This is a genomic window from Pseudomonas putida (assembly GCF_002741075.1).
Taxonomy (GTDB): Bacteria; Pseudomonadota; Gammaproteobacteria; order Pseudomonadales; family Pseudomonadaceae; genus Aquipseudomonas; species Aquipseudomonas putida_T.
Window position 1 is genome coordinate 1,682,534 of the sequence record NZ_CP016634.1, and the last position, 57,671, is coordinate 1,740,204.

A 57,671-nucleotide genomic window follows, 5' to 3' on the forward strand; every position below is an offset into this window, starting at 1 on the left:
GTTCACCCTTGCTCCACTGGGCTGGTGGTTGACGCCTTCGCTCGCCCTGAGTGGTTGGTGGAAATAGAAGTCACCGCAGTCATTCCGGCTTGAGCCACCCACTACGAGGGAGATAAGCATGACCTTTTCAATAGTGGGGCGCTGTGAGCGAACGGGTATGGTCGGTGTGGCGGTAACTACCTCTTCCATCTGCGTAGGCGCACGCTGCCCATGGGCCAGTGCGGGCGTTGGCGCAGTATCCACCCAGAACGTCACCTTGCCATCTCTGGGCAGCCTGATCGTTGCGCGTCTTGAAGCCGGAGACACTGCCAGTCAGGCCCTGGACAAGGTGCTCGCCGATCATGATCACACCCAGTATCGGCAGGTCACAGTCATTGATGTCAACGGAAATACCGCGAGCTTCTCGGGTAGCAAAACCTTGGGCACCCATGCGGTAGCAGAAGGGCTGGACTGCGTCGCGGCAGGCAACCTGCTCAAGGCCCGGTCTTTGCCGCAAACCATGGTGCAGACCTTTGAGGAAAATGCTCACCTGCACCTGGCCGAACGCTTGCTTCTCGCGTTGGAGTCAGGACTTTACCAGGCCGGGGGCGAGGAGGGGCCGGTGCATTCGGCTTCGTTGATTGTCGCGGACGAACATCCATGGCCGCTGGTCGATCTGCGGGTGGACTGGAATGATGACGACCCTTTGCGTGAGTTACGCCAGCTTTGGCAGCGCTATGAGGGGGAAATGCAGGCCTATGTCACCCGCGCCATTGATCCGGCCTGCGCGCCAAGTTACGGCGTACCGGGGGACGAGTGACATGCCAGAGTGCCGTCAAAGAGCGTGATGTAGGGAAACGTCAAAAGCACCAGCGCGTTCGCCGCTTGAAGCGCAACGAGCTGGCAGCCTAACTGCCTCAGAAGACAAGGGTGACTGGGTAACTCCAGGGCGCCCTCAGACCCGACAAAAACGATATAAGAGGTTGTCGCATGAGTTTCAATCGCGTGGATCGATCAATATTTGGCGTCTCAATCGGCCTTATTGTGCTGGTGAGTCTTCCCTTGGCACTCTATCCGAAGGAAGGAGAATCCTTCGTCAAGGCAGTCCTTGCCTTTGTCAGCAATACATTTGGTAGCCTTTATCTCATAGGGGGCCTGGCGACTGTTCTTTTCCTGATGTGGATCTCATTCAGCCGTTTTGGCAACATCCGCCTAGGCAAAGGTGCCCCCGAGTTTTCATCCTTCAGTTGGACTTCCATGGTGTTCTCTGCCGGTATCGGTACCGGTGTGCTGTACTGGGGGGCAGTGGAGTGGGCTTACCATATCCAGTCGCCACCGATGGGGATGACACCTCGCTCGAATTCGGCCATTGAAATGGCCGGCGCCTATGGGATTTTCCACTGGGGCATCACCGGTTGGGCTTTCTTTGCACTCGCAACCTTACCGATTGCTTACTGCTACTACCTGCGCAAGCGCTACGTATACCGAATTAGCGAGGCGTGCCGTGGACTGCTGGGTGACTGGGTTGATGGCCCGGTGGGTAAAGCCATCGACATATTCTTCGTACTCGGGCTTCTGGCTGCAGCAGGCACTTCGCTTGGGCTTGGCACACCGCTGATCGCCGCCTGCATGCATTACCTGTTCGGTTTTGAGCGGGGTATCGGCCTTAACATCGCGATCATATCCATCGTTACCGGCTTGTTCGCCTGGAGTGTCTGCTATCGATTGGACCGCGGCATCAAGAAGTCCTCGGATTGGAGTGTAATCCTGGCGCTGTTGCTCCTGGCGTACGTCTTTGTCGTTGGCCCTACCCAATTCATCATGGACATGTCGGTGACCAGCGTTGGGCTGATGATGCAGGAGTTCGTGCACATGAGCACATGGGCCGATCCGGTTGGACGTAGTGGTTTCCCCCAATCATGGACAGTTTTCTACTGGGCTTGGTGGCTTGTGCTGGCGCCTGCACTTGGACTGTTTGTCACTCGCATTTCCCGCGGGCGCACGCTGCGCCAGGTGATTCTGGGCATGCTGTTCTATGGAAGCTCTGGGTGTGCGTTGTTCTACATGATTCTGGGCAACTATGCGCTGAACTTGGAGTTGACCGGTGCGCTCAATGTGACGGGGCTGATCAAGGAAGTTGGTGCTGAGCAAGCAATCGTGCAGGTCGTCGGTACCCTGCCAGGCGGTAAATGGGTGGTCGCCGCGTTTGCGATCGTTGCGGTGATCTTCTTGGCCACACTGTTCAACTCCAAGTCCTATATCCTGGCCTCAACCACCATTGATAGACTGGTCGAGGGGGAAGAGCCCCCTCGCTCGCAACGCCTGATCTGGGCTGTGGCGTTGTCGTTGCTGCCGATCGCATTGATGGTGGTTGGAGGGCTGGAGTCACTGCAGATCGCCGCGACGGTAGGTGCGTTGCCGATCCTGTTCATCCTGCTGATCATGACACTGTCCTTCTTACGCCAGTTGCGTATGGACGAGCCGAGACTGAAACAGTTCGACTATGTCTCCATCGGACTTGAGGAAGAGCAGTACGTTGTGCCACCTCCTGAAATTTCCTCCAACGTACGCACCGAGGTCGTTTGAGTAGCAAGGCGCAGTGACTGATGTCACTGCGCCTTGTGGCTTTCCTGGTCGCCGCCGTTCAGGCACTCATGACAATAATCGACGAACAGTTGCGCTGGCTTGGTCAGTTGAGAACGCTTTGGCCAGGCGGCCACGAGTGTTGGGCAATCAACCGCCTCGGTAATTGCCACTGCAGTGACGGGCTGGCCATCATACGTATAGTTAGAAAAGGGCCTTGTAACCAGCAAGGTAAAGCCGAACCCGTGCCCTACCATACCTCGCACCATCTCAATGGAGGGTGAGCTGAAGGCAATGTTTGGAGTCAGTCCAAGCCGATCGAAAAGACTGACGAAATAGGTTGCGCTGGGCTGGATGTCCAGCAAGATCATGGGTTCATGAATGAGGTCACGCAATGAGACACGTGGCTGACAAGCAAAGCGGTGATTGGCGGGCAACAGCGCATAGGGTAGTTGCCCCGTTAGCAGCGGCGTGGACTCGATGGTCGTGTCTAGGTCCCAGTCATACAATATCGCCAGGTCATAGCTGCCCGCAGTGAGGCCGCGCATCAACTCCTGCTGCTCTCCATCGCGTATGCGAATCGTGACGCCTGGGTACCGTTCGCGGAAACCGGCAATGAGCCGTGGCATGAACAGCGGCGCGATACTTTCGAAGCAACCAATATCGACGGTGCCGGCCACCACATCGTTTTCGGCCAAAGCATTCTGCTCGAACTCATACGCCATGCGCAGCAACTGTTCGGCCTTGCGATGGAAACGCGCCCCTGAAGGGGTAAGCGCCAAGCCTTGGGCGTGGTGGCGAATGAACAACTGTACATTGAAGGCTTCTTCCAGCCCCTTGATGGCACTTGAGATGGATGGTTGCGTTATGTACAGCTTGCGTGAGGCTTCAGCAACGCTTCCACAGTCGACGGTACTCACGAAATACTTAAGTTGGCGCAAGGTATAGGAGGCCATTGCTATCACTCTTGTTTTGATTATGGGAGCGTTGAGTGGTGATTTGCCCGGGTTGCCAGGGCACCTTAACCCGAAAACCGCATCGCCCCCATCGTGCAAGACCTGTTTTTTCAAAAGTGCTAGCCAACTTTTTTCGATAAGCAAAGCCCCTTCAGGGATCGGTAACTCATCGGAGACTTTAGACGCGCAGTCCAAGGGCTACGATGCTGATGCGCTGCAGCGTTTTTGTGACCGGCATCGCATGCAACCGGTTATTCCTTGCGTTCGATGAAGCGTAAACCCAAGCCGATGCGTTTTGAGCTGTTCCCCGTCTGCAGTCCCAGCTTGCTGGAGGGAGCCGGCGAGATGTCGGCAGCCAAGAGACGGGCCGGGGCAGAGGTTGACCATCAAACGTAAAGCTGTGCGAGCGCGGTACTCTGGATGGCGCTCCATTCAATTTCCAGACCGAGGCCATTCAGAACTGGGGCAGTAACCATGCCCTGATCGTTAGCACGAATGGGATTGGCCGTGGCGAACTCGAACGCCTCGAACTCGCAAGCTTGTTCGAAATAGGTACAGTTAGGCTGGCTCAGCATCAGATGAAGGTTTGCGGCTTGAGCTAGTGAGTGTCCCCAGCTTTGCAATTCCACCTTCAGACCAATCTGGGCGGCACGTTGCATGATGGCTAGGGCAGGGGTGATTCCCCCGCAGGTCATCGCATCAATGCGTACACGGCTCCAGCAATGGTTGTCCATCGCGTACTCCACCAGCAGGGGATCAGCAATCGCATTTCCTGCAGCGAGCACCGGAACGTTCAGCTTTTTGGTGAGAGCCTGGTAGCCGGCGAGGTCATAGTCATCCAGCGGCGCCTCAAACCAGGTGTAGTCGCATTCGCTCAGTACGCCTCCGACACGCAGCGCGGCAGCGAGGTCATACTTCTGCTCGACGTCGAGCATCAACGCCAAGCCTTTCTCACCGTGAGCACGGTGAACTGCTTCGACCATTTGAACGTCGTTGTCAGCTTCGCACCAGCAGTGGAACTTGAGCGCTCGGAACCCTTTTTCCACCCACTCGCTCACGTACTCTACGTACGCTTGCGGACTTGCTAAAACGGGGGTGCTGGCATAGGCCTCAATTTGATTGCGCTGGCTACCCAACATCTTGTGCAGAGGCTGGCCGCAGGCCTGAGCAGCAATGTCCCATAGGGCTACGTCAATGAGGGCCTGCGCTTGAGCCGAGCGAGCATATGCTTTGGGTTTGAAGTGCTGCCATAGCGTTGCACGTTCATGAGCTGACCGCCCCTTCAGGTCTGGGATCATGTCCCTCAGGGTTTCGGCGAGCACCATATCGGGGCCATGGAAGGTGTACGAGTCCGTTCCTGCTGTGCCTACGATGCCTTCGCGAGTAAGGACACGAAGAAAGGTATGGGTGGTGCAAGGATCCGGCTGGTCTGGCGTCCAAGTCGAGCCGCGTTGTGTCGGGCGGCATACATATACCTCCACCCGATCGATGATCAAGTCGTTCATTACATACCTGCTAGGCTATTTAAAAACCAGCTTATTTACTTTCTGCTCACGGTGCGCGTCAAGGTAGTTGTCGTGCCTGGTTTAACCGGTGCGCTTTTGCTCTGGATCTCGCTCGCGATTCAAGTACACATGGTTAGGCAATTTCCAGTTACGGACATCTCGGGCCCATCGTCCTGGATTCTGACGCCGCGCTGCTTCGTATAACTGTTCACGCTGCCTCAGCGAAGCGCCATCTTGACCATGATGTCGCTGCGAGGGGGTGACATATTTGAGCGCGCTATGGCGATGTTCATTGTTGTACCAGGCAGCAAACCGCATTACCCACATACGAGCTTCATCGAGCGATCCAAAAGGCACGCTGGGCCACCGTGAGCAGTACTTAGCTGTTCGAAATAGAGCCTCGGCATAGGCGTTGTCGTTGCTGACCCGCGGGCGGCTGAAAGATGGCAGAACACCAAGGTCACGTAGCGCAGCGAGCATTGTCGCGCCCTTCATCGCACTGCCATTGTCTGAATGAAGCACTAATGTATCCGGGCGAATCCCTTCACGTAGGCAGGCGCGCTCCAGCAGGATACTGGCATGTTCAGCACTTTCTGCCTCGTGTACTTCATTCATGACCAGCTTGCGGCTGTAGATATCTTTGACCATATACCAATAGAAAAAACGTCCTTTGACAGTACTCGGTAACCAAGTGATGTCCCAACACCAAACCTGATTGGGCCCACTCGCCCTATGGGTCGTGAGTGGTCTGGCCTTTGGTCTTCGACTACGCCCACGCCTGTGTGCTTGGCCCGCTGACTTGAGCACTCGATAAAATGTCGATTCCGAGGCTAGGTAGAGGCCTTCATCTGCCAACTTCGGCACGATTTCATGCGGTGTGAGGTCGGCGCAATCAGGGCGATTGGCTGCATCCAAAAGGGCCAAGCGCTCACGTTCGCTGAGCTTGTTGGCTGGCTCAGGGCGGGCTGCGCCAGGCCGCCCATCTTCAGGTTGATGGCGCCATCGTTGCACCGTGCGCTCAGTGAGTCCCAACTCTTCACAGGCAGCACTTTGACGAGCGCCTGCTCTTACAGCGGCGTCAATCAACTGAAGGGCAGTTGTGCGATCTGCAGCACTGGTCATTCGTCCTCGTCCTTGCCCCAGATCGCATCGGCCTTTTTTCGCAGTACCAACAACGCCGCCGTTTCTGCCAAAGCCGCTTCTTTACGCCGTAACTCACGCTCCAGTTGCTCGATACGCTTGACCGACGCGATATCTTTGACGGGTTCTTGCTGGGTTGGAGTATTCGCCTGCTCACAAGCTGTACGCCACAGCACCAGATCCGACGGCAGAATTCCTGCACTTCGGCAGTATTCTGAAATCTCTGCTTCGCTCATTGCAGCCGTCTGAAGCACAGCTCTGAACTTGTCAGCGCTGCTCCAGCGCCCATTGCGTTTACCTGTTCCTGCCATTTGCACTCCCTGGGTCTTGGCTTCATTACGCCAAGCCCGAAGTGTGACAGTAGTAATGCCTGTTTGCTTAGCCAACTCTGTGACCGGACGGCTGAAAGGCGCCGACATTTGCTGCAACGCCCAGGCTTTCTCCTCAGCGGTATAACGGCGTTGTTTCATGAGACAGTCCTACGCCCTCCATCGAATGAGACGGGCGACAACTATCCTGACATGGAGGGCTCACGACTAAGTCAGGCAAAGACCTGCACAGAATTTAGCGGTGTGAGTTTTCTCATGAGTAGCGAATGGCTTTGCTCTCATGTTTTCTTTTGTGAGTGCCGATCGCTGATCGACACTTGAAGCATGTTGGCTTACGCGACGCGGAATCGATCAATTAACGATTCATCGAGTTCTACACCCAAGCCCGGTAAATCAGGGACACGGACACTGCCATCTTCCAATGGCAGCAGATTGCGCACTAAGCTGTGGAACAGCGGGCTGTCACTTTGTGAATATTCCAGTAAATCTCCATGCTCACTTGCGGCCAAGAAGTGCGTCGTTGCAGCGAGCAATATGCCGGTGCTGAAACCATGCGGTATCAGGCGCGCCCCATGCCGCTTAGCCAGCGAGCTAATGTGCACCATCTCACTGATTCCGCCACAGCGCGTTATATCGGGCTGAACAATGTCTGGGTGTGTGGACTCCAGAAATGCTGCAAACTCATGCCGAGTGGCTAGACCTTCGCCTCCGGCGACGGGAATGCCGGCAAATTTCGCAAGGCGCAGAAGACCCTGGCTATCGTCTGAGGGGAGGGGCTCTTCGATCCAGTTCAGATCAAACTCCCTCAAAGCTTCACATTGCGCGATCGCATGGTTTGCATTGCGCCACCGTCCCACTAGATCTATTTGAAGCTGAATGTCAGGGCCGATCTCTTCGCGTACGATTTTCAGCAATTGCTTGTCTTTGATGGGGTCATCCCCGAACCCGGCGCCGCCGAGTTTGATGCTGGTCAAGCCCTGATCGAGCAAGGTGCCAAGCATGTCCCTGTTACCGGCCTCGTCGGGGCGAGGGATGAAAGTGCCATAGGCTGGAATTCGATCACGGTATTTTCCGCCCAGCAGCGTATGAATTGGGACTTTATAAAACTGTCCCGCGATGTCCCAAAGCGCAATGTCCAAGGCACTGATCGCATGAATACCTGCACCGCGACGGCCCACGTACTCGGTTTGGCGATACATCTTCTGCCACAGGCGATCAATTTCCAGAGGGTTTTCACCTATCAGTACATCTCGTAGTCCCTGGCAGGTTTCATGAGATGAAGGCATCTCAATCAGGGCCTTCACCACTGCCGGTGCACTGTCGGTTTCGCCGATACCGATGAGCCCGTTGTCCGTGTGAATGCGGACAACCAGTGCGTCCTCACCCCATTCACAAGGTTGCCCAAGTGCAGGTACGCGTAGCCAGATTGCTTCAACATCAATGATCTTCATGCAAGGGCTTCCCGGGTACGCGCTTCGACGGAGGGGAGTGGGATTTCAATCTCCTCCCGCTGCTTCATCGCTTCTTCAACGATCTGCTGGGCCGGTACCGATCCGTAATCCTCACGCAGCCATTTGAGTAGGCCCCAGATTTTTACGAGCAGGATCAGGATAAAGGGAATAGCCGAGAGGATGACCGCTGTTTTTAGCGTGTGGAGCGAAGCGTTGATGTAAAGCATCGCTAAAGGAAGAGCAGCAAGCATGATGCACCAGAAGAGACGCAAGCCTGGAGTAGGATCATCACCTTCACGCAGGTTGCGAGTGCTGGTTGCTGCCACCGTATAAGCAACAGCGTCCAGGTGAGAGGCAAGGAACACCAGCATCAAGAGGAAATACAGCACTGAGAACAGCTTGCCCATGGGGAGGCTGTTCAGAAGCATCGAAACCGCTGCTTCTCCGCCGGCACCGCTAAGCATGGCCGGGGCATTGATAGCTCCTGTGATGAACTCGTGGATCGCGTAGCTCTGCAGGCTGCCGAAGAAGAACCAGCAACCTCCGCAACCGCCGAGCACCATCGCCATGATGACCTCGCGAATGGTCCGACCGCGCGATACTCGAGTTACGAAGATCGCAACACCTGGGGTATAGGTAATCCAGTAAAGCCAATAGAAAACAGTCCAGCCGCGAGAAAATTCGCCCGAGCCATTAGGGTCGGTGGACAGGCTCATTTGCACAAAGTTTTGCACGCTGAGGCCGATGGCATTGGTGAGGTTATTCAAGATGAATAGCGTTGGCCCCAGCAACAAAACCACCAGCCCGAATGCGAGAGTCATCCCGCACGCCATATGAGCCAGACGCTGCATACCAGAACCGATGCCGATCCAGGAACTCGCGGAAAACACTACGGTCACGGCCAAAACGAGAGCGGCTTTCGTCACAAAACCATCAGAGATGCCGGTCAGGTCGGATAGGCCCTTGGCGACTGTGGAGGTCGTGAGGGTCATGGTCAAAACGAGACCGCCGAACGTTGCGAACAGGAAGATCACGTCAATGATTCGCCCCACCGGCCCATGTGCTCTGAGGCCTGTAATTGCCTCAACAACTGCTGCCAGGCTCAAGCCCTTATTGCGCCGGACGTGAAAGTGGTAAGCCAGAGCTAGTGAGGCAATGCCGTAGATGGCCCACGGCGTGATGCCCCAGTGGAAGAAGGAATAGGCGATGCTGTAGTCGAGCGCCTGCGGAGTAGAGCCCGCGATGCCCAGCCCTGGCGTCAGGTAGTAATAAGCCCATTCCATGAAGGCCCAATACATGGTTGCCGATCCAAGGCCTGCACAGATGAACATGAAGACCCAGCTGGTATTGCCATACTCAGGCTTGCCGGAGCCCAACCGAATATTTCCATATTTGCTGAACGCTAATCCGACGATGAGTAATACGCAAAAAAAGCCAAGCAGTTGTACGAGGGAGCCGAAGGTCATCGTAGCCTGAGTGAACAGCTGATCAGCCAAGGTTTTGGCTTCATCTGGGAACACTGTTAGGGCCGCTACGATCGTGCCCACGACAACGATGCTGGTGGCGATGAGGGGGACGTCCTTGCGGGGGGCAAGGGTAGAGTCGTGAAGATTACTCATGACGACCTCCAAAGGTGGAGGCGAGAGCAGGCGCAGCTGTAATTTGAGCTTGCATATTGAGTTCCTGATGTTGTCATTATTAGGTAGGCCCGACCCACGAGGGACTAGGTGCAATCTATGCCAGGGCCGTACGCGAAGAAAAACGCCGTTTCCTAATAAATATATTACGGTTGCTTATGAATGATTTTGGCCCTTCGCCTGCCTCTACACGCCTGCCACACCTTGGTCTGCTGCTGGCCTTTCGCACAGTTGCAGAGCTGGGAAGCTTTACGCGCGCTGCAAATGCGCTTCATCTCTCCCAGTCCGCGATCAGCCAGCAAGTCGTTAAACTTGAAGAGGTTCTACAATCTCAGTTGTTCGAACGATCCACACGTTCAGTGGTGCTGACGGCTGCCGGCAAACAGCTACTGGATGATCTCAAAGTGCCGCTAGAGCAACTGATCGGTGCGCTTAATCGATGCTCACGTAGAAACCAGCCCCCGGTTCTGCATATTGAAACCGAGCCAGTGATTAGCGCTTTTTGGTTGACGCCACGCCTCAGGCATTTCACAAAGAAATTTCCAGAAGTACAGATTCAGCAGATTCTAAGTACACAGCGAGTGGAGTTTCCTAAGCAGGTCGAGGTGGCAATAAAATGGGGAGGGGAGCAATGGCCGGGTTTCGATGCGGAGTATTTCTTGAGTTTGAACTACGTGCCGGTTTGCTCTCCCGCCTTACTTGAGGGATCGCCTCCACTGCGCAGCCCCTCTGATTTGGCTAAGCACAGCTTACTTCATGATCGAAACTACCAAGACTGGAAGCGATGGCATGCTGTTTATCCTGACGAACATCTGAACGTAGAGAACGGTCACGTTGTCACCGACTCCAACGTATTAGCTCAGATGGCGATTGAAGGGTATGGCGTTGCGCTCTGTGCGATGGAACTAATCGAGCGACAGCTGCGAAGCGGTGAGTTGGTCATCCCTTTTCCAGAGATGACCATGCGACACCCACTTGCGTATTACATCCTTACTCGACCGCAGCACACGTTAAGTCCAACAGCCAGAAGCTTTATCGAATGGCTGCGGAGTATGGTGGTTGAGCCGTAGCAAGGCTGACTCAGCTTATTCCAGGGGATATTCTTGACCGATCACGGCACGATCGAAGGCCTTGCGACCCAAGATTCTGCGCACCATCGGAGCGAAGTGTTCCAGCCCAGGTGTCGGACAGTCGGGATCAAACGATGCTTGATCCCATGGCTCCAGGAGCAAATGTCCTAGCAGTGACTCCGAAGCTAGACGTAAGCTCCGGAAGTAGGGGGTGCAGCTAGAGCGGGTGAGCTTGCTGAATGCTGTAGCTCAGGTGGGTCAGTTTTACTTCGCTGGGGTGGGTCAGTTTTGCATCGGCACTAACAAGGAGGACGGGGAGCCATGAATAAGCGCTTGATTTTGATGCAACGGGTTTTGTGAAAATCTCAACGGGGGTTAGTGGAAACTGTCACGGTTCACCTATCGCCACCTCACCCGCAACACCCTGAAAGCTAAAGAATCTCGCCACCACAATTCATCTATCACCGAGGTTTTGTGAATAAAACCTCGGTGATAGATGACCAAATCACGACCATCTATCGCCGAGGTCAAGTCGTTCTTCCCAACCGCTGCTATACCCAAGAGGTTCATGACTCACCGGAGAGATGGGGCATGCTTTGCACAGGCGCGCTAGCCAACCACAAGGCCGATCAGGATCTCTACCTAGTAAGAGGCGGGATGGGCACGCAAGGGCGAATCAAATTGATGCGGTGGAGCGATGGGAGTACCCGAACCGCTTTCTGTTCAGATGCGTCGGCTCTCTCAGTAGAGGCCTCATATTAAGCCTTATACGAGGTGGCCAAGAAATGGACACGGAGAATGGGAGCCCTGAACAACCGCCCTTATTTACCGCACTTAGACATTTTGCATGAGCTACAGCGATGTATCCTCCGGAGTGCCACCTATGAACGAAGATACACCCATGATGAGCCTGGAGGTAGCCACCTTTATCGACATGATTTCATCCGAGAGTATTACACCAAATACTCTTGGTTTGAAGTCTATGAAGAACCATTCATCACGAATGAGCATATCCTCAGGCGTGCCAAAGCCTACTGCACTCATATTGGCATTGCACCACCTCTTGATTCACTGATCCGGCGTCGCCTCGCGACCTACTGGAAGTCAGTAGAAACGTCCGGCATGGAGCCTTGAGCATGCAGAGCAAACCCTTCTCGGAGCTCAAGTATGGCGATATTGTCATGCTGGCGGATAAGCCAGGCTGCACATTCGCCTATGTCGGTTACGATTCATCGACCGATGAAGCCATTATCAGATCAGGCACGGATGAAATTACGCGAGTAGGCCGCAACATGATGCTGAGGCCGTCTGAGAAAGACCTTGAGGAACTCCTAAATTTGTTACTTAAGAGTGCGAAGGAAGAGGAAAAAAATTAACTTTTGAAAGCTATGTTTCTGCCGAAACTTTCACGGAGGAGCAGAAGGAGATTGGGAGTTTTCGTACAGGTCTTATCCAAAAATATGAAAAGGGAGAAATAGACAGCCTCAGAAAATTGCAGGAGGCGATGGGCCTTAAAGACACCGCTTTTGAAGAGGTGATGAGGCGTTGGCGCGCGGATCCCCGTTGGCAATCCGTAACTCCCAAGCGCCCGGGCCGCACTACCGGCCAGTCAGATCAGGATCCTGAGTGTAGTGGTCTACTAACCCCGGACACCCATTTAGGCGAGAATGTTCGCCACAGAGAGGTGTCCGATGACCAAGCAACGCCGTACCTTTACCCCTGAGTTCAAGCACGAAGCTGCCTGCCTGGTGCTCGATCAAGGCTACAGCCATGCCGAAGCGGCCCGTTCGCTCGGCTTGGTCGAATCGGCCCTACGCCGATGGGTTAATCAGCTTCAGCAGGAGCGCGGCGGCGTTACGCCGGCCAGCAAAGCGTTGACGCCAGAGCAGCAAAAAATCCAAGAGTTGGAAGCCCGGATCACGCGCCTTGAACGCGAGAAATCGATACTAAAAAAGGCTACCGCGCTCTTGATGTCGGAAGATCTCGAGCGTACGCGCTGATCCGCCAGCTCAGCGACCATGAGCCCGTTGATTGTTTGTGCGAAGTGTTCGAAGTCACTCGCTCAAGTTACTACGCACATCGTCACAGAAGGCGAACTCCGGACGTTGAACGACTACGGTTGCGCAGTCGAGTGAATGAGTTATTCACGCGAGGTCGAAGTGCGCCTGGCAGCCGTACCATCATGGCAATGATGCAAGAAGAGGGTGAGCAAATCGGGCGGTTCAAGGTACGCAGCCTGATGCGTGAGCTGGCGTTGATCAGCAAGCAGCCAGGATCACATGCGTACAAAAAAGCCACAGGGGAGCGGCCAGATATACCGAATACCTTGAACCGAGCGTTTGATGTCGAAGCTCCAAATCAGGTCTGGTGTGGAGACATCACTTACGTCTGGGCACAGGGCAAATGGCACTATCTGGCAGTTGTTCTGGATCTCTATGCACGCAGAGTGGTTGGCTGGGCCTTATCAGAAAAGCCGGATGGAGACCTGGTGGTCAAAGCGCTGGACGTCGCCTACGAACAACGTGGAAAGCCTCAAGGACTCCTGTTCCACTCTGACCAGGGATCGCAATATGGCAGCCGTCAGTTCCGCCAGAGACTGTGGCGCTACCGCATGCGCCAGAGCATGAGCCGCCGAGGCAACTGTTGGGATAATGCACCGATGGAGCGAGTCTTTCGCAGCTTGAAATCAGAGTGGAAACCGACCACGGGCTACCTGACCGGGCAGCAAGCTCAACGAGACATTGGCCAATACCTGATGGGCCACTACAACTGGATCCGGCCTCATCTGTTCAACGATGGACTGGCTCCGGCGAAAGCTGAAGAAAAACTCAAAACCGTGTCCGGGATAAGTTGACCACTACAGTCATGTGCGGAATAACGAGTCTATAAGCTCAATGATTGAGGCGCTGGGGAATGAGCAAAACAACCGTCCTCTGACCCGGGCTGCCACGGTGCTACGTATGGCCAAGTACGTGGGCGTCGAAAATCGGTCTGATTCGAGCCTGGGAAGGAGGGTTCAGCAGGGCATTCTCGCCACAGCTGCTATGCCGGCGCATCCGGATTTCGAGCAGGGCATCTACACGCATCTTTTACCTCTGTGCATTGTGATGGGTGCACGGATCATTGACCGGGGAGTAACCCATGAATCTTGATGAAATCCTATCGACCTCCAGCATCGAGGCGATTTGAATCGCCCCTGGTTTCGTAGACACCTCCAAGCCTCATAATGAGGCCCAAATAGGAGGTGCCATGAGTCGTCAGCGTTACCCCGAAGAATTCAAGATCGAAGCGGTCAAGCAAGTGACCGAGAAAGGCAAACCTGTCGCCGATGTCGCCCAGCGCCTGGGCATGTCCGTGCACAGTCTTTACGCCTGGATCAAGGTCTACAGCAAGCCCCAAGAGCAGCGTCAGCAAGACGACGATCAGCAGGCCGAACTGCGCAAGCTACGCGCTGAACTCAAGCGCGTGACGGAAGAGCGAGACATCTTAAAAAAGGCCGCCGCGTACTTTGCCAAGGAGTGCGGCTGAAGTACGCCTTCATCAAGAAGCACTCGACTGATTACCCGGTGCGGCGCCTTTGCCAAACCCTCAAGGTGCACCCCAGCGGCTATTACGCCTGGCTGGCCGAGCCTCAATCTGCCCGAGCAAAAGAAGATCAACGTCTGCTTGGCTTGATCAAACACGCTTGGCTGGAAAGCGGAGGTGTATACGGCTACCGCAAAATTCACGATGACCTGCGTGAGCTGGGAGAGGAATGCGGCCGAAATCGAGTCAGGCGCTTGATGCAGGCGGAGGGGCTGCGTTCTCAAACGGGCTATCGGCGGCGTCCAGGGTTCTATGGTGGAAAACCAACAGTGGCCTCGCCCAACCACCTCGCGCGGCAGTTCAAGGTAAGTGAGCCGAACAAGGTCTGGGTGACAGATATCACTTACATCCGCACCTATGAAGGGTGGCTCTACCTCGCGGTAGTGCTGGATCTGTTCTCACGCCAAGTAATTGGTTGGTCAATGAAGCCAAGGATGTGCAGCGACCTGGCTATCGACGCGATGTTGATGGCTGTTTGGCGACGCAAGCCTCAGCAGCAAGTTATGATTCACTCAGATCAAGGCAGTCAGTTCAGTAGCTCGGATTGGAAAAGCTTTTTGAAGGCCAACAATGTAATCAGCAGCATGAGCCGGCGGGGAAACTGCCACGACAATGCTGTAGCCGAGAGCTTTTTCCAGCTTTTGAAGCGAGAGCGAATCCGACGAAAGATCTACACAACCCGTGAAGAAGCCCGAAGTGATATTTTCGATTACATCGAGATGTTCTATAACCCTAAACGCCGACACAGCAGTGCTATGCAGCTGTCTCCAGTAGAGTATGAGAAACGCTATTTCCTGAGCTTGGAGAGTGTCTAGAAAACCAGGGGCGATTCAGCTCAACCTGTTCCGCAAAGATGGGGTTGCGTATGACGAGATCGTCAGAGATGTGGCCAAGCATCTCAAGGTCAATTTCGCAGATGACCCAGTCAGCGTCATTGAGCAGGAGATTCTCGGAAAAATCCTGTCCCGTGCATTCGAACAAATGACTGATGCTGAACGCAAAGCGATCTTGGATGAACTGGGGGTCGCAAGCTACTCGACTGCTGGCCCAGCAGCAGCGATCGCCACCATTTGCGCCGCGAAAGCTGGAGGCTTCGCGACCTATAAGGTCGCAGCAATTGTGGCGAATGCCATTGCGAAGGCCATTCTCGGCAAAGGTCTTTCGTTTGTAGCAACGGGCCAGCTTATGAGGAGCATAAGTGTTGTGATTGGGCCAGTCGGGTGGGCGATTACTGCACTGTGGACAGCCGCTGACCTTGCCAGTCCTGCCTACAGGGTTACGGTTCCATGCGTTGTCCAGCTGGCCTACATGCGCCAGAAAGCGATCATGGCACGTACCGTCAAAAGCTGCAGCCAGTGCCAGCATCCAATCGCGAACACGGCTCGTTTCTGCTCAGAATGCGGAAACTCTGCAGCTGCTTGATTAATAGCACGATAGGGGAGATACGTCTCCCTCAGATTAAGAGGAAACACATATTGGGGATAATCAAGTTAACGACCTACTGGCGTAGAGTCGACTCATTCGAAATGACACGAGACGACCTTGAGCGTTTTAGGGCTCATATCGTCTCAGAATCGGATGAGCCCATCCGTATTGGAGCAACGGTATTTAGGTGCTTGAGGGGCTTCATGTACTTTGCAGATAGCGGTGTACCTGAGGATTTTCACTTCGATGAGTCTCCCGAGCAAATTATCGACTTGATCGACACTGCGCTGAGCAGCTTGCCGTCGCGTTAATCTGTCCGAGCTACGCCCCGTCGAGCAGCATGTAGCGTGGAGGTCTATACAACCTAATGGTGGTCTCTCGCGGTAGAATTAGCGACTTCCACCGTGGTGAATCCACGCTGCATATGCCGACATCAAGGCCGGGGGAAGGTGAGAGAGCTCCCGCGTCAATTCTGCCTTTACGTCAGGGCCTGGTGCCCACTCCGTTAACCACGCGATCAACATTGGCCGAGTAAGTACAGATAGCTACCTGACGTTCCTGTTCGTCGGCGATCCAACCCAGCCACTCCAACTCCGCGTCTAGCTGCATGATCGGATCAATCATGAGATTTCCTCCGTGCTCCGTCAGGTAACGATTTTTGGTGCGAATTGTGTTGCAAGGAAGGGTCTGCCCAAGCCCCAAATGCTGCATCCTCGCCCCTAGTCACATCTCCATGCGGAAAGCCTAGCTCGTCCAATCTGCACTGCAGCTCTCAAATGTATCGACAAAATCCAAAGGAGGTAGGGTTTCGCCCCCATAATGCTGGTTGCTGACGTCAGTGGGTCGAATGCAATGTGGATATGGATAACCCCCTGGCCGATCTCTTCGACTGGCCATGCCCGGCCGCGCTGACGAAACTTGAATGCGCTAAGGTCAATGACCGAAGCAGTGCGAAAAGGGCAGCACTTGGTGCCTCATTCGATGGGAACTCTGAGTTGAAAGCGCAGCCGCTGATGAGGTGGTCGTACTTAAGTATTTCTAGGTGCGTCTCAACCCAGACATGACAGTAACCGTCTGGCCAACTCACCCCTCAGCACACAGACCAGCTCGGACAAGAACGGGTGGAAAACAAAGCCTTGCCCGCAGGTATACCCATTGAATAAGCCTGTATCTGACGTAGGTCATGCAGAGCCTGCCAGCGGGTCGCAATCGACGATGGCTTCATTGTATACTTCGGCTCCGCATACCCCTTGAGCTACAGGAACATCAGCATGACTGTACTCCAAACGATCTACTGGCAGCCTACGCCGCCTTAGCGCTACGCCCCCTCGCAACAACCTGCTTCCGCTAGCCTCGCTCGCGGGTGCTCACTGCTGTACGCCTGGTTTTACACCTTAAGCACACAGCAAAAAATCCTCAAAATTTGAATTTGTATCGATTCGCTCGCCACTCCCTTGGCGTGCGCGATGCTTTGCCTTGGATATTTATATGCTGCAAAAACTTAGACAAACGTGGTTTTCCAACGTCCGTGCCGACGTGCTCGCGGGGCTGGTGGTCGCACTCGCGCTGATCCCGGAAGCCATCGCCTTTTCCATCATCGCCGGGGTAGATCCCAAAGTCGGTCTCTACGCCTCCTTCTGTATCTGTGCTGTCATCGCCTTTGTCGGCGGGCGCCCCGGAATGATCTCGGCGGCGACAGGCGCCATGGCACTGCTGATGGTTACGCTGGTAAAAGAGCATGGACTCCAGTACCTGCTGGCCGCGACGCTACTATGTGGCGTACTTCAAATCCTTGCCGGCTACCTGAAGCTCGGCTCGTTGATGCGCTTTGTTTCACGCTCGGTAGTCACCGGCTTCGTAAACGCATTAGCGATTCTGATTTTTATGGCGCAATTGCCTGAGCTGACCAATGTCACCTGGCATGTCTATGCCATGACCGCTGCGGGCCTGGGAATCATCTACCTGTTCCCGTATGTACCGAAAATCGGCAAGGTGATTCCCTCTCCATTGGTGTGCATTCTGACGCTGACTGCCATCGCCATTTACCTCGGTTTGGATATCCGCACCGTCGGTGACATGGGCCAACTGCCTGATACGCTCCCGATCTTCCTCTGGCCTGAAGTTCCGCTGAATTTTGAAACCCTGCGCATCATTTTCCCGTACTCGGCTGCGTTGGCAGTAGTGGGTCTACTCGAATCAATGATGACCGCGACCATCGTCGACGACCTTACCGACACCACCAGCAACAAAAACCGCGAGTGCAAAGGCCAGGGTGTGGCCAACATCGCTGCCGGCATGCTTGGCGGCATGGCAGGTTGCGCCATGATCGGCCAGTCGATCATCAACGTGAAATCTGGTGGCCGCACCCGTCTCTCGACATTGTGTGCCGGCGTTTTCCTGCTGCTGATGGTGGTATTTCTTGGCGAGTGGCTCTCCAAAATCCCTATGGCGGCACTCGTGGCTGTGATGATCATGGTGTCCATCGGCACCTTTAGCTGGGATTCCTTGCGTAATCTGAAAGAGCATCCGCTGTCGACCAACCTCGTCATGGTGGCGACCGTCGTGGTCGTCGTGGCCACTCACAATCTGGCTTACGGCGTACTGGTAGGTGTGCTGCTGGCCTCCCTGTTCTTCGCAAACAAGGTCGGGCACTACCTGGATATCAAGAGCACTCTTGAAGAGACGAAATCGCATCGGACTTACCGCGTCGTGGGCCAGGTGTTCTTTAGCTCTGCGGACAAGTTCACTGAGGTTTTTGACTTCAAGGAGGCGCTCAACAAGGTCACCATCGATCTCACACAGGCGCATTTCTGGGATATCACCGCCGTCGCAGCGCTGGATAAGGTCGTGATCAAGTTCCGACGCGAAGGCGCTGAGGTTGAAGTGCTCGGTCTCAATGAAGCCAGCGCGACAATCGTTGACCGCTTCGGCGTGCATGACAAACCCGGTGCCATCGACAAGCTCATGAGCCACTAAGGAGAACGACAATGACCCGCGTAATGGCATGCATTGATAACTCACAATCCTCATTGGCGGTCTGCGATTACGCAGCATGGGCCTCGCAACGACTCAGCGCTCCCCTGACCTTGCTTCATGTGCTGGATAAGGAGAAATATCCTGCATCCGCTGACCTCAGCGGCAATATCGGTCTCGGTAGCAGAGAACATCTGCTGGAAGAGTTGGCCATGCTGGATGCGCAGCGGGCAAAACTGGCGTTGGAGCATGGGCAGCACATGCTTGAAAAAGCTCGCGAGCGAACAGTTCACTCTGGCGCCATGTCACCTGATATGAAGCAGCGCCATGGCCATCTCGTCGAGAGCCTGAGCGATCTCCAAGACGATATTCGGTTACTGGTGATTGGAAGAGTCGGTGAGGACAGCACGCGCAGTGCCCAAAGTCTTGGCAGCCAGATTGAAGCGATAGTCCGAACTATCCACCGCCCCACCCTGATTACAACCAGCCATTTCAGGAAACCTGAAACGGTCATGGTGGCATTTGACGGCAGCGCAACAGGCCACAAGACCTTACAGATGCTTGCTTCAAGCCCGCTGTGCGAAGGCCTGCCAATTCATATCGTCATGGTTGGAACGGATTCTGAAGACAACCAGAACGCGCTGGAGAAGGCACGAACCACGCTTGCGTCTTCCGGCTCGCTGGTGCATTCCGAGATCCGCCCAGGCGAAGTAGAGTCCACACTGCATGCGTATCAGGCAGAGCACGGCATTGACCTCTTGGTCATGGGGGCGTACGGGCACTCACGCATCAGGCAGTTTCTGATAGGCAGCACGACCACGACGATGCTGCGTACATCCACTGTACCCTTATTGCTGCTTCGCTGAGCCAGTTCCACTGGCCACAGTATTTCCAGAACTGAGGAAATACCGTGGCCACCCTGGACGATGACTAACTGATCTTGCCGCTACGAGACCACATGCAACTCATAACTGAAATTGTTCACCCCGAGCTGAAATCCAAGCAGGGCAGAGTATTCCGTCGACATGCAGCTCGCGGCATCGTGATGCGGGGTGAACAGATCCTGTTGCTGTTCACCGAGCGCTATAACGATTTCAGCTTTCCTGGAGGCGGCCTTGATGGTGACGAGGACATTGTCGCAGGCCTGAAGCGTGAGCTTGAGGAAGAGACTGGTGCTCGTGAAATACAGGTGCTCCAGCACTACGGTTACATCGAGGAGTACCGGCCCTACCAAAAGCCACAGTACGATCTGATGCACATGACCTCGCATTTTTATCAATGCGAAGTAGCGCCCCAGCTAGAGCCGGTGAGAATGGAAAGCCACGAAATCGCTAATGGTATGCGGCCTGTCTGGATCAACCTGCATGAAGCCATCGCACACAATGAAGCCGTCATGCAGCGTCACGAGTCTTCGATGGGGCAGTCAATTCTGCGCGAAACCTACATGCTGAGAAAAGTCGCTTCCGAATTGTTGATGCCAATCAGCCTTTGAGCTGACTATTTGGCGAAGTCCACTTAGCCTGCCTCAGGCAAGCATCCAATGCTGCGGGAGTAATTGCGTGATTTCGCTCGCCCGCTGTGTCGGAAGCCGCATCAGTACATCCTTGAGATAGGCATACGGATCGTGCCCATTCATACGCGCCGACTGGATCAGGCTCATGATTGCCGCCGCCCTTTTTCCACTGCGCAGCGACCCGGCAAATAACCAGTTCGAGCGCCCAAGCGCCCACGGCCGGATCAAATTCTCGATCTGGTTATTGTCGATGGGCACAGCACCATCTTCCAGGTAGCGCGTCAGCGCTACCCAGCGTTTAAGGCTGTAATCCAGGGCCTTGGCCGTGGCCGAACCCTCGGGCACAAGTTCGCGTTGGGCCAACATCCACTCATGCAGTTTTTCAGCGATGGGCACCGCTGTTTCCTGACGTAATCGCCAGCGGGCTTCGTCGCTCATTTCCTTGGCGTGTCGCTCGACTTCATACAACCCGCCAATCGAGTGAAGCGCCTGCTCCGCCAACTGGCTTTTATTGGCTGCATGCAGGTCGAAGAATTTGCGGCGTGCATGGGCCATGCAGCCGATTTCGGTGATGCCCAGCTCGAAGCTGGCCTTGTAGCCGGCGAAGTCATCGCAGACCAGCTTACCGTTCCACGTGCCCAGGAAGTTACGCGCATGTTCGCCGGCACGGCTGGGGCTGAAGTCGTAGACCACGGCCTTTAGGGCCGAGAAAGGCGTGGTGCTATAGGCCCACACGTAAGCGCGGTGGGTTTTCTTTTCGCCTGGTGCGAGCATCTGAACCGGGGTCTCATCGGCGTGGATCACGCCCTGGGCCAACACATGCTCACGCAGCGCATCGACCAGAGGTTGGAGCTGCACACCGTTCTGTCCGATCCATTGCGCCAGTGTCGAACGGGCGATGGGCAGTCCGGCCCGACCAAAAATCTTCTCCTGCCGGTACAGCGGTAAATGGTCGGCGAACTTCGCCACCATCACGTGGGCCAAAAGGCCTGCGGTCGGGATGCCCTTGTCGATCACTTGGGCCGGTACAGGCGCCTGGATCAGTGTTTCACACTGACGGCACGTCCATTTTCCACGCACATGCCGCTCAACTGTGAACACGCCCGGAGTGTAATCGAGCTTCTCGCTGACGTCTTCGCCGATTCGCTGAAGCTGGCAGCCGCACACGCACTGAGTATTCTCTGGTTCGTGACGGATCACGGTTCGCGGAAACTGCGGCGGCAGTGGTGCACGCTTGGGCTTATGACGTGGCTCGGCCGGTGCGGCCGGCGGATTGGCTGCCTTCAGCTCGGCTTCGATAGCTGCGATATCGGTATCGAGCAGATCATCAAGCAGACTGCCTTGGTCGGGGCTCAGTTGCTCGCTGCGCTTGGCGAACTTGTGTCGCTTGAGGATGGCGATTTCATGAGCCAGTTGCTCGTTGACCGTTTCGAGGCGTTGGATTTTCTGGCTCATGGAGTCGACCTGGGACAGCAACTGCATAGCCTGTTCGGCCAAGCCGCGCAGCTGTTCCGGTGTCATCTGGTCGAGATTGGGCGAGGAAGTCATGCCGCTGATTGTGTCAGAGCAGGTCGTCAACAGCGATAAACCGATGGGCTAATGGCAGGGGCTAAAGCACTGTGATCGCGCTGCCTGCGCCGACCCGCTGCCACGGCAAACCCAGTACCAAGGCTTGAAGTTGCTCGTTATCGAGTTCGACTTCCGATCCGTGACGGATGCCGGGCCAATGAAACTTGCCTTGGTTCAATCGTCGCGCTGCCAGCCAAATGCCCACACCGTCATGCACCAAGACTTTCATTCGGTTGGCACGGCGATTAGCGAAGAGGTATGCGCAGTGCGGCTTCGCCACACCGAACACCGCGATCACCCTGGCCAGCGCGGTCTCGGTACCGGCGCGCATGTCCATAGGCTCGGTGGCAAGCCAGATGGCATCGATCCGAATCATTCCAACAGGTCTCGCAGAAAGGTGGCACAGGCGACAGCGCTTTCGGTCGGCCAGTTCACTTTGACGGTGCCACGCGGGTGCTGGATTTCAATGCAGATACTTGATGAAGCTGCCTGCGAATGTCCTCCGGCTAGCGGCAAGGGCACTGGAATGAAAGCAGGTTGCAGCGCCATAGTTTTGTTCGTGAGTACCCTAATCCATTTATGTACGAGGTTCGCGTTAAGGCTGTGCTTCTGCGCGACGCTGGCAATCGATGCGCCGGGCTGGGCGCACTCTTGGACAACTTGGGCCTTGAAGGATTTTGAATAGGAACGGCGTTGTGACTGCATGGAAAGACCCGCTTAAAAGGCTAGAAATGGTGTCCACTTAAATTAGGTGGACACCATCGCCTTTGGCGTCGGGGTCAGGAAGGTGAGTTGGCCGGACGGTTACACATGACAGGCAGATCTAGGCCTATCAGCTTTTCCTGCGGCAAAGCCTTTCCTGTCCCGCGAACAATTTTGTAAACCCTGACGAGCTCCGGTTCAGTAAAGCTCTAGGGGGAGGCACGCTTTCCCGCGAGCTGCTTCTGGTAACATCCAGGATCTGAAACGGCGGGCGGCCTAGGCTCAAGGTGCGTCTCACGGCGCCCAGACGGCCTCAACTGCCGACTGGGCGTTCGGTGGTCGACTACACCAGCGAAGATTCAGGGGGAGATCTCGGCATTCGGTTGACATTTAGATAGCTGGGCAATTGCATCTAATTCAGCGCGAACCACCCGTTCGTATGGGAATTCGAACCGGATTGCATTTTCTCTGCCTTGCCTGAGGAGCGTCGCCATTAACTCAAGCTTAGGGAAAAATTCTTTAATTAATTCATCCGCCTGACCAAAAGCCTCGCTGAAAATTTTTTGCGATCGGCTGTCATTCGCGTCCGTATCAGAAGACGCTTCATGGTCAATGCTGACCAGGATGAACATCAATTCTTCCACCTTTCCACGGTCATTCAATCCTGTTTCATCCATCACACCTTCGTTGAAGACGTTGTCTATGACCGCTTGGCTGACTCTTGGGCCGCGCGACTGGATGTCTGCCACTACCCCGGCACACAGCACCACCATTCGGTTGAAAATGTGGCTGCGCACCTGCTTTGTGTCTGCCAGCGGAACTGGAGAGTAGGGTTCGATAAGGGATGTCCCCAAAACCTGCTGATCCTCAAGCCGGACGCTGACCTCACCAGCCTTGAAACCGAAATGGCGGGCTACCAGCCAATGCCCAAGCTCATGGTGCAGCGTCGTTCTGAGCTGATTCCGGATACTCGATGAAACTGCCATGTGTCGCCCTTGAGTCCGTTTACCTAGAAAATTGATTCCGAATCTTCACCTTGCGGTGCGCTCAGTGTTTTCTTAATGAGATAGTTGCTGAGGGACGCACATAAGCCAACGATCAGCTCAGCTTCCGTGTAGGAAGGCTCACGTCCCTCTCTAAGGTGACGACCATTCTCAGAGGCGTACCCCCAAGCCCGAGCGACTGCTTGATCGAGCGGCGGAGGGATAAGTGTGTTGTGCCGTTTTAGGATATCGCCTAGGTTGGCCTTCACGTCACCAGTCACCTGACGGGCTACGCACTCAAGTGAGGCCATTGCATGCTGGATGGCGCCAGTAGGATCTGGCTGAGGCCGGCGGGACAAATCAGCTATAGCCTGATGCAGCTCTTTGCTGGCCGTAGAGTGACCGGCATTGTGCTCAGCATCCTTTGCATTCCTGACGATCACCTCGAAGGATTCAGGGCCCCGTGTCTCGAGCCGCCCTGCGACCAGCTTCCATCCGATGCCAAACTCGACGAAGTAGTCGTTCAACTCGGTAACGAAGTGGTTGTACACATCCCGGTCGTAACGAGTCTCTGCAAGGTAGTCATGCAGACGTTCGATGATGTCGTACACCTTGAACCACTTGCACCCCTGAAGGAGGTCTTCAACCTCGTTGTCTACGTTGGGAAAGTCGCTCCAGTTGTTGCGATCGGGTTGCCGTTTTAGCGCCTGGCACACTATGCCTCGGAGAGTAGAGGGTGTCAGTCCGCAGTCATAGCACAGCTGGACGAAGAAGCTGCGCAACTCTACGGGAGCGTCCTCTCTGACTGTGATTTCTGCCTCTTCAGTATTCGAGAAGCCGTGCCGCCTTGAGAATGTCTCCCTCACAACGCATCTCCTTGAGTAGAGGCCCGAGGCCTCGATTTCTGAGCTAACGCTGGCTGCCAGATGTTCAGGCTAGGTCAAGCGTTGATATCCAAAAGCCACTACCTTAAGGTACCGCGCGAGCGGATGCCAAGGCCTATAGCAGGGCATCAGGACAAAAAATTACCAACACTAGGGAGAGTAGCTTTGAAGGTCATTTACAATGGGCGACCTAGCCGGCGCACAAATGCCTTACCTGCAGGCACAGAGGATATCCTAGAGCTACTTTCCAACGACTGGAACGACTTCGGATATGAAACCACATTTATCGTTTCCTGTAGGATCGGGGGAGAGCGCATTGAACTAGCACCTGTGCGCATTCTCGTAGATGGGATCAAAAATACCAGGCGCTATTTTGATAATCTGTTGAGCGAAAACTGGGATGGGCACTTTCCGATACCTCATGTCAATTATATATCAATTCCTGGTGAGATTGCATTTTATGAACAGCTGCAAGGGGCGCTCTCTAAAGGCGGAGCACTTGAGGTTGCCGATTTGCTTCGCGATGCGAGCTATCTTGTACATATCAAAGACTCCACTGAAGTACAAAAACTAATAAGATCTGCAGGTTTCAAAGATTCACTGCAGCGTGAGCGAGGTAGCATCGAATCTTTCAGCGATGGTTGGAAGGTGCTAGACCAGTCATCCATCACTGCAATCGACATCCCTTTTGAATTTAAGGATGTTTTCAACAATCAGTCATCGCTGAGCTTGAAATTTAGCAAAGATACAACAGGTCTGCCTCGCGAAATTAATGTGCTTATTGGAGCGAACGGCACAGGTAAATCTCAGTTTTTGCATCAAATGGTTGATGCTTGGCTTGCAGATGGCAGAAAGGAGCGGCGGCGTCACAACGACATGCCAGAGAGTATCAGCCGCCTAATTGTCGCTTCATATAGCCCATTCGAACTTTTCCCCGTGGATATGGAGGAGTCGAAGGTCAGAGATCGAGATGCTTATAAGTATTTCGGTCTGAGGGGTAGGTTTGCATCGCGACCTGCCAATGAGTCAAAACAAGTCTCGAACTCATCAGTTTCTCTTTCCAGAGAAATCCCCAAAAAAGACACCGTTAGATCGATGCTTGATTGCGTGGCAGATGATCAACGATATCGCCATATTAAGCACTGGGGCCAGAAGGTCAGAACTGCGACTCGCGTCCTTCAGGCTGCAATCGATTTCGATGAAATAGCTCTCAAGGTCAAGCCTCGGGTCAACTCTGATGATCTCGTCAGCGATGGCGATGTTGAAGAGCCATTCAAGGTCATCACAACAAGAGCTAGAGAGACAAAGTTTGCAGTCATATCGCCTAGCACCATCCAAATGTGGGACTCAGATGTTCTAGCTAAAAGCATCGATAAAGATTTTGGGCTGGCATTCGTCAAAGGGGAAAAAGTTTTGGCGCTGAGCTCAGGGCAGCGTCTCTTTGCGTATTTGGTTATTAATTTACTAGGCGCTATCAAACGGAACAGCTTGATTCTAATTGATGAGCCCGAGCTGTTCTTGCATCCTTCCCTTGAAGTGCAGCTTGTTGATATGCTGAAGCAAATCTTGGATAAATTTAACTCTAGGGCCGTTCTCGCAACACATTCGGTATCGATTGTACGAGAAATGCCCTCCGACTGCGTTCATGTCCTGGAACGCACTGAAGATAAGCTTGTGGTTAAGAATCCACCATTCCAAACCTTTGGTGGCGACGTGCAACGAATTGCGTCGTATGTCTTCGGGGATAAATCAGTTTCCAAGCCATTTGAACAATGGATCAGCAAGCGATTGGAGAGCATGACTGCTGATGAGCTAATAAAGTCGTTGAAGGGTCACATTAATGAAGAGCTAATCATTCAGATCCATTCAATGGAGGCTGAACAATGGTAATGCGCTTGCCAACGCCGCAGCATTGTAGCGTCACGCTTGTCGATGATGTGGTCAGAGAAAGGCAGGGCGGATCAAATGCCCTGTACTTCACGGGCATTAAAGCGGAGTGGAAGGCGCGAACCCAGGTATACCTTGATAATAATGGCTCTCCGGCACACGTCCCAACGTGGGCGGCTATCCCTGTTGCAAAGAAGAAGAGCTTTAAGAATCTTTATACTCACCCAGCACCTGGAAGCGCCCAAGGCATTGTGCTAGACGACCTAAATGACCATGAACTGAACCTCTGCCCTGCATGTGGGGAATTTGGCAAGCCCAACACACTCGACCACTACCTGCCAAAGGGGAAATACCCCCATTTCAGCATCACGCCAGTCAACCTCTTCCCAATGTGTGACAGCTGTCAAAAAGAGAAGCTTGAGAAAACTCACACTGCCAGGGAGTCGAGGCTGTTTTTGCACCCGTATTTTGACGATTTTGTAGAAAGACAAATCTTACGTATCGTCATCCACCCGCCTTATGATACACCGACGTTCTCAATCGAATTAATGGATTGGCTCTCGGACGAACAGCGAGCAGTAGTGCGAGCCCACATTCGAGAGCTGGCCATTGAACGTAGGTTTGCGGGCTTCTTTAAGGGAGAGAGTATGCGAATACTCAAGCATGCGGCCAAGATTAGAAAGGGTAACCAGACCATTGAGGAATCGGTAGAGCTATTCCGATCACTGCACGAGGATCCCACCTTAAATAGCTGGCAACATCTGTATTACAGAGCTGTGTTGGACAATCCTGACATGCTTGAATATCTAGCCACTGGGGTTCTTCCCGCCAAAATATAATAGTGACCTCAGGTTGCAGGCGCTGATTCAAATGCGTCTGCAACTGTAGGTTTAATGCAGCAGGATCTGACCGTCCTTCAGCAGACGCTTATGGTCAAGCATGAGGAGATCTCCCGATTGATTCGGGATAACGAGCGGTTCATTGCCGAGAATCGCCAACATGCCAGGGAAGCCTCACAGCGTCGTGAGGACGTGGAAGCCCTGCGTGGCGACCTCGGTATTGCCAATGCTGCGACTGCTCGAGCAGAAGGTGCTAGGGAACTACTCTCTCAGCAATTGGAAGCCAAGGCTAAAGAGGCTAGTGATGCCCTGTCCGAGGCCGCCGCAGCGAAGTTGAGAGAAGCTGAGTTGATGCTAAAGCTTGCCAATGTAGAAGCCGACCTCGACAAAATGGGCGACGGATCGTAGGAGAGTAGTGCTGTGGGCATTCCTCTCTACGCCTCCAGAGCAAGAAGTCGAGCTGTGGTAACCGCGGCTTGGAGATCAAGATGGCTTGAGGCAAATGACTTCATCAGGAGTGAGCGGGGAAGGGCCCAATCCCATTTTTCTCGGATCATATTTTCGACGTTATCCAAGATGGGCTCCTCGTCCGAAACGTCCATTTCACCCACCACGCGCAACGCTCGCAACGTGTCTTCCTCACCGAAGGCAACCTCCAGGAAGAGTCCGTTGTTCTCGCACTGAATGCCCACATGCCTGAGCAACAAGACCAGCGCATCATTGGTGTAATCCCCCCGCCAGGTCGCCACGTGGCTTACGGTAGCAGAGCCAACAATCGCCGCAGCACTCAAGCCGAGGGCACGGAAGTTACTCCGAGCTTCCTCCAGTAGGGCTTGAGCGTGTTTGTCCAGGAAGGGACAAGGGGTGGTTTCCATCAGTACGTTTCGCATTTCAAGCCTGACGCGATCATCCACCTGCGCACCGAGACCATCAAACTGAGGAGGCTCGCCGCCCCGCGCCGGTGTGACCACGATCACCTTCGCTTCAAGGTCGACATCTTGAACTTGCCAACGTCTTCCGCCGAAGATGATGCGCTGCCCCTTGGTCAGGGGTTTGCTCACGGGCAGCGAGCCAAGTGGCTTGCCATCACGGAGCAAACGAAACTCTTCATCGCTCGTGAAAGCGGTATAGAACTCATAGTGGTTGATCAACCGCTCCCCGAGTTCGCCTGGCAGTAGAAGTCCTGAGCTGTCCTGGACGATCAACTCCTTCTCACCCATCCCTTTGAGCAAAGACAGGAAATCAGGTTTGGTAACGCTCGCAAAGCTGCCGCTTGCTATGAGATTTCCCCATAATTGGGCGGCCGAGGCACCGCCGAGCTGAGCAATCGAAGACAGGCACTGCTGTACAAGCGTCGAGGCGTGCAGGCCTCCCGACCGTGGTGGTTCAAACCATCCACTGATCAGTAAGCGGATCATGGCAACCGTTTGGACAAGGCCCTCACGTAACTGATCGGAGAGATCAGACTGATCCGTTAAGGGGCGCTCTCGGCAGTACACCCTGAGCATGGCAGGCTCGCCGGGTCGACGACCTGAGCGGCCAAGCCGTTGCCTGAGGCTCGCCACAGAGGGTGGGGAGCCGATCTGTGCGACCGTCCTGATGTTACCGATGTCGATACCCAGCTCAAGGGTGGTAGTACATACGGCAGAAGCTGGAGGATCTCCCGCTTTCAACGCCCGTTCGGCATCTTGGCGCAGTTCCTTGGACAAGCTACCGTGGTGCGGCCAGAACTCGTTTGGCACTCCATCGTTCTCGCACAGTGAGCGCAGACGGTCGGCAAACCATTCAACCTCTTGGCGCCTGTTGGGGAAGATCAGGTTGTTGTGCCCCCGCAAAACCTTGTACAGGTGGCCTGCGATAGCCACTTTGGTACCTGAGGTGTCGGCCTTATCGGCGCCTTCATCTGTTAACGCATTTGTGAGGTGTTCCGCCACCAGTTGCTGCATGGGCTGTTCAAGGTAGCCGCGCACCTGCACTTGGAGTTCCTGGCCAGAGGATTTCGACTCGATGATGGTGATGTCATCAGGGCGAGCCGGCCTCAGAAATTTTTGGGCCAGCGACATCTCCCCAAGCGTCGCGGAAAGTCCTACGCGAGGCAGAGCCCTGCCTACGACGATCTCAACCCGCTGCATGAGCGATTGCAGTTGCTTACCGCGCTCACTGCCAATGAAGGCATGAAGCTCATCGATGACGATGTAGCGCAGGTTCTGAAAAGCCCCAGGTAAACTCGAGCCTCTGTTTACGAAGAGGCCTTCGAGGGACTCCGGCGTGATCAGCAGGATGCCCTCAGGCGATTTCAGGAACCGTTGTTTCTTGCTTGCTGCCACATCACCATGCCAGGCAACGACGGGCAGCTCTAGCCGCTCGCACAGCCGGCTGAGCCTGTCCCATTGGTCATTGATCAGTGCCTTGAGTGGGCTGATATACAGCACTGCGCCAGCGGGCTCGCGGTCATTGAGGAGGTTGGTCAGGATGGGGAGGAATGCAGCCTCTGTTTTACCTGCCGCGGTAGACGCTGCAATGATCACGTCGCGATCAGCACCCACCAAGGCCGGTACCGCCCACTCTTGGGCATCACGTAACGACGTCCACCCCTGTGACCAGATCCATTGCTGAACCTCGGGGTGTAGACGCTCAAACGAAGAAGAGTCAGAGCTTGAAGCTGGCGAGCTCATCGTCGGCCTCGACTTCAAGATCTTGTTGCCCACCCTCATCTCTAGACAGCTCCACGGCGCCGAGCAATGTTCGCCAATCCGCTGTAGGGTTCTGCTCGATCACCGCGAGCAGGTTGATGAATGCGGTAATGGTCGTGCGTGGTGTCCGGAAATAGGCCTCGCCCAAGCGCTGGTTGCAGTGCGCCATGAACGCGGGGATGGCTTCGTCTGGCAGCAAAAACTTCTCAGGCTCACCGAAGGCATAGACATTGCGCAGTTTCTGCAGCAGCACGTAGAAATCTTCAGGGGTCAGACTGCTGAGCCGAATGACCGGCCCAGAAAGGTCGACCAGGCCAGACTTAGCGAAGCTGTTTTCTGCAAGACGCGATTGCAGGGCAGGGTAGCTGTACAGCCCCCGACGCGTGTCCATCAGAAACTCTGGTGTGCCGCCCAAGACAAAGCCCAGACCTTCAGCGGAGCCCTGCAACGAGTCGTTGAGGATGCGCAGGATCTGTTCATAGTTGGCGTTCCGCGCCTGGGTGTTTGCCAGTTTGTACAGGTTGACCAATTCATCCAGGCAAACCATCAAGCCGCCAAAGCCGGCCAGACGCACAAACCGAGACAGCAATTTCAACTGGTCGTAGACGGAGGCATCGTCGACGATCGTACGCACACCCAGGGCAGCCCGGGCATCGGTCTTGGTGGAAAATTCGCCGCGCAGCCAACGGATAGCGTCAGCCTTGAGCTGCTCATTGCCTTCCTCGAAGCCGCGGCAGTAGGCGGCAATGACGTCGGCAAAGTCATAGCCATTGACCATCTCGGTGAGCTCCGCCAAGTACTCACGAATGACCACCTCGCTGTCGACACCCTTGGCCTTGGCTTCCGTTTTAGCGTGGGAAATGAATTTCTCGACAATACCCTGAAGCGCACCGCCATCGGGCTTGGTACGCGTGGCCATGTTCTTGGCCAGCTCGGAGTAAAGGGAGCGTGCCTGGCCACCCGAAGCATGAAGACGACGGTCAGGATTCAAGTCGGCGTGCATGGTGACGAGCTTGCGCTCCATGGCGATGCCGCGAACCAGGTTGAGGAAGAAGGTTTTACCCGCGCCATACTCGCCAACGACGACGCGGAATGCGGAGCCGCCATCTGCGAGACGATCCACATCCTTGAGCAGCGAGTCTAGTTCACCCGCTCGACCTACCTGGATCAGGTGCTGCCCTACACGGGGCACAACACCTGCGCGCAGCGATTGAATGACCGCGTCGCGATCCTTGGCTCTTATCTTACTCATAGGGCTAATTCATCCAGAATGTCGGGGTTGATTTCGATGGGGTCGTCGCCTTCAGTCACGGGCATGTCGAACAGCTCAAACGCTGTGTCATTGATCCGTTCCAGGGCGCCATCCAACATCAGTTCCATATCACTGGCGGCGTCTTCCAGCTCAGCGCGGCTCCATTCAGTCCGAGAAACCAACAAACGGAGGAACGCGGAATGCTCGACGTCCAAGCCATGTACGGTAGCAAGCTGTTCGGCGGTACTGCCTTCCTGTTCTTGGAGCGCTCCGGGTTCCGAGGCGCTAGGTGTTTCAACGACTGCTTCCTCACCGAAGACGCTGGCCAGTAGCGCCGACACTTCTGCCGTTTCTTGCTGTAGACGAGCAACTTTTGTCATGTCCAGGGCAAAGCCAACACTTTCCGGCGCCTGAGTCACCGTGCTCGAAGCGGTAGTTTCCACTGCATGAGAGGGGCGAACAGCTGCACTATGGAGGTCGCTGTAGACAAATTGCGGATCGAGGGCGAGCGATTTATAAACGCGCTCGAGCAGCTTCACCTCCTGTGGCGTGACCTCGCCATCCGCTTGCGCAAGATGGGCCAGGAAGCTGGCAATTTTTCGCTTGGCCTCGATCGTCAGAGGCTCAAGCTTCTTCTTGAGGCTGGCTAACGTGGGTGGTTGCTTCAGTTGAATCTGGAGGTGTGCCTTCAAGCGTTTACGATGCGCAACGCAGAGGTGATCCCACGAGTCAATGTGGCCCGACAGCAGATTCACCTCCTCAAGCGAGGTGTCACCGTCTGCCGCAGCGACTGCACTGGCAAGATCTAAAGTCACTGCTGCAGCGCTGTAAGCATCGGTAGAGCGAAGGGTGCCTTCGTCAGAGTCGGCAGCGAACAGCGCGATGGTGTCTTCTGCCTTGGGCGTGCGACTGCCAGACAGCACGTCGGGTTCCAATCCGATCCGCTTGCCCTCCAACGCCCGAGCGAGGGCGATCACTTTGTCGCGTGAAAGCGCGCCGGCAGATTTGAAGCGGCCTGCCAGCTCACCGAAACTCATGCAGATGGTTTCGCCCCCGACGCGTTGCTCCAACTGTTCGAGTTCTGCTTTTGCTTCAGCAGGCCAAAGTTCTGTTGGCAACTGTAGGATGGCTTCCAAGCTATCCCCGGCGTCTGGATTGCGCCCCAAGTACCGACTGTAAGCGTCAAGTACGTTGGTGCAGTCCTCGACAATGACCTGCAGCTTGTTACGCGTTCCCGAGGTTGCCGCAACATCGGGAAGGTCACCTACGGCCACTGCCGGAATGCTCAATCCGGCAGAAGCAGGGCGATAGGCAATTTTCAGCTTGGTCTTGTTCTGAGGAAGCACAATGCCGTTGGGGTAGCGCTTCGCGAATTCGTTTTTGAAGAGCGCTGCGAATTGCTCAGGACACCTGGTCACGGGTGTACGCCTGGAAATGTTCGGTTCTGCAAGCGCCCAGGCCAATGCCCAGCCCGGATTGAGCGGATACTTGTCCACGGCCATCTGTCCCAGCGCAACGCGCAGTGACATCGGCAACTCATAACCATCTGCGGAAATGGCGCCGGGCTCACTCATGTAGCTTTGAGGTTGAACAGAACCCGTGTCGATATGGGCGAGGAAGCGAGTAGCGTAGCTGCGGAAAGAATTGTTGTCGCCGTAGAGACCAAGCAAGCGCTCGACCTCGGCCTTGATAGCTGGGATCTCTGCCTTAGCCTGAGGATCAGTCGGTGCATCGACCAGCGCGCGGCGCTCAAGCCCATAGAAAAACAGGAACACGTAACCCGCATCAGCAGGCTGGCGACGACCTCCTGCCAACCATTGCAGATACGCTCGCCGCGCCTCGGGTGTGATGCTCCGGTAGCTTGGCCAGTAGGGCATCTGTCGCTCGGTGAGGTTCATCGGTGAGCGGGCGACACGAAGCGTGGCATCGATCAAGGACGGTTCAGATTGGCCGAATTGTGTCGCGCGCTCGGTGATGTAGAGCAGTCCACCGGGGATGGCCAATCCAGCCACGTTGATGGATTCACCTTCAATAAGCCAACGAACCCCCGTGGGTTTAGCACTGGGTTTTGGGATGGCATAGTTCTGACTATCGCTGGACGATCCGATCTGGACGGTATGAAAGTCCCGCTCGCGGGTACTGGTACTGGTACTGAACTGGACAGTTACAGTGGGAGAGGTCGCTTGTCGAGAGGCCGCAGCGATCTCGGCAACAATGTCATCTTCAGGAACGTAGGGCTTCGCCCGGGTGGCGCGTCTGACGGCCCATACCAGCACGCCAATGCCAAGGATAACCCCAATGGCGATCCACACCTGTTTTGGAATCTGTGCCAATAAGGCAACGACGAACAACAAGGCGTACAGAGCGATCGGCCCTCCGCCGCTCCCTTTGCGCTTCCGTGGCATATGAGTGTTCCGTACAGTAAGTAATGGCCAAATGACATTCTTACGGATTTTTCGAGGCCGGCCAAGCTGAATAGACGAAGGGATTACTCAAAACAATGCTGAACTGGATGGCCAGTAGCATTGGTCTGTCAGGCTAAGCTGGGCTTCAGCTGTCGCGGCTGAAGCCACTAGGACGCAGGTCTTCTCACGACACCAACGCCACGGCCACATTACGCAAATGAGCTTCTATGTGCTTCAACATAGGGATGATCAGCTGCGATCTTCTTCCCGAGATGCATCGGGCCCGGCAATCGTATGTACCAGTCCCAGAGGGGAGCATGGCGACATAGAAGACCAATGCCTTCTGCCACAACGGCTTCATTCAGAAAATCGCCAGGTTGGAGGACAACTAGTTCAGTCACGCCAAGTTGGTGCCACGGCTTATCTAGCCCCTCATCTGCACTGTATCGGTTGGCATTACGATGGGAGGACTCTTTGTTGTAATGTCGGGATGGGGAGACGACGTAGTGAACGCGACTGTCGTCCTCAGCGCTGTATAGAGCTATATGATTGCCAATATGCGCCGGAGTAGCTGGCGATTTCGAATGGTTGCCCGTCACCAGCGCGCTGTTCTCATCGCAACGTACCCTGACGACGGCCGCATTATTCGGTACCGGAGGAAGATCCCCGGCTGGAGCGTCCTGCAACATTTTGTAGATTCGAGCCAGGCCCTTGTCGAGGCACACAATCAACGGCTGTTCCAGGGTACGTCTTGGTGCAAGGAAGGCTTGATTGACCAAGCGTTTGACCTCCTGCTCGCTGAGAAGCTTTTTGGTGCTATGGATGAGGGCAACAGCCTCGCCATACGGATACCACCGACCCACCGCGCCATCCTCATGGCTCCCCCAAAAAACTTCCGCTCTCTGGCTGCCGGTTTCAATGCGCGTGATGACCGGAAGGTGATCATACCCGCCGCCATCTGAAATACGCTCAAGGTACACGGATAGAATCATGGTATTTGAGGCCAATCGCGGTGCTTCCGGCAGTGGCATCGGAATCAGTCCATGCAACCGAATGCACTCGATCAATGCGTTCAGCGACTGATGATCTGCATCCGGCTTCCCTCGCTGAGCTCGCCTGGGCTTGATGGGGGGATGGAAGATGAACTGGGTACGCACACCATGGCGAGCGAACAGATCACGCAGCTTGTGTTTGGGATCACCCACCTTTTTCCTTGCCAACTCTGGCGTGGTTTCGACGATGACCACTTGCGCCGAAGTACGCTGGATTTCAGGAAGCACCTCTGATTTGAACCACGCTTCCATATTGGCATCGTGCTCACAGGGCTGGAGTAGATGCGTTGCCGTGTCGGATACCGAAAGGCGCTTGAGCTCAAACTTTGGCGCCTCAAGGCGTTTGAACAGCTTGGCCTGAGTTGCAAGGGCATTGGTGGCCTCATGAAGACGCATGACAAGGTCAGCAGAAGAGGCAAGCACCATGACCGGTAAACCTGGCAAGGTCGATTCACCGACCAACCGTTTCCGACGGAAAGCCGAAATCACCCGTTGCGCCAACATCGGCTTGGTACCAGGTACGCATTCGGTGAGATGAAAGCTGGCTTCATCAAAAAAAAGTGGGCCGGCGCCAGCCCCAATCGCGGATTTGGAGGGAGTAGTCCCAAAAATGGGGCGGATACAGCTATCTATCGGAATGCTTCCCTCAACGATGGCGGGCAGGGGATCAAACCCAAGGTAGCCCAGGATGCGGCTGGTGGGGTGAACGTAGTGGGTCACCCACTTCCCATCAACCGCTGGGGGCGTTTTGACTCTGCAGCAGACGATCCCGTTATTCGAATTCACCCATGCGTGAAGCTTCTTCCCCACCCAGTTAGGCATCACTCTGTTGATATGTACCCTCAAATCTAGGTAAGGCTTCTGATGACCCGGAAGCATGGATAGCTTCAAGTCGAGCGCATGGTGGGCGATCTCTCCGTCTTCGGCCGCCAAAATGGGAGTGTCCCATGTCAGAAGCGTCATGCCGTCTCTGTTGTGCCGATAATCGGCTGTCTCGAATAACTTCACTGGCGCGCCTGGCTCGGTCTTCATGAGCTTGGCAGCCATACGCTGTCCGACAAGCCATGGCACGACAGCGTAGGCACTGCCATTGGTGGCAGTGGGCGTGAAGAGTGCGCTGGCTTGCAGCGGAATCAACTCTTTGATGACAAGCTGTTTGGCAACACCCGGGAGGCTGTGGCGGTAGGATTTCAGCACTTCTTCCCCCCACATCTCCAGTGCGTCGTTGAGTATGGAGAGGGGGATCTCATTGAGCATAAGCAACGCTGGAGCATCCGACCGAGTTGACGGTCTGGAGTTGGCCTTCACTGGCCCTCTGGAAATCACGGCTAGCACTTCTTGCAAGCCTCGAGTAGGGAGATTCCTGTCCTTGAATGGGGCGACCGCTTCGATCGCACGCCAGGCGTCGTAGAATTCCGGATCAACCACGGTTTGGTAGACATGCCCTAGCTCAGCAGGATCGAATCGGAACAGATTAGTGCGAAGGTGCTCTGTGGTCATTGACGCATGCTCCCCTTATCGAATGTATTGCTGCATTGCCCCCGCCATGCCTGCGTGCTCCTGACAGAAGTCATCCCATTCCCCATTTTTCTTCATATGCTGGATGCTAGCCCTTAGCAAATCAGCCCAGGATGTCTTGCCATCGACAAACGCCGCATCACCAAAATAGCAAGTGATTGGCGTTTCACCACGGCGCCCCCTACCGGCCAGCTGCGCCAGGTCGACTAGAATGTTCATGATCGTGAAATGGCGGATGTTCTCCGGCTGGCTGGAGAAATTGGGCAAGGCGAATCGAATGGCATTGAGATTACGGTAAGCCAGTGACCTGGACGCAACCATGGCCTCACCAGGCGTCCTGTAGAAACCCAAGCTTTTACTGTTGTCATACGTCACATGCCCCAAGGTGTCAGCAGAATTGTCAGAGGGCGGAAGCGGCCGAACGCACACGATGATGGCGCCGATGGCGGAACGACCGTTGGGATGAACAATGTTATGGCCACGTGCAATCGGAGACAGCGAGCTCACCAGAAAGCGCTTGTCCTTATGCTCTCCGGTCAGTAAATCAGGTAGTTCATGATGAAACATGGCGCAATCTGCCGGCATTTCCGTTGCTCGGGCAGCAGCACTCTTGCCCCGAATCCATAGCACCTGCTCACCTAGGCGCCCCAAGTCCTCTGATGGCTCTTGCTTGCTGAATGCATGGCGCAGCGCTATCGCAAGTACCTCGGCATCTGAGTCGCTGTTTGTTATCAGGACAAAACGGCCCCGGGTTGGGTCTTCCTTCATTTGAGCCTGCATCATTGGCGGCAAACACAAGGCAAGCTCTTCGGCCAGATCCCTCACCTTGCGTTTTCGCATCCTGGGTCGACTACCGGATATCTGAGCTGTCGTTGGCAGGTTGCAGAAAGAAATCTGTCCCGCGGCATCAGGAACATCGATGAGGTCGGTCGCAGGCAGGTCATAACGGCTCGCACCCGGAAAGTGCGCGGTGGCTGAAAGCCCGATGAAAACGCGCTGTGCGTTTGAAAAAGCCAGGGAAGTGAGGTTGGGTAGAAACTGCAGAGTGGCGTGTGGGTCACCCTTGAGCGTTTCCACATGCAGGGTTGCTGGGCCATGATCCCCAGCCTGGTATTTGAAACCGCAGATAGGGTGCTGGAGCGGCCCGTTACGAACAAGCGTTATTGGGGGAGTTCCCTCCAAGGCATTCTCCACCTCGCGCGCATTTGGCACGTCAGCCCAAAGCAAATCTCGCATGTGGCGGTGGAGTATCGCTATCTGCTCCTGGACAAGGCCCAATGCCCCGCGCAGGATCAGCGCAGCCTTCATATCTCCCGATTTGGTTCCCGCTTTGCGAATGTGCCCCGCGTCAGAAAGTCGTTTGAGGATATTGGTCAGTTGACGGATTACGTCTGCCGGAGCTCGGGCTTCCTTGATGCCCCAGTAGGTCAGATTGTCATGCAAGTCATGCAACTCTTTCGGTACTGACCGATCGTTCAGGCGGTATAGGGCTTCAAGCATGTCAGGGTCGACTTGGAGCGTATGCTGCAACATCTTGTCCTCGGACTGAGGCCATCGCATGCCATGGCTAGGCCACCGAAAATGCTTTTCGTCACATAGGTCGAGGATTTCATCCGGGGTTTGCGCAGTGAACGTCAGCGCCCACTTCAAGACGTTGAACTTGCTCTGTTTCATGCCTTGGATACCGGGACGACTATCAATCTCCGTCCGCAGGCGAGCAAGTGCCGTGTCGTGACGTTTTCCTCCCAGTTCCAGGGACGTGGTGCAGTTCTTGATCGTACGGCTAAGCAGCCCATCGATCTCATCCACCAGGAAAATTGATTTCGTCCGAAGCAAAAGCTCCAGGTAGCTGCGTCTTGTGCCTAGACGGTCACTGTCCTCGAGCGGAATGCTGGTCGAGGCCGCAAGGAGTGCATCGTGATTCACGACCACGATGTCAGCTTTCAGTGCGCCGGCAAGCATCGACGTCTTCCCACACTTGAAGAGGAACGGGCAGTGGGCAATTTTCGAGATGCGCTCTTTGTCCTGACCTGTCGACTCCACTAAGCGAAGTCCAAAGCAAGGCTCCCGGGAGGAGGGGATCGGTACGCTATCGGTGGCGTACCCCTGTAGTAGACAAATATGCTCATAGGGTGGTGATTGGCCACCTGTATCGAACTGCCGTGCAGCAATCTCAGCCAGGCGACGCTCGCCGTGCAGAGGCGCCACGGTCAGGTGTGGAGCGACAGCACTGAGCGAGTTTTTCAACTCGGCGGTCAATCCCTCGACCTCTAGCAGACCAGGCACCACCAGCACTACGGACTCCCCTCGGCGAGCAGCATCAATGGCCATCATGACCATCAATACGGTTTTGCCAGAGCCAGTAGGCGCATTAACCCGATAAAAGATGCCCGCGGCAGCCTCCATGCTGCGCTCGCGTCGTAAGAGGTTCTGTAAGCTCTTCAGATGACTGCCGTGTAAGCGAGGCGAAGCATCCAGTTGCTCAGCGATTTCTTTGAGCGCCGAGTAACTCCAGTGAGCCGAGTGAGCTTCCGGTCGGACAGGGATCGGCAGTGTTTGATCAGGTGCCGGTAAGGCTGAAAGGTCAGCTTGATCAAACGAATAGTACTGATAGCGCTCGCCAAACTTGGCCCGCAGGTCAAAGCCTCTATCGATAGGTATTTTCTTGCGAACAGGAGGTTGGTACCGGCGAACAATGTGCAGGTAATCTTGAATCAGATCGCTGGCGTCCAAGACTTCAGCCAGCTGGTAGCGGTGATCAAAAGTGAGGCTGACCAAGTCAGGCTCATCGACGAGCAAGAAGTAACAGTGAGGCTGCAGCATCAGGCTCTGGGCGGTGTACAGAAAGATCCACGGCTCTGTAATTTCGGGATGCACGAAGCGCAGCGCAACAGCCAAGGACTGCCGCTCCTCCCTCGTGAGACCATGAAGCCCTCCCCAGTGAGCCAATTGGCCTGAAGCCAGCGCCGCCGCATCTGCAATGGTCGGTGTTTTACTCACATCGCGGCATGCGATGGCCAAAAAGAGGATGCAGCCGGCCTCGACACGATCACGCTCGGCGCTTGAGTTCATTGAGGCAACTGCTGTAGGTGTGGATGTATGGCCCCAAACGCTCTCTCAGTGCTGACAGAGATCGAGTCTGGTAGTCGGGAATGACAATCCAACGATTTGGCCCACGACTGGCAGGCTGCAGGTGTGCTTCAAGGGCTTCGGGGTAGCGCCACACCTTGGCGTCCAGATCCAGGGGCAAGCCACCGACCTCGATGCGCACGTCCGCCTCATCGACATCCGGCCACAGTATGGGAAGAAAGCCCATCGCGCGCAGGCCCCTGGCGAGCTGAATTTCCAGCAATCCCGGTAGCAAGGTGAACTTCCAGTAAGCATCTTGCAGCACCAAGGTTTCATCGCTGACCACCTGCCCCTTCAGAGTATTGCCATCCAACCGATTGATGACCTGGCGGCGGTGCAGGTCGAAGATGCTTCCGGCGTGCTCGCACCACTGCGAGGGGCAGGCTATGTGGGACTGCGTGATCGTCATTGGCCAGTGGCAGGAAGGGCACAGGTACATTTTGCCGGCGAGCACTTCATGGCGTTCCGGTTGCCGGTACAGGTCTTCCACGGAAAGGTCGAGAGGCTGAAACAACACGCGAAGTGGGTGGCGGGTTGTCTTGCCGTTCAGTACCAAGAACTCCCGGAAGCTTCGGTACAGCTCATCACCCGCAGGGATGGCCTTACAAATGTCCCTCACACGCCGAATCAGTTGCTGGGTCTGCTCGTACTGCTCCCGGGCATTAAACTCCAGCAACAGCTCTGTGCACGTGCGGGTAGGGACATTGGAGGGAGCGAGGAGAACACCGGTGAGCTCCCCACGAATTTCATCCGGCAACCATGTTTCAAGAGGGTGGCGAAAATTGGCTTCCAGCTCTTGTGCCGTCATCACGACATGGTCTGGGTGCAGGCGGTGTAAGTGGGCGCTGGCCTGCCTGAGCAGCTCGAATCCCTCAACACGGTTGCGCGCGCACTTGGACGCCGCGTCGGCAAGCCGCCACAGGAGATTTCTCCGGTACGCTTCTCTATCCAAGTGGTGATGCTCCTGTAATCCCAGGAGTCGCTAGCGCCCCGCTAATCGCTTGGGCGAAGACATTTGTACCCGCGACGATTGGGGCCTGTCGTTCAATACTGGCTCATTCATTCGTTTTTGCCAGATATTGAGGCCTTGGGGCGCAATGACGGCAGGCACACGGTAGCCCACCTTATCGCCCTTGCGGAGTCAGCGTTCCAGGACGTCACTCATGCTTCATGAGCAGGGCTTGCTCCAGCGCAACGGCTAGCGCTTCCAAGGCATCGGCCAGACGGGAATCTTCGCGGGCGTCTCCGCTCGAAGGAACAAACTCCTGGCAGTGGCGCAGCAGCGCGTCGCGATCGTTGTGGTTCAGATCCAATTGAATGTGCATGTTCATGGTTTCCGATAGGGTTGAGGTGCAACTGGCGTCCTGGCGCTCAAGCGCGCTTTCGCAGAATATTGCGGGCCGAATGAATGCCATGAGGGCAGGGGATTGAAGGTTGAACAGGAGACGCAGGTGTGGGTTTGCGCCGCTGCGTTTTATCGCGAGGCTCTCACGTCGATAGTGACTGATGCAGTGACCAACTACCGCCGGAAACCCGGCCTGGACAGCTTGACTCGCATCTACGAGCAAGACGTGGGAGCCATCGCCTTCGCAGTACTTGAGCGAGCCCTGCCTCATGCGAATGTGCCACGCACGGATAGCAGTTACATACCCGTCCGGCAGCAATTGCGGCTTCACGTGAGTTACCACGTGCTCAAACGCCTTGTCGATGACCAAGCCGTGCCCCCTGAACTCAGGGACATCCTGTTCTCAATTGAGCTTGGGCTTTAACTCCAAAGCGGTGGTTCCTACTACTCAGCGAAGCACAGTTCGGCTTGAGAGGCGCTGCTGGCAACTTTGTGCCGGCGGGAAAGAGCAGGACTTGTCACGCGTATATCTGGAAGCGACGAGACGCCAAGGCTCTTGAGCACGCCCTTGGTTTCGAGGTCTGCAACGTCAGCTTTGAGCCGCTGCACGAGGGCATCAACAGGTTGGTCGCTATCCAGGCTCAACGTCAATGTGAACAGAGTCAGAGGACTCACCCCCATCGATTCACTGATGGCTATCATCTTGTCGACCGTTGGGCTTGAAAGCCCATGCTCCAGCTTCAGCATGTAGCCACGGCTGCTAGCACCCGCCATGTTCTTATGCGTGAGCCCGCGGCTGAGGCGAATGGCTTTCAGTACAGTGGCGAATCCTGTTTTGAGCGACATTAATGCTCCTGGCCAAGGAGAGGTGGAAGGGCCCACGCACATCAGTTGCGGCAGAAAGACCCGACGTAGAGCATCAGAGCGTACCACAGCCACTCTTGCCTCCGACCAAGCAGAGGGATCACAGGTGTTCAACGCTGAGACCCGGCTCCCCCCTGAGCAGGCGACACGCCCGTGCCTGGCAGATGGCAATTGCAGAGCTTTCCACTGGTTTAATCTAGGATTTCAGTGCTTTTTTCTGTATTTAAACTATTTTCCTGCATACACCCTTGAAAAATTTTTCGCGAGACGGAGTTCTATATTTGACAAGAAAAAAGCGAGTGATGTGCAAGCGCAAGTGATCTGCCAGGATCACAGACGGTTTTGCCGGTTCGTTTTTTGCTTTTGACGGTTTCCAGATTTGTCCTCTGTTGTCTGGCTTGCACTTGCATAGCCCCGTAGGGGCTGAGGGGGATCGCCTTCTTCGCAGCCTTTGGCTGCGCTTACGCTTTGAATACAAACAAAAACGCCAAAATTTCAAAAAAACACCTGCAGTGATTTTCCAGCTGATCATCGGTGAACAATCACCAAATGATGTGCCTTGCCTCCCCGTCGCAATGCATTCAGCATCTTTGTCACGGAATCAAGTCAATCGCTCGCACATAATCGAACTCCACGATGGTATGGTTGACCAGCTCGGCAAGCAGGCAAATACCACCCTGAGTCGATATCGTCGAGAAGCCAAACGCCTCGACCTCTGGAGAGGTGGCTGCCCAAAGAAGGGTGAGCTTCTCCACTGCTATCTGATTCGATAAATCCCCTGGCGGTACTCGATTCAGGTAGGCCCGAAGCCCGCATTTCAAGGATGCTCTCGAGGAATAATGGTAGGAGCCTAGGAAAAAGGGGCCATCGCCTATGGTGGTATCCAACCGTACCACCGGCTTTAGGTACAACTCCTGGATTTCCCGATGCTCCAAAGTTCGATTACAGAGTGCAAGCCCCCGCTGGACGTACTGTTTGACAAGCCTGCTCTTGCCCGCTAGGGCGTCCTCTTTTGTGTCGTAGCGCTCGACAGCCTGAAATACTGGTCTGATCCCCTGAGCCAGAAGCGCTGCGATTCTGGCAGAGATGCCATTGCGTTTGCGGCCTGCAGCTCCCAGATGACGATGTACGCTGCGCTCAAGGTTTTTTGTTTCGCCAACGTAGAGGGGCTCGTTGGTTTCAGGATTGCAGATGGTAAAAACTACATGCGTCCCAGAGGCCATGCCGTCCAATGATGCTTGGGAAGCCTCTCCGGTCGGGGCTGGCCCAACATCATTCGTGTCAAAATGGTAAACGGGTGAGGGGTATCGACAGTCCTGGGGGACGTTTCGGCGATACCACTCAACGGCCAGTTCCAAGGTCGCATACGATTTGTATTTTGAGTTGCTGACACCCTGGGTTGCTGGCGCCGCTCCACCTTCCCACGTATTGAAAATGCCGTCGGGATTTCCGGACACTACTGCGTAATAGCGGACTCTCTTAGCCATCCATGCGTGCCTTGTGCTGACGAATAGCGCAGTCTATCTCAACCTTGCCGACGTCGATCTGCGGAGCTGCGCTACGGCACGCCAAGCTCTGCCAGATCGTGGCTGAAAATCTATTCAGCAGGACTCTCCTGCACACGCGCGTCGGAATATCGGCTGGTGTATTGGAGCAGAATGCTGAGCTTTTCCCCACGCACACGGTCTGGGGAGTTGAAGTGCTTCTCCTGGTAGTCGGACGTGCCAAATACTCGAAAATGCTCATCAGGTAGCAGTAAGGGCGCGTAGACGAAATCCTTACGTTGACCACACTCTTCAGGCAGCGGGATCACAAGCTGGTACTGGAAATTCCCGTACTGGCATATGAATTGGTACCGGTATGCCGAGTCTTTGAACGCCTCCTTCACCTTGGCAACGATGCACATGATCTTGTTCGGATTGACGCCTCCGCTAATCCCCCACTCGATGATCGGCACCGACCCACTCAAGCCAGGCTTGTGATCCTTGCTCAGAAGCCAGGGCTTCAGGTAATTGAATTGGCGATGGTCATCATCTGGCATCATGGCCAATGCCATTTTGATGAGCATCTTGTGAATGGCGGTCGGGTAGTAGGGTTGACGCATCAAGGGGACCCCCGGTGTCAGGATAGTTGTCGCCTCACCAGACTTACCTGAAACCATACCCCGGGGGCGGCAAGAGAGCCGTTGTGCCGTACTATTCCTCTGAGCGCAAAACCGAACTGCTCAAGATGCTGGGCCCTCCACTCAACCTGACGATGGCCGAAGTCGCCAGGCGCGAGGGCGTTACTGAAATGTCGCTGTATACCTGGCGCAAACGAGCCAGTGCCGAAGGATGTGTGGTGGTGACCGATCCCAAACACCCGACCGAGAGTTGGTCGGCAGAAATGAAATTCGCGGCTGTCGCCGAATGTGCCAGCTTGTCCGAGATTGAACTGGGTGAATACTGCCGCCGCAAAGGCTTATATCCCGAGCAGATTGCTGCCTGGCGGCAAGCCTTCCTGAGTGGGATGGCCTCTCAAAAAGCGCAGCCCAAGGTCGATCGGGAGCAGGCCCGCCAAGATCAGAAACGCATCAAGCAGCTTGAGCGCGAACTGCGCCGCAAGGATAAGGCGCTGGCTGAAACAGCCGCGTTACTGGTGCTGCGAAAAAAGCTCAACGACTACTGGGGAGTAGACGACGAGGACAATTGACCGCTCTGCCGGAACGGCAACTGCTAGTGGCGTGGCTGACAGAAGCGATCAATGCCGGCGCTCGAAAATCGGTGGCGTGCCAAGAAGTTGGATTGACGCTCAGAACGTTGCAGCGCTGGACTGAAACCCAGGAAATACTGGCGGATGCTCGCACTACCACCGCTCGTGCAGCCCCGGCCAATGCGCTGGACGAGCATGAACGGAAAGTAATTCTCAACCTGTGCAACAGCGCCGAATATGCTCACTTGCCACCCAGCCAGATCGTGCCGAGGCTGGCCGATAGGCAGATCTACGTAGGCTCGGAGTCAACGTTCTATCGTGTGCTTCGAGCTGCCGGGCAGAGGCAGCACCGAGGACGCGCTCAGCGCCCTGGACGTAATGCCGAGCCAACAACGCATGCGGCTCATGCGCCGAATCGTGTGTGGTCGTGGGATATCACGTACCTGCCGTCTTCGGTGCGTGGAAAGTACTACTACCTGTACCTGATCGAGGATATTTACAGCCGCAAGAGCGTCGGCTGGGAGGTGCATGAGGATGAGGACGGCGCCAAGGCCGCAGTGTTGCTGCAAAGGAGCGTGATCAGCGAACAATGCCTGAGAGAGCCCTTGGTACTGCACTCGGACAACGGCGCGCCAATGAAGTCGACCACTTTGCTGAGCAAGATGTATGAGTTAGGCATTACGCCATCGAGGGGCAGGCCGCGTGTCAGCAATGACAATCCGTATTCGGAGGCTCTTTTTAGAACGCTGAAGTACTGTCCGCAATGGCCGGCCAAGGGTTTCGAGACCCTGGATGCTGCAAGATGTTGGGTGCGTGATTTTATCCGTTGGTACAACCACGAACACCGGCACAGCCGGATCCGCTTCGTCACACCGGCAGAGCGTCATCGTGGTCAGGATAGGCAAATCCTTGCCCTGCGCCATGAGCTGTATGAGCAGGCTCGATGCAGGAATCCAGAGCGATGGTCAGGACGCACCCGTAACTGGGAGCCAATTGGGACGGTGCTGTTGAACCCTGATCGGGATCAACAGCACGAGAAGCAAGCTGCATAGCTGGATGGTTGACGCGACAACTACCTTGAAAAACGCCGCTATATGAGCATTTAGGTAAATATTGGCTGCTTTACGGTTTGGGCCGACGGTTCAGGCCTGGCGAGGGCTCTAGCACCGCCGGGCTTTCAGGGCGGAGCCTTTTGCTTTTTGCTGGTTGAATGATTTTGGAGTGCGTTGAAGGCACTGATGGCGCCGATTCGAGGCAGCCGCTGAGCGTCAGAATTTTTCCACTCATTTCGTTGAATGATCAGGCCGAATCAGGGCGTTCGGTGTTCTGAGGCGCCCGGAATACAGGGGCTTGAGGGTGTTGGAGGGGGACTTTCCACTCAAAACGCGATTGGCGCAGCAACGGGTTTTGTGAAAATCTCAACGGGGGTTAGTGGAAACGGACAACAGCAGAAGCACAAGCGGTAGAAACATTATTTAACAAGTGGGCGATGTCAGATGTTCATAAGCAGTTCCCGAGTCTGAGATTACAGGCTAAATACTCTACAGATTAAGGCAACTGTTCATAGATTGGTGTTCATAGATTCAGTTTCCCCGCGGTCCTCAGTTGTCTCACCCCCGACCTCTAACCGTCCCAGTCCAAAATGTAATGGATAATTGTTTTCAAAAAAAACTGAATCGCCCCTGGTTTTCTAGACACTCTCCAAGCTCAGGAAATAGCGTTTCTCATACTCTACTGGAGACAGCTGCATAGCACTGCTGTGTCGGCGTTTAGGGTTATAGAACATCTCGATGTAATCGAAAATATCACTTCGGGCTTCTTCACGGGTTGTGTAGATCTTTCGTCGGATTCGCTCTCGCTTCAAAAGCTGGAAAAAGCTCTCGGCTACAGCATTGTCGTGGCAGTTTCCCCGCCGGCTCATGCTGCTGATTACATTGTTGGCCTTCAAAAAGCTTTTCCAATCCGAGCTACTGAACTGACTGCCTTGATCTGAGTGAATCATAACTTGCTGCTGAGGCTTGCGTCGCCAAACAGCCATCAACATCGCGTCGATAGCCAGGTCGCTGCACATCCTTGGCTTCATTGACCAACCAATTACTTGGCGTGAGAACAGATCCAGCACTACCGCGAGGTAGAGCCACCCTTCATAGGTGCGGATGTAAGTGATATCTGTCACCCAGACCTTGTTCGGCTCACTTACCTTGAACTGCCGCGCGAGGTGGTTGGGCGAGGCCACTGTTGGTTTTCCACCATAGAACCCTGGACGCCGCCGATAGCCCGTTTGAGAACGCAGCCCCTCCGCCTGCATCAAGCGCCTGACTCGATTTCGGCCGCATTCCTCTCCCAGCTCACGCAGGTCATCGTGAATTTTGCGGTAGCCGTATACACCTCCGCTTTCCAGCCAAGCGTGTTTGATCAAGCCAAGCAGACGTTGATCTTCTTTTGCTCGGGCAGATTGAGGCTCGGCCAGCCAGGCGTAATAGCCGCTGGGGTGCACCTTGAGGGTTTGGCAAAGGCGCCGCACCGGGTAATCAGTCGAGTGCTTCTTGATGAAGGCGTACTTCAGCCGCACTCCTTGGCAAAGTACGCGGCGGCCTTTTTTAAGATGTCTCGCTCTTCCGTCACGCGCTTGAGTTCAGCGCGTAGCTTGCGCAGTTCGGCCTGCTGATCGTCGTCTTGCTGACGCTGCTCTTGGGGCTTGCTGTAGACCTTGATCCAGGCGTAAAGACTGTGCACGGACATGCCCAGGCGCTGGGCGACATCGGCGACAGGTTTGCCTTTCTCGGTCACTTGCTTGACCGCTTCGATCTTGAATTCTTCGGGGTAACGCTGACGACTCATGGCACCTCCTATTTGGGCCTCATTATGAGGCTTGGAGGTGTCTACGAAACCAGGGGCGATTCAAACATGCTTTGGGATCTGGTTGGAAATCGGGTAGAACCTGACAGGCTCAGAATTGAACAGTGTGGTTTGTCCCGGAGGTCATTGCTCATGCAACCTTCTAATAGCCTCAGTTGTAATGCTCGGAGGTCTCTAGGGACGCGGGAGTCGGTTCACAGCCCTTGAAGCCAGTAGGGGTTTACATCTGTAGTGGTCAACCATTCCCGGACACGGAATTGAGTTTTTCCTCAGCAACCGTCGGCGGCACAGAACCGTTGTACTGATGTGGCCGTGTCCAGTTATATCGCTGCATGAGTGCCTGATCCTTGAGCTTTATGATCTGCGCATGCCAGATCACCGCAGCAGCGATTTCCGGACGTATAACCTTGGAGGGACGGGCGGGAATCTTGTGTGCGGCAAGCCAGTAGAGGCAATGTCGCCTTGCAGGTCATCCAGGCTTGCTGAGGTGTTTGATCATGCTCTGCAACATACCAATAACACCGTGCCTGTGAGGTTCCCGAGAGTCAATTCGAGCGAAATCAAGGTTGGACACAGTAGGACCAGCGCTGACGCCTGATCGCACCATTCAGCGGGAGAGGAGAAGCACAGGCGAAAAAGGCTGGCGCAATGCCATCCCCAGGCTATAGGCTTATGCCCGCACTACACTCTCGGAAGAAAGGCATGACTCAGACCTGCACTGAGATTCGTCGACAGCTCTGGTACTTGGGGAACCTTGCAGTGGGGCAGGGTTATGAGAATCATCCACGCGATGGAGCACCTTTACGCCGCCTAGCGGAGAAAGTCGGTATTCTGAGTGAAAGCTTCGTCAGGTCCACGGGCACCAAGCACATCACTGCCCAGCAGTACCTGATGCCGTTCCCAGTCATATTTGACGTTATTCTGACCAAGGCATCGCAGAGCGCGCCCGATAGAAGCTGGAGTTTAATATTCCCAGGAATGCACTGACATCCCTTTTCAGGTGCACAGTGTATGAACCATCGCATGCGTCATGAATAAATTTCGATATTCAATGCAGCATGACAGTGAGCAGGAAGCCGTAGATGTCACAGGGCAACATCATTATCGCGGGCGTTAATCCGAGGGAGGCGAACCTCAAGCGAAAACTCCGTGAACACTTGCATACTCTGGGCTTCACCAGAACTGATGAGGGTGCCTTGCGAGCGCCCGGCAATGACAAGGATGCGATCCGGGTGTTGCATGGAGCTCAACGGGAGGAGCGCCTCATCGCCAGCAGCAACTTTGTAGCTCGAGCGGGTGCGAAACTGATGCAATATTTCGCCTCAGGTACCGAGGTGATTCCCAAGAAAATTTCCCCTGCCCTGGAGCGGGTTTCGTCGGGCACCTGGCAGAGCGACTTATTCCGTCTGGCATCGCTTTCGTGGTCCGTCCCGGTGTCCAGCGGCTTCGGCAGGCGGTTGCGCTATCTGGTGTGGGATCAATCCAATGGCAAGCTAATGGGCATCATTGCCGTGGGTGATCCAGTGTTTAACCTAGGTGTGCGGGACAAATTCATCGGCTGGAACTCGCATGATCGAGGCGCGCGCTTAGTCAACATCATGGATGCCTACGTCCTCGGAGCGCTCCCTCCTTACAACTCCTTGCTCTGCGGCAAACTGATCGCTTGCCTGCTTCGAAGTCGTGATCTTTACAACGACTTCGCCCATGCCTACGGAGCCACCACGGGCATAATCTCTCAGGAGGAGAAGCGGGCGCGCCTGATGGCCGTCATCACCACGTCTTCGATGGGCCGTTCCTCGGTATACAACCGTCTAAAAATCAATGGCACAGAGTACCTTAAATCAATCGGCTACACCGGCGGCTGGGGACACTTCCATATTCCTGATTGGTTGTTCCTGGAACTGCGTGACTATCTGCGCCACATTGATCACACCTATGCTGATCATCACGCGTACGGCCAAGGGCCGAATTGGCGATTGCGCACCACCCGCGCAGCCCTGAAGGCGCTGGGTTTCAAGGATGACCTGATGCGTCACGGCATCCAACGCGAAGTCTTTATCTGCCAACTGGCAACCAATGCGACGAAGATCCTACAAACAGGCAAGGGTAAGCCGGATATCCGGTCTCTTCAGACAGTGAAGCAAATCGCAGATCAGGCGCTGGATCGCTGGGTGATCCAACGGGCCGCTAACGTCCCCGATTACCGGCGGTGGCGGTCATCGGACCTAATTTCTTTGTTTGGTAGCCAAGCACAATTGCTGCGCCCCGAGTTCCAGTTGAATAACGAGAAGGCGAAAGCTTTCGGACACTAAGGGATGCAAGGAGGCAGGCCTTGGATTACGCCGTCAATACGTTAACAAACCAGGTTGAGTCAGCAGAGCAGGCCACACGCAAGGGACGTTATGTGTGCCCGATCTGTCGCGCAAAGGTATTACATCGGGCTGGGATCAAGCAGAAAAAGTGCTTTGCTCATTGGCCAGGTTTCGGCTCGGCACAGTGCGATAATTTTGTGCCAGGCCTGCACGGTCAGCATGGAGCCGGGCTCGCATTGTCGGCGCGGCCCATGCGTAGTATGGAACTACGGCTGAAAATTGAGAGAGGGAGAAACCGCGCTGCCTGGTATCTGGAACTAACACTACCGTCTTGTCGGCCCTGCGACGCGAGTTTCACCCTGGACGTAGGCAATGGGATTCTTCAAGAGATTGACATGCGCGGAATGCCGAACGGCCGCCGCGTGACTGCGGAACTTTCGCAAGAGAGTTTTCGCATCGTGTCGTTCCAAGGCACCCCCGATCGGCATTTTACCGATGGTGTAGAGCGCACCTGTCACGGATTGCCCACCTTCGGGGCCGCAGTATTTACGGCCTTGGCAGGGGACAGAACGCCGGGCTTTCCCAGAGCCCAGGAGCTCAGAACGGACGGTAGCTACGCTCTGTTGTGGAAGGCACCGGAGAACCTGAATTTTCCAGAGGAACTGGTTCCTGATAAATTTCACAGTCGTGAGGGTTGGAACCTAGCTCTTATTACGGTGCCCACGTCACCTTCCGATGCCTGTGCAGAATGGCTGGAGTCCTTGACCGGCTTGACCATCAATGGGGCCGTGCCAAGTATTTCAATCGCTTGGCCGTTCTTGACCCAGAGTTCCAGTTTAAATTCCGCCGAATGCGTTGCCTCGACCGCAATCATCCTCACAGCCCGAGGAATGCCGGTAGGGCAGACCGCTAACGGGCCAACCATGTTACTGCTGAGCGGGCAGAATCGGCTTTCGGCAACAGGAGTGGATCGAGATCCGGCACTATTTGCCTTGATACCTGACAGCCGTCAGCAGTTCCACGTGGCCAACGCTGGTACGTCGGAGATTGAAAAATACGTATCGACGACCTTCAACGTCGACGCTGCGATCGATTTGCCTGGGGTGGAGGTGGCTTTCACTAACACCGCCGGCGTGCGCTTGGTCGTGCCCTTCGAAGGAGCCCGATGCAAGGAATGTATCGCCTTGGCCAGGCTCAATCAGATGAGACTGGAATACCTGTCAATACCTCCTGGTGCGTCGGGCTCTGTTTACCTCGAACGCGCTGCCACTGGCCTCAAGTACGAGCTGGCAGCAAGTGATCTGAGCGCGCCTCACAACCAGCATCAGCGCTTGTTTACGCCAGAACTACAAGCGATCGTTATTGACGGTTTGATTGATGCTGCATGCCACGTCGACCTCGACCTAGGCGGCTTCGGCAGGCTGCGTTTACGTGGTAGCGCACAGTGCCCGTCGGACATCGCTGTGCCATGTCTCGGGCCATCTATACGCTTGCGGCTGCGCAGCTTTATGACGCAATTGCAGTGCTCTGCGCCGGCCCACATTGACGCCGACGATGTCCAGTTGGTTTACGCGTTCGGCGCCCTCCAACCACAACCTCCGCTAATTCCGCATTACCGTGCCTTGATCAAGGACGTTATCGCCTGCGGTTTTGAGGTCAAATCTTCAGGAAAAAGTGTCTCGCCATGAGTTACTACTACAGCCAGGAGGCCAGAGTTCGGATCTCGGCGTTCGACCAGCAGTCCCTTACCGAGTTTATTGAGGAAGTACCGCATAGCTATCGAAAATCCTGCTATGACCGGATGACCGCCATTGACGGTTTTCGCAGCGGGACACCCACTGACTTCAAAGCCAAGCAAAAGCGACTCATCAGTCATCTATTGCATCCACTGGGTGGCCAGAAGAGTGAAGCCGATTGGAAGGCCTTCGCCAACTTCTGGGTAGAGTGGGCGAGAAATCATCTGCACAAAGATTTCCCCGCAGGTGACAAATTGCCGCCCGCTAATGATGCGGGCCCGCTTTTTCTGGCGAAGCTCGTTGAACGTTTCCCGGATGCCCCACGCGAGACGGTAGAGCGCTTGATCGCGTTTAGTGGGTTCGCTGACCACGCCGACACTCAGACAGAACTGAGCAAATTCCGCACTGCGGCCATAGTGGCGCGTGATCGACTGTTTGAAGCCTTGCCGGATCGCGTCGGCACTCTAGAGGACAGCGTTGAGAGCCTTGAAGCGACAGATGATGCTTTTGTCGAACAGCTCAATGCACTGCGCTTGAAGGATGACAACCTAGCTGGAGAACTGCGTGACATCAGGGAGCGCGCCACTGAGTCGACGCGCGACCTCGCCGAACTTCGCGCACTGACAGAACGCCTCCTTGCCGCGGATGAGCAGTTGGTATCGACCGTCCGCGCATTGGAAGAGAACGCCATGCGCGCCGGTGCTTCCGACGAAGCAGCCCAAGACGACATCCGTTCCTTGAGCGAAGCAGTGAAGGTGCTGTCTGAGCGGTCAGGTGCTTGGGATGAGATGACGGCACACCTCAGTGCGATCGAAAACCGGCTAAAGCCTATCACTGCACGCGAAACGGCTTGGGTAGAGACCACAGAAGCTGTAGCGCGGCTGTCAGAACGCCTGGAAACTTTGCAAAGTAGCGTTGGTACAGTAAGGAGCGAGTCACCCCCTACGTCGCAGGTTCGTCTGTTTGAAGCAGAGCCTCAGGGGCCACTTGTCGAGATCCTAAGCGTGGAGACTGCGTGCGATTTGATCTCCACCAACCTACAAGCATGCGGTTTCGTCAAAGGGACAGCACTGACCGTTGCACGTCAAATCATAGCCGCGCTTGCCGCCGGTCAGTTGATCCAATTTACCGGGTCGTTGGCGGACGTGGTCGCTGACGCACTGGCTGCGGCCGTGGGTGGATCAAGCTACCACGAGTGGCGCATCCCTGTCGGCCTTGTCTCGGATGAGGCAGCGGCGGAATGCCTGGAAATAGTGGGAGAGACCTCAGGCTGCCTAGCCCTGAAAGGCGCAAATCGCTCCGCCTTTGAAGTCTATGGCTCAGCCATTCGCGAGGTGATTACCCGCCGTCAACTAGCGATGTCCGTCTACCCCCGACTTGCGCTGGTCGCCTCGTGGGCCCAGGGACCCGCAGCATTTCCAGGCGGTGGCACACTTGCCGAACTCGGCCCGGTTTTTGATACCGATGTGCTTCCCATGCGTGGCGTAACTTCCCGATTGATCAATGTGAAGTATGGTCATCTCGCGCAAGAGTCATGGGACCAACTTGAGGGCTTCGACAGCGGCATGTCCGGTGCTCTCGTGGCGGAGTTGGAGGAACTGCTGAAAGAGGCGGGCTTTCAGCCGGGCAACCTTTGGAGAAGATGCGCCGAACGAGCCTATCTGCGCTTACGGACTGCTGCAGGAAGCAGCGAGGAAGGGGACCTGTATGCTCTTTTAACGGCATGGGCACTGCCTTGGGCAAAGAGTACAGGCGGTCCGGTCGACGATTTAGCCCGCCTGGCAGAGCAGGTCATGGCTCAACACCAGGCTGAAACTTCGCATCTCGAGGGGGCCTAGATGAGATGGCAAGCACTGTCCCGGCACGAGGCACAAAGCATCTTGGCCAATGGCCTAAGTTGCACCACCCAAGGCGAAGGTCTGCGGATCGCCGCTATCGCGGAATGTCTCCGTGCTGCCTGCTTCCTACGCGCGATGCCTACCGAAAATCGGGGCGCGTGGACACCTGTGGCTTCACTCAGCCTGACCAGCCTGACCCGAAAACATCTTGGGCCAATTTGGCCAGGGATGCTGGATGACACGGAGGCCAAACCTGGCGTACTGAGCATTCTCGACAGCCTAGAGCAGATCGGCGATTTGGTTCGGGTTGAAAAAGGATGGTTGCCTCCTCCTCCACGAGCGATCAGGTCTCAGGACGGCTACGCGGTCGTACTGGGTGGCGGACCCTCACCGCGTTTCCCGCGAAGCGTTAAGGCTAGGGCACTCGGGCGAGTGCGGGTGATACCGACGTCACTCTGTGCGGGATGGCTGGATATGGGCGACCCGAGTGACTGGATCGGTGCGCCTCTTGAGGGATTGGCAACCTGGTCTTCTAACTTTCTCATGCAAGCGTCCAGACGTTTTACCTCTTGTCCAACGGATGTCGCGCCTGTATCCGCGTATGTGCAGGGACGTTGGTCTGAGCTGGTAAGTCAGCCCAGTAACTCCGGACACTTCCTGGCCAAGTGTCGAACCGAGAACATAGTGAGTTATTTCATAGGCAAGTTTCACTGCGGTCGGCTTGAACAGTTGACATCCATCGAGGCATCTGACGCACGTCGCCTGCGCTTCTATCTGGATCTCGAAGCGGGCCGGCCTTGTAAGATGCAAATAGAAAGCTCCCCACGGTTTGTGACCTTGCGATCGTATCGCCGGCTTCCGCCTGAGCAGGAGAAGGCACTGCTGCTCGGCTGGGAATTACCTAGAACCGAGAGTGATCATGCCGGGTTGAAAATCCATGTAATACCAGTCGAAACATTCCCCATTGTGCGCTGTGCGCTTGAGGGATTAGGCATTGTTTTGGTCGAGCGCGGCGGCGCACAAGGAAGGATCTAATGAACAACACGTCCATGGCAGAGGCTGTCGGGGTGCACGAGACCGCGAAAAGTCTCACCGAAAGCTTGCGGCAGTATATCGAGGCGCAATATCACATCCGGGATGAAGGACTGGTCAGGGAGCGCCACGCGCTTTTGCAAGCCAATGCTACCATCGCCCAGACCCCCTACGTGGAGGCCACGCAAGTCTATAAAACAGGTGAAGCTTATCAGCACTTGGCCATCCCGCCGGCGGCTGCTTCAGTGTTGAACGACTTGTCCGGGATGGGCTTGGGACTCTATCCCCGCCCCTATGAACATCAGGCGCAGGCCTTGAGCGCATTCTTGGGTGATGAGTCGGCGGACTTAGTCATCGCGACTGGTACGGGCTCAGGAAAAACCGAAAGTTTTCTCATGCCAGTGATTGGCTCCCTGGCAATCGAGGGAGCAGAGCGGCCAAAGTCCGCATCAATGCCCGGGTGCAGGGCCATGCTCTTGTATCCCATGAACGCACTAGTCAATGACCAATTGGCGCGAATTCGTCGCATTTTTGGCAACGCCGACGCAGCGGGTATCTTGCAGCAGGGCCGGACATTGCCAATTCGCTTTGGCAGTTATACCGGGCGCACGCCTTACCCGGGCAAGCGGGAAAGTAGCCGCGATGAACGCTTCATCAAGCCGCTGTTCGAGCAATTCTACAAAAGGGTCGCCAACGTCCCGGCAGTCCAGGGCGAGTTGGCTAGGATCGGCCGCTGGCCGAGCAAAGATCTCGTGGGCTTTTATGCCGATGACTCGGTGCAGACCAAGACCTATTCGTCGGGTAAGCGGCAAGGCAAACAGTTCATTTCCAAAAACTGGAAAGGGCGACTCCTCACGCAGCCTGGTGACCGTGAGTTGATGACGCGTGACGAAATGCAGGTGCGCTGCCCCGAACTGCTAATCACCAACTATTCAATGCTCGAATATATGCTAATGCGTCCCATCGAGCGGGACATCTTCGAACAGACCAAGGACTGGTTGAAAAGTGATGTTCGCAACGAGTTCATTCTGGTACTCGATGAAGCACACATGTACCGCGGAGCGGGTGGGGCAGAGGTCGCGCTGCTGATTCGTCGACTCTGCGCCCGCTTGGACATCCCACGCGAGCGTATGCGCTGCATTCTGACCAGTGCGAGTCTGGGCAGCGAGGAGGCTGCAGCGTACAACGGTGAGCGGTTTGCCCGCGACTTGACCGGTTTACAAGAAAGCTCGCCGCGTCGACTTCGCGTCATTCAAGGTACCCATGAACTCCGGCCCGGTGACCGCAGCATCACCGATGCGCAAATGCAAGCGCTGGCCTCTTTGGATCTGCCTGCGTTTCAGCGCGCGGCAAACGACTTGTCATCAGCGATGCGTGCGCTGAATGACCTGGCTCGAGCACTCGGCTGGGACTCGTTCCAAGGCTCGGATCACGCCGGGCTGCGGAACTGGCTGTTCGAGAACCTCACTGAGTTTGGCCCCTTGGAGAGGCTGATCGAGCTGGTCTCAGGCAAAGCCGAAAAGCTTGATGACCTCGGCGAAAAACTCTTCGGTAGGACGCAGGACAACAGCCCAGAAAAGGCCACCGATGCGTTGCTGGCGCTGGGAAGCTACGCCCAACGACGTGCGGATGGCCGGGTTTTATTACCGACGCGGCTCCACCTGTTTCACCGCGGCTTGCCGGGACTCTATGCATGCATTGATCCTGATTGCTCCAGTCGTCACGGTAAACACGAGGGCTCAACTGTCCTGGGAAGCCTGCGCACCAAGCCCTCGACGCAATGCAACTGCGAGTCCAAAGGTCGAGTGTTTGAATTTCTGACCCATCGTGATTGCGGTGCTGCCTTCGTGCGCGGCTACGTGAACGCAGCCATGGATTTCGTCTGGCACCAACCCAATGGCCCGTTCTCCGAAGCGGGTACGGCGGCGTTGATGCCAGTGGATATTTTTGTTGAGGAAACGACGCACCCGCGAAGCCGTCACCGCGACAAATGGCTGCATATTTCGACGGGCATCATGAGCTCGACCAGCCAGGAAGGGGTCGAGGGGTTTCGCAGGGTGCGAGTGCCGGACAAAACGCCAATAGGGGAACCAATTACCTTCGATAATTGCCCCGTCTGCACGCGAAGGATCCGCAATGGTAAAGATGAACCCTCAAAGATCATGGACCACGTGACCAAGGGGGAGGCACCGTTTACTACTCTGGTTCGAACCCAGATGGCCAGGCAGCCAGAGAGCAGGGTCGTGGATGCCCGCCACCCGAACGGTGGGCGCAAGGTCCTTATCTTTTCGGACGGCCGGCAGAAAGCGGCTCGTCTGGCACGAGACATTCCTCGCGACATCGAATTGGACGTCTTCCGGCAAGCGATTGCCTTGGCCTGCCAAAAACTGCGAGATATTTCGCGGGAACCGCGGCCTACGCAAGTGCTTTACACAGGTTTTCTAGCAGTTCTCAGCGAGTTTGACCTGCCGCTGTTTGATGGCGTTGACGCGCGCAAGGTCGCCGACGCGATTGCACTGTACAAACGCGATTGCGACTCTGATTTGGAAGAGGCACTACAACAAAACGGTCTGCCTCCAGAGTTGCCAGCACGCTATCGCATCGCTTTGCTCAAGCTGCTGTGCAGTAGCTACTACTCATTGACTGGGACCACCATTGGCTACGTCGAGCCAGTCACCACCAAGCTGAGGAAAATCAAACAAGATCTCGTTGCGGCGGGTGTAACAATCGCGGACCAGGACCTGCGAGCACTGGCCATCGGCTGGATAGAAATGCTGCTGCAGGACTTTGCGTTTGACAAATCGATTGATCGTATCCTGCGTATCAAAGCGGCGGGATATGGAAAACCATCGTGGAGCAGCAACGGTAAGTTTGACAAAGCGCTGAGAGAGGCACTCGCCACCCATCTGCCCGGTCACTTGGCAACACTAGAGGTCATCGAAGCGACGCTGCGTAATCACTTGGCCGACGAGGAAAACGGCGGCTGGTTCCTGTCGCCTAACTCACTTAACTTAGTGGTGAACCTCGATCACGTCTGGGCGCAATGCGGCCAGTGCACGGCCGTCACACCGCTCGCATTATCAGGCAAAATTTGCCTGGCGTGCGGGAGTGATCGTGCCACGCTTGTGGATCCTGCCATGAGTGAATATCTAACCGCCCGCAAGGGACTCTGGCGCGAACCGGTATGGGAGGCATTGCAGCCAGGTGCGAGGCTCTCCAATCTCAACGTGGAAGAGCACACGGCACAGTTGTCGAATCGTGATCGAAACAAAGTGCATGCGACCACGGAGCTTTATGAACTGCGTTTCCAGGATGTGCTGATCGATGCTAGCGACCGCCCGATCGATGTGCTCAGTTGCACGACGACCATGGAAGTAGGCGTCGACATCGGTTCATTGGTAGCGGTTGCTCTGCGCAACGTGCCTCCTCAACGAGAAAACTATCAGCAACGCGCTGGGCGGGCGGGGCGCCGAGGTGCATCCGTTTCCACGGTAGTGACCTATTCACAAAACGGCCCGCACGACAGTCACTATTTCCTGAACCCCCGGTACATAGTGGCCGGACCACCTCGCACGCCCGAGATCAAGGTGGATAACGCCAAGATTGCTCGTCGTCACGTCCACGCCTATTTGTTCCAGACGTTCTTCCATGAAGTCATGGCCAAGAATCCGGTACTGCCATCATCCAAGACGGCATTGCTGCAAAAGGCACTGGGTGCGACCCATGATTTCTTTTTTGGCGGTAACGATTCCGGGCTTAATCTCGAGCAGTTCAAGGCATGGATCACGAGTAACGTGCTTCAGGACAATGGCCCTTTAAAAAGGTCCGTGCTGGCATGGCTCCCGCCGAGTCTCGATACGCAAGGGGTCACCTTGATGGAGTGGCTCGAAGAGACCGTTCATGGTTTGATGCAGAGGTTGCATGAGCTAGCGGCG

43 protein-coding genes (2 of these 43 running past the window's edge) are annotated in these 57,671 nt (G+C 55.4%); 21 read left to right on the forward strand and 22 right to left on the reverse strand.

The genetic code is table 11. The features are described from left to right. From IEC33019_RS07840 to IEC33019_RS07850, 3 genes are all read left to right on the forward strand, one after another. Positions 1–93, forward strand: the end of a protein-coding gene (locus tag IEC33019_RS07840) for a RidA family protein (RefSeq protein ID WP_070094236.1). 321 nt of this gene lie to the left of the window's left edge; only the last 93 of its 414 coding nucleotides appear in the window; its start codon lies beyond the left edge, outside the window; its stop codon occupies positions 91–93. 25 nt (positions 94–118) lie between these two features. After that, a complete protein-coding gene (locus IEC33019_RS07845) occupies positions 119–799 on the forward strand; it encodes a DUF1028 domain-containing protein (RefSeq protein ID WP_099593257.1) in 681 nt (226 codons plus the stop codon). Between the two features lie 170 nt (positions 800–969). Continuing rightward, complete coding sequence (locus IEC33019_RS07850; RefSeq protein WP_070094234.1) at positions 970–2,565, forward strand: BCCT family transporter; 1,596 nt, start codon at positions 970–972, stop codon at positions 2,563–2,565. A 23-nt stretch (positions 2,566–2,588) separates the two neighbouring features. Here the strand turns inward: IEC33019_RS07850 and IEC33019_RS07855 are convergent, their stop codons facing one another. The 5 genes from IEC33019_RS07855 to IEC33019_RS07875 form a co-directional block, all read right to left on the reverse strand. Beyond that, positions 2,589–3,518 carry a LysR family transcriptional regulator gene (locus IEC33019_RS07855; RefSeq protein WP_070094233.1) on the reverse strand — a complete coding sequence of 310 codons (930 nt, stop codon included), beginning with the start codon at positions 3,516–3,518 and terminating at the stop codon, positions 2,589–2,591. A 386-nt stretch (positions 3,519–3,904) separates the two neighbouring features. Continuing rightward, the gene (locus IEC33019_RS07860; RefSeq protein WP_081337512.1) at positions 3,905–5,023 is read right to left on the reverse strand and encodes a mandelate racemase/muconate lactonizing enzyme family protein; all 1,119 of its coding nucleotides are present in this window, start codon (positions 5,021–5,023) and stop codon (positions 3,905–3,907) included. Positions 5,024–5,104: 81 nt separating this feature from the next. Beyond that, positions 5,105–6,633 (reverse strand): IS3 family transposase gene (locus IEC33019_RS07865; protein WP_437436776.1). Its coding sequence is split into 2 segments (ribosomal slippage): positions 5,105–6,177 and positions 6,177–6,633, totalling 1,530 coding nucleotides; the frame shifts between segments, so codons are not numbered across the junction. A 191-nt stretch (positions 6,634–6,824) separates the two neighbouring features. After that, on the reverse strand, positions 6,825–7,943 hold the full coding sequence (locus IEC33019_RS07870) for a mandelate racemase/muconate lactonizing enzyme family protein (RefSeq protein ID WP_070094531.1): 1,119 nt from the start codon (positions 7,941–7,943) through the stop codon (positions 6,825–6,827). Next, positions 7,940–9,562, reverse strand: coding sequence for a BCCT family transporter (locus IEC33019_RS07875; RefSeq protein WP_070094532.1), 1,623 nt, complete (start codon positions 9,560–9,562; stop codon positions 7,940–7,942). The genes IEC33019_RS07870 and IEC33019_RS07875 overlap by 4 nt, the downstream gene beginning before the upstream one ends. Before the next feature lie 176 nt (positions 9,563–9,738). Here IEC33019_RS07875 and IEC33019_RS07880 point away from each other — a divergent pair, with 176 nt between their 5' ends. The 6 genes from IEC33019_RS07880 (at position 9,739) to IEC33019_RS07915 (ending at position 15,657) form a co-directional block, all read left to right on the forward strand. Continuing rightward, positions 9,739–10,650, forward strand: coding sequence for a LysR substrate-binding domain-containing protein (locus IEC33019_RS07880; protein WP_070094533.1), 912 nt, complete (start codon positions 9,739–9,741; stop codon positions 10,648–10,650). A 1,136-nt stretch (positions 10,651–11,786) separates the two neighbouring features. Then, positions 11,787–12,026 (forward strand): hypothetical protein, encoded by a 240-nt coding sequence (locus IEC33019_RS07895; RefSeq protein WP_070094535.1) that lies wholly within the window; start codon positions 11,787–11,789, stop codon positions 12,024–12,026. Positions 12,027–12,341: 315 nt separating this feature from the next. Next, a protein-coding gene (locus IEC33019_RS07900) for an IS3 family transposase (RefSeq protein WP_099593259.1) occupies positions 12,342–13,504 on the forward strand; the annotation gives its coding sequence in 2 pieces (ribosomal slippage) (positions 12,342–12,597 and positions 12,597–13,504; 1,164 coding nt in all). A gap of 106 nt (positions 13,505–13,610) precedes the next feature. After that, a complete protein-coding gene (locus tag IEC33019_RS07905) occupies positions 13,611–13,802 on the forward strand; it encodes a hypothetical protein (RefSeq protein ID WP_157765877.1) in 192 nt (63 codons plus the stop codon). A gap of 97 nt (positions 13,803–13,899) precedes the next feature. Further along, positions 13,900–15,050 (forward strand): IS3 family transposase gene (locus tag IEC33019_RS07910; RefSeq protein ID WP_087535084.1). Its coding sequence is split into 2 segments (ribosomal slippage): positions 13,900–14,134 and positions 14,134–15,050, totalling 1,152 coding nucleotides; the frame shifts between segments, so codons are not numbered across the junction. Then, positions 15,043–15,657, forward strand: a complete 615-nt coding sequence (locus IEC33019_RS07915) for a ubiquinol-cytochrome C chaperone family protein (RefSeq protein ID WP_253776123.1) — start codon at positions 15,043–15,045, stop codon at positions 15,655–15,657. The genes IEC33019_RS07910 and IEC33019_RS07915 overlap by 8 nt, the downstream gene beginning before the upstream one ends. A 486-nt stretch (positions 15,658–16,143) precedes the next feature. On the opposite strand, the gene IEC33019_RS27745 is transcribed toward IEC33019_RS07915, so the two are convergent. Then, positions 16,144–16,284 carry a hypothetical protein gene (locus IEC33019_RS27745; RefSeq protein WP_244509800.1) on the reverse strand — a complete coding sequence of 47 codons (141 nt, stop codon included), beginning with the start codon at positions 16,282–16,284 and terminating at the stop codon, positions 16,144–16,146. Between the two features lie 864 nt (positions 16,285–17,148). Here IEC33019_RS27745 and IEC33019_RS07935 point away from each other — a divergent pair. The 3 genes from IEC33019_RS07935 to IEC33019_RS07945 all read left to right on the forward strand — a co-directional run bounded on the left by IEC33019_RS07935 (position 17,149) and on the right by IEC33019_RS07945 (position 20,125). Then, a complete protein-coding gene (locus IEC33019_RS07935; RefSeq protein WP_009684101.1) occupies positions 17,149–18,636 on the forward strand; it encodes a SulP family inorganic anion transporter in 1,488 nt (495 codons plus the stop codon). Between the two features lie 11 nt (positions 18,637–18,647). After that, positions 18,648–19,499 carry a universal stress protein gene (locus IEC33019_RS07940; RefSeq protein ID WP_012316922.1) on the forward strand — a complete coding sequence of 284 codons (852 nt, stop codon included), beginning with the start codon at positions 18,648–18,650 and terminating at the stop codon, positions 19,497–19,499. 92 nt (positions 19,500–19,591) lie between these two features. After that, a complete protein-coding gene (locus IEC33019_RS07945; protein WP_009684099.1) occupies positions 19,592–20,125 on the forward strand; it encodes an NUDIX hydrolase in 534 nt (177 codons plus the stop codon). Between the two features lie 33 nt (positions 20,126–20,158). On the opposite strand, the gene tnpC is transcribed toward IEC33019_RS07945, so the two are convergent. The 5 genes from tnpC to IEC33019_RS07970 form a co-directional block, all read right to left on the reverse strand. Beyond that, entirely contained in the window at positions 20,159–21,694 is a 1,536-nt protein-coding gene (gene tnpC, locus IEC33019_RS07950; RefSeq protein WP_099592754.1) for an IS66 family transposase, read from the reverse strand. Between the two features lie 61 nt (positions 21,695–21,755). After that, positions 21,756–22,091 (reverse strand): IS66 family insertion sequence element accessory protein TnpB, encoded by a 336-nt coding sequence (tnpB, locus tag IEC33019_RS27750; RefSeq protein WP_009684097.1) that lies wholly within the window; start codon positions 22,089–22,091, stop codon positions 21,756–21,758. Then, positions 22,088–22,420 carry an IS66-like element accessory protein TnpA gene (gene tnpA, locus IEC33019_RS07960; protein ID WP_009684096.1) on the reverse strand — a complete coding sequence of 111 codons (333 nt, stop codon included), beginning with the start codon at positions 22,418–22,420 and terminating at the stop codon, positions 22,088–22,090. Before tnpA ends, tnpB begins: the two co-directional genes overlap by 4 nt. A gap of 356 nt (positions 22,421–22,776) precedes the next feature. Next, a complete protein-coding gene (locus IEC33019_RS07965; protein WP_070094542.1) occupies positions 22,777–23,403 on the reverse strand; it encodes a hypothetical protein in 627 nt (208 codons plus the stop codon). 23 nt (positions 23,404–23,426) lie between these two features. After that, on the reverse strand, positions 23,427–24,266 hold the full coding sequence (locus IEC33019_RS07970) for an AbiJ-NTD4 domain-containing protein (protein ID WP_070094543.1): 840 nt from the start codon (positions 24,264–24,266) through the stop codon (positions 23,427–23,429). Between the two features lie 183 nt (positions 24,267–24,449). Here IEC33019_RS07970 and IEC33019_RS07975 point away from each other — a divergent pair, with 183 nt between their 5' ends. The 3 genes from IEC33019_RS07975 to IEC33019_RS07985 are packed head-to-tail and all read left to right on the forward strand — an operon-like array spanning position 24,450 to position 27,418. Further along, positions 24,450–26,174 (forward strand): AAA family ATPase, encoded by a 1,725-nt coding sequence (locus IEC33019_RS07975; protein WP_070094544.1) that lies wholly within the window; start codon positions 24,450–24,452, stop codon positions 26,172–26,174. After that, positions 26,168–27,010 carry a hypothetical protein gene (locus IEC33019_RS07980; protein WP_070094545.1) on the forward strand — a complete coding sequence of 281 codons (843 nt, stop codon included), beginning with the start codon at positions 26,168–26,170 and terminating at the stop codon, positions 27,008–27,010. The genes IEC33019_RS07975 and IEC33019_RS07980 overlap by 7 nt, the downstream gene beginning before the upstream one ends. Before the next feature lie 54 nt (positions 27,011–27,064). After that, entirely contained in the window at positions 27,065–27,418 is a 354-nt protein-coding gene (locus IEC33019_RS07985) for a hypothetical protein (protein ID WP_070094546.1), read from the forward strand. A 26-nt stretch (positions 27,419–27,444) separates the two neighbouring features. On the opposite strand, the gene IEC33019_RS07990 is transcribed toward IEC33019_RS07985, so the two are convergent. From IEC33019_RS07990 to IEC33019_RS08035, 10 genes are all read right to left on the reverse strand, one after another. Next, entirely contained in the window at positions 27,445–29,616 is a 2,172-nt protein-coding gene (locus IEC33019_RS07990; RefSeq protein ID WP_172959814.1) for a DEAD/DEAH box helicase, read from the reverse strand. Positions 29,617–29,659: 43 nt separating this feature from the next. Next, positions 29,660–30,955 (reverse strand): ATP-binding protein, encoded by a 1,296-nt coding sequence (locus IEC33019_RS07995; protein WP_070094547.1) that lies wholly within the window; start codon positions 30,953–30,955, stop codon positions 29,660–29,662. Then, positions 30,952–33,360 carry a TerB N-terminal domain-containing protein gene (locus IEC33019_RS08000; RefSeq protein WP_070094548.1) on the reverse strand — a complete coding sequence of 803 codons (2,409 nt, stop codon included), beginning with the start codon at positions 33,358–33,360 and terminating at the stop codon, positions 30,952–30,954. The genes IEC33019_RS07995 and IEC33019_RS08000 overlap by 4 nt, the downstream gene beginning before the upstream one ends. A gap of 209 nt (positions 33,361–33,569) precedes the next feature. Then, a complete protein-coding gene (locus IEC33019_RS27520; RefSeq protein WP_172959804.1) occupies positions 33,570–35,912 on the reverse strand; it encodes an RNaseH domain-containing protein in 2,343 nt (780 codons plus the stop codon). A 15-nt stretch (positions 35,913–35,927) separates the two neighbouring features. After that, positions 35,928–39,002: a hypothetical protein gene (locus IEC33019_RS08010; RefSeq protein ID WP_070094550.1), complete on the reverse strand. Its 3,075-nt coding sequence runs from the start codon at positions 39,000–39,002 to the stop codon at positions 35,928–35,930. After that, positions 38,980–40,011, reverse strand: a complete 1,032-nt coding sequence (locus tag IEC33019_RS08015; RefSeq protein ID WP_070094551.1) for a hypothetical protein — start codon at positions 40,009–40,011, stop codon at positions 38,980–38,982. The genes IEC33019_RS08010 and IEC33019_RS08015 overlap by 23 nt, the downstream gene beginning before the upstream one ends. A 205-nt stretch (positions 40,012–40,216) precedes the next feature. Further along, entirely contained in the window at positions 40,217–40,774 is a 558-nt protein-coding gene (locus IEC33019_RS27320) for a hypothetical protein (protein WP_139139921.1), read from the reverse strand. Between the two features lie 74 nt (positions 40,775–40,848). Then, a complete protein-coding gene (locus tag IEC33019_RS08025; protein ID WP_054912707.1) occupies positions 40,849–41,250 on the reverse strand; it encodes a helix-turn-helix domain-containing protein in 402 nt (133 codons plus the stop codon). 611 nt (positions 41,251–41,861) lie between these two features. Continuing rightward, positions 41,862–42,755, reverse strand: coding sequence for a ribonuclease H1 domain-containing protein (locus IEC33019_RS08030; protein WP_070094552.1), 894 nt, complete (start codon positions 42,753–42,755; stop codon positions 41,862–41,864). A 110-nt stretch (positions 42,756–42,865) separates the two neighbouring features. Beyond that, positions 42,866–43,372 carry a hypothetical protein gene (locus tag IEC33019_RS08035; protein ID WP_170831818.1) on the reverse strand — a complete coding sequence of 169 codons (507 nt, stop codon included), beginning with the start codon at positions 43,370–43,372 and terminating at the stop codon, positions 42,866–42,868. 83 nt (positions 43,373–43,455) lie between these two features. Here IEC33019_RS08035 and IEC33019_RS08040 point away from each other — a divergent pair. Further along, positions 43,456–45,011, forward strand: a protein-coding gene (locus IEC33019_RS08040) for an IS3 family transposase (protein ID WP_099593264.1) whose coding sequence is annotated in 2 segments (ribosomal slippage) — positions 43,456–43,921 and positions 43,921–45,011 — 1,557 coding nt in all. Because the reading frame shifts where the segments join, the coding sequence is not laid out codon by codon here. A gap of 638 nt (positions 45,012–45,649) precedes the next feature. Here the strand turns inward: IEC33019_RS08040 and IEC33019_RS08045 are convergent. Further along, a protein-coding gene (locus IEC33019_RS08045) for an IS3 family transposase (RefSeq protein ID WP_087535084.1) occupies positions 45,650–46,800 on the reverse strand; the annotation gives its coding sequence in 2 pieces (ribosomal slippage) (positions 45,650–46,566 and positions 46,566–46,800; 1,152 coding nt in all). 1,100 nt (positions 46,801–47,900) lie between these two features. Here IEC33019_RS08045 and IEC33019_RS08055 point away from each other — a divergent pair. From IEC33019_RS08055 to IEC33019_RS08075, 5 genes are all read left to right on the forward strand, one after another. Next, the gene (locus IEC33019_RS08055; RefSeq protein WP_023535636.1) at positions 47,901–49,130 is read left to right on the forward strand and encodes a Druantia anti-phage system protein DruA; all 1,230 of its coding nucleotides are present in this window, start codon (positions 47,901–47,903) and stop codon (positions 49,128–49,130) included. Positions 49,131–49,150: 20 nt separating this feature from the next. Beyond that, entirely contained in the window at positions 49,151–50,818 is a 1,668-nt protein-coding gene (locus IEC33019_RS08060) for a hypothetical protein (protein WP_157765878.1), read from the forward strand. Next, on the forward strand, positions 50,815–52,704 hold the full coding sequence (locus tag IEC33019_RS08065) for a hypothetical protein (protein WP_099593271.1): 1,890 nt from the start codon (positions 50,815–50,817) through the stop codon (positions 52,702–52,704). The genes IEC33019_RS08060 and IEC33019_RS08065 overlap by 4 nt, the downstream gene beginning before the upstream one ends. A gap of 684 nt (positions 52,705–53,388) precedes the next feature. Further along, the gene (locus IEC33019_RS27525) at positions 53,389–53,739 is read left to right on the forward strand and encodes a hypothetical protein (protein ID WP_172959805.1); all 351 of its coding nucleotides are present in this window, start codon (positions 53,389–53,391) and stop codon (positions 53,737–53,739) included. Continuing rightward, positions 53,739–57,671 carry the 5' portion of a DEAD/DEAH box helicase gene (locus IEC33019_RS08075; protein WP_099593276.1) on the forward strand. It continues 1,605 nt past the right edge of the window, so only the first 3,933 of its 5,538 coding nucleotides appear in the window; its start codon is at positions 53,739–53,741; its stop codon lies beyond the right edge, outside the window. The genes IEC33019_RS27525 and IEC33019_RS08075 overlap by 1 nt, the downstream gene beginning before the upstream one ends.

Coding starts and splice junctions, on each gene's coding strand:
- IEC33019_RS07845 (WP_099593257.1), top strand. CDS start 119: ATGACCTTTTCAATAGTGGGGCGCTGTGAGCGAACGGGTATGGTCGGT.
- IEC33019_RS07850 (WP_070094234.1), top strand. CDS start 970: ATGAGTTTCAATCGCGTGGATCGATCAATATTTGGCGTCTCAATCGGC.
- IEC33019_RS07855 (WP_070094233.1), bottom strand. CDS start 3,518: ATGGCCTCCTATACCTTGCGCCAACTTAAGTATTTCGTGAGTACCGTC.
- IEC33019_RS07860 (WP_081337512.1), bottom strand. CDS start 5,023: ATGAACGACTTGATCATCGATCGGGTGGAGGTATATGTATGCCGCCCG.
- IEC33019_RS07870 (WP_070094531.1), bottom strand. CDS start 7,943: ATGAAGATCATTGATGTTGAAGCAATCTGGCTACGCGTACCTGCACTT.
- IEC33019_RS07875 (WP_070094532.1), bottom strand. CDS start 9,562: ATGAGTAATCTTCACGACTCTACCCTTGCCCCCCGCAAGGACGTCCCC.
- IEC33019_RS07880 (WP_070094533.1), top strand. CDS start 9,739: ATGAATGATTTTGGCCCTTCGCCTGCCTCTACACGCCTGCCACACCTT.
- IEC33019_RS07895 (WP_070094535.1), top strand. CDS start 11,787: ATGCAGAGCAAACCCTTCTCGGAGCTCAAGTATGGCGATATTGTCATG.
- IEC33019_RS07905 (WP_157765877.1), top strand. CDS start 13,611: ATGGCCAAGTACGTGGGCGTCGAAAATCGGTCTGATTCGAGCCTGGGA.
- IEC33019_RS27745 (WP_244509800.1), bottom strand. CDS start 16,284: ATGATTGATCCGATCATGCAGCTAGACGCGGAGTTGGAGTGGCTGGGT.
- IEC33019_RS07935 (WP_009684101.1), top strand. CDS start 17,149: ATGCTGCAAAAACTTAGACAAACGTGGTTTTCCAACGTCCGTGCCGAC.
- IEC33019_RS07940 (WP_012316922.1), top strand. CDS start 18,648: ATGACCCGCGTAATGGCATGCATTGATAACTCACAATCCTCATTGGCG.
- IEC33019_RS07945 (WP_009684099.1), top strand. CDS start 19,592: ATGCAACTCATAACTGAAATTGTTCACCCCGAGCTGAAATCCAAGCAG.
- tnpC (WP_099592754.1), bottom strand. CDS start 21,694: ATGACTTCCTCGCCCAATCTCGACCAGATGACACCGGAACAGCTGCGC.
- tnpB (WP_009684097.1), bottom strand. CDS start 22,091: ATGATTCGGATCGATGCCATCTGGCTTGCCACCGAGCCTATGGACATG.
- tnpA (WP_009684096.1), bottom strand. CDS start 22,420: ATGCAGTCACAACGCCGTTCCTATTCAAAATCCTTCAAGGCCCAAGTT.
- IEC33019_RS07965 (WP_070094542.1), bottom strand. CDS start 23,403: ATGGCAGTTTCATCGAGTATCCGGAATCAGCTCAGAACGACGCTGCAC.
- IEC33019_RS07980 (WP_070094545.1), top strand. CDS start 26,168: ATGGTAATGCGCTTGCCAACGCCGCAGCATTGTAGCGTCACGCTTGTC.
- IEC33019_RS07985 (WP_070094546.1), top strand. CDS start 27,065: ATGCAGCAGGATCTGACCGTCCTTCAGCAGACGCTTATGGTCAAGCAT.
- IEC33019_RS07995 (WP_070094547.1), bottom strand. CDS start 30,955: ATGAGTAAGATAAGAGCCAAGGATCGCGACGCGGTCATTCAATCGCTG.
- IEC33019_RS08000 (WP_070094548.1), bottom strand. CDS start 33,360: ATGCCACGGAAGCGCAAAGGGAGCGGCGGAGGGCCGATCGCTCTGTAC.
- IEC33019_RS27520 (WP_172959804.1), bottom strand. CDS start 35,912: ATGACCACAGAGCACCTTCGCACTAATCTGTTCCGATTCGATCCTGCT.
- IEC33019_RS08010 (WP_070094550.1), bottom strand. CDS start 39,002: ATGAACTCAAGCGCCGAGCGTGATCGTGTCGAGGCCGGCTGCATCCTC.
- IEC33019_RS08025 (WP_054912707.1), bottom strand. CDS start 41,250: ATGTCGCTCAAAACAGGATTCGCCACTGTACTGAAAGCCATTCGCCTC.
- IEC33019_RS08030 (WP_070094552.1), bottom strand. CDS start 42,755: ATGGCTAAGAGAGTCCGCTATTACGCAGTAGTGTCCGGAAATCCCGAC.
- IEC33019_RS08035 (WP_170831818.1), bottom strand. CDS start 43,372: ATGCGTCAACCCTACTACCCGACCGCCATTCACAAGATGCTCATCAAA.
- IEC33019_RS08055 (WP_023535636.1), top strand. CDS start 47,901: ATGTCACAGGGCAACATCATTATCGCGGGCGTTAATCCGAGGGAGGCG.
- IEC33019_RS08065 (WP_099593271.1), top strand. CDS start 50,815: ATGAGTTACTACTACAGCCAGGAGGCCAGAGTTCGGATCTCGGCGTTC.